This window comes from Anoxybacillus thermarum (assembly GCF_000836725.1).
In the GTDB taxonomy this organism is placed as follows: domain Bacteria; phylum Bacillota; class Bacilli; order Bacillales; family Anoxybacillaceae; genus Anoxybacillus; species Anoxybacillus thermarum.
The window spans coordinates 1-56,122 of sequence record NZ_JXTH01000007.1 but is presented as its reverse complement, the minus strand read 5'-3'; the positions used below and the strand labels follow the sequence as shown (position 1 = coordinate 56,122).

Annotated in this window: 67 protein-coding genes, 1 pseudogene and 1 other annotated feature (1 of these 69 cut by a window edge); of the genes and pseudogenes, 28 read left to right on the top strand and 40 right to left on the bottom strand. The window is 42.8% G+C overall.

The genetic code is table 11. The annotated features are described in order from the left end of the window. The 4 genes from LH47_RS03025 to LH47_RS03010 all read left to right on the top strand — a co-directional run. Positions 1–224: the 3' portion of an alpha/beta hydrolase gene (locus LH47_RS03025; protein ID WP_043964684.1), read on the top strand. The gene continues 469 nt to the left of window position 1, outside the view; 224 of the gene's 693 nt are visible here — the last part of the coding sequence; its start codon lies beyond the left edge, outside the window; the stop codon is at positions 222–224. A 60-nt stretch (positions 225–284) separates the two neighbouring features. Then, the gene (locus LH47_RS03020) at positions 285–797 is read left to right on the top strand and encodes a YjcG family protein (protein WP_043964682.1); all 513 of its coding nucleotides are present in this window, start codon (positions 285–287) and stop codon (positions 795–797) included. A gap of 4 nt (positions 798–801) precedes the next feature. Then, positions 802–1,233 carry a GNAT family N-acetyltransferase gene (locus tag LH47_RS03015; protein ID WP_043964679.1) on the top strand — a complete coding sequence of 144 codons (432 nt, stop codon included), beginning with the start codon at positions 802–804 and terminating at the stop codon, positions 1,231–1,233. Positions 1,234–1,300: 67 nt separating this feature from the next. Next, positions 1,301–1,978 carry a DUF421 domain-containing protein gene (locus LH47_RS03010; RefSeq protein ID WP_043964678.1) on the top strand — a complete coding sequence of 226 codons (678 nt, stop codon included), beginning with the start codon at positions 1,301–1,303 and terminating at the stop codon, positions 1,976–1,978. Here LH47_RS03010 and LH47_RS16410 read toward each other — a convergent pair. Continuing rightward, on the bottom strand, positions 1,975–2,112 hold the full coding sequence (locus LH47_RS16410) for a hypothetical protein (protein WP_167333765.1): 138 nt from the start codon (positions 2,110–2,112) through the stop codon (positions 1,975–1,977). The two genes, LH47_RS03010 and LH47_RS16410, sit on opposite strands and share 4 nt — an antisense overlap. Before the next feature lie 109 nt (positions 2,113–2,221). Here LH47_RS16410 and LH47_RS03005 point away from each other — a divergent pair, with 109 nt between their 5' ends. Continuing rightward, positions 2,222–4,336, top strand: a complete 2,115-nt coding sequence (locus tag LH47_RS03005; RefSeq protein ID WP_043964676.1) for an ATP-dependent helicase — start codon at positions 2,222–2,224, stop codon at positions 4,334–4,336. 17 nt (positions 4,337–4,353) lie between these two features. Here LH47_RS03005 and LH47_RS03000 read toward each other — a convergent pair whose 3' ends face one another. The 3 genes from LH47_RS03000 to LH47_RS02995 form a co-directional block, all read right to left on the bottom strand. Beyond that, positions 4,354–4,608: a stage VI sporulation protein F gene (locus tag LH47_RS03000; RefSeq protein WP_009362139.1), complete on the bottom strand. Its 255-nt coding sequence runs from the start codon at positions 4,606–4,608 to the stop codon at positions 4,354–4,356. 88 nt (positions 4,609–4,696) lie between these two features. Further along, the gene (locus tag LH47_RS15005; protein WP_009362140.1) at positions 4,697–4,825 is read right to left on the bottom strand and encodes a YjcZ family sporulation protein; all 129 of its coding nucleotides are present in this window, start codon (positions 4,823–4,825) and stop codon (positions 4,697–4,699) included. A gap of 67 nt (positions 4,826–4,892) precedes the next feature. After that, positions 4,893–5,126: a hypothetical protein gene (locus tag LH47_RS02995; protein ID WP_043964674.1), complete on the bottom strand. Its 234-nt coding sequence runs from the start codon at positions 5,124–5,126 to the stop codon at positions 4,893–4,895. A gap of 86 nt (positions 5,127–5,212) precedes the next feature. On the opposite strand from LH47_RS02995, the gene LH47_RS02990 reads away from it, so the two are divergent. Together LH47_RS02990 and LH47_RS02985 are read left to right on the top strand one after the other, a co-directional pair. Continuing rightward, on the top strand, positions 5,213–5,530 hold the full coding sequence (locus LH47_RS02990) for a thioredoxin family protein (RefSeq protein WP_043964672.1): 318 nt from the start codon (positions 5,213–5,215) through the stop codon (positions 5,528–5,530). A 299-nt stretch (positions 5,531–5,829) separates the two neighbouring features. Then, positions 5,830–6,597, top strand: coding sequence for a DUF3800 domain-containing protein (locus LH47_RS02985; RefSeq protein ID WP_152619591.1), 768 nt, complete (start codon positions 5,830–5,832; stop codon positions 6,595–6,597). 72 nt (positions 6,598–6,669) lie between these two features. On the opposite strand, the gene LH47_RS02980 is transcribed toward LH47_RS02985, so the two are convergent. The 9 genes from LH47_RS02980 to LH47_RS02940 form a co-directional block, all read right to left on the bottom strand. Next, a complete protein-coding gene (locus LH47_RS02980) occupies positions 6,670–7,527 on the bottom strand; it encodes a DUF421 domain-containing protein (protein ID WP_043964669.1) in 858 nt (285 codons plus the stop codon). A gap of 2 nt (positions 7,528–7,529) precedes the next feature. Further along, complete coding sequence (locus LH47_RS02975) at positions 7,530–7,736, bottom strand: DUF1657 domain-containing protein (RefSeq protein WP_009362145.1); 207 nt, start codon at positions 7,734–7,736, stop codon at positions 7,530–7,532. Between the two features lie 6 nt (positions 7,737–7,742). Continuing rightward, the gene (gene spoVAE, locus LH47_RS02970; protein WP_012575626.1) at positions 7,743–8,099 is read right to left on the bottom strand and encodes a stage V sporulation protein AE; all 357 of its coding nucleotides are present in this window, start codon (positions 8,097–8,099) and stop codon (positions 7,743–7,745) included. Next, a complete protein-coding gene (gene spoVAD / locus LH47_RS02965; RefSeq protein WP_041638727.1) occupies positions 8,096–9,112 on the bottom strand; it encodes a stage V sporulation protein AD in 1,017 nt (338 codons plus the stop codon). Before spoVAD ends, spoVAE begins: the two co-directional genes overlap by 4 nt. Beyond that, positions 9,109–9,591: a stage V sporulation protein AC gene (gene spoVAC, locus LH47_RS02960; RefSeq protein ID WP_009362148.1), complete on the bottom strand. Its 483-nt coding sequence runs from the start codon at positions 9,589–9,591 to the stop codon at positions 9,109–9,111. The genes spoVAD and spoVAC overlap by 4 nt, the downstream gene beginning before the upstream one ends. A 12-nt stretch (positions 9,592–9,603) precedes the next feature. Next, a complete protein-coding gene (locus LH47_RS02955) occupies positions 9,604–10,059 on the bottom strand; it encodes a YhcN/YlaJ family sporulation lipoprotein (RefSeq protein WP_043964666.1) in 456 nt (151 codons plus the stop codon). 58 nt (positions 10,060–10,117) lie between these two features. Beyond that, positions 10,118–10,321, bottom strand: coding sequence for a DUF1657 domain-containing protein (locus LH47_RS02950; protein ID WP_009362150.1), 204 nt, complete (start codon positions 10,319–10,321; stop codon positions 10,118–10,120). An 81-nt stretch (positions 10,322–10,402) separates the two neighbouring features. Further along, the gene (locus LH47_RS02945) at positions 10,403–10,594 is read right to left on the bottom strand and encodes a phage holin family protein (protein WP_009362151.1); all 192 of its coding nucleotides are present in this window, start codon (positions 10,592–10,594) and stop codon (positions 10,403–10,405) included. A 206-nt stretch (positions 10,595–10,800) separates the two neighbouring features. Further along, positions 10,801–11,064: a spore coat protein regulator YlbO gene (locus LH47_RS02940; RefSeq protein ID WP_009362153.1), complete on the bottom strand. Its 264-nt coding sequence runs from the start codon at positions 11,062–11,064 to the stop codon at positions 10,801–10,803. Between the two features lie 155 nt (positions 11,065–11,219). Here LH47_RS02940 and LH47_RS02935 point away from each other — a divergent pair, with 155 nt between their 5' ends. Next, positions 11,220–11,939, top strand: coding sequence for a BMQ_0737 family morphogenetic spore coat protein (locus LH47_RS02935; protein ID WP_043964664.1), 720 nt, complete (start codon positions 11,220–11,222; stop codon positions 11,937–11,939). Between the two features lie 89 nt (positions 11,940–12,028). After that, positions 12,029–12,706, top strand: coding sequence for a hypothetical protein (locus LH47_RS02930; RefSeq protein WP_012575632.1), 678 nt, complete (start codon positions 12,029–12,031; stop codon positions 12,704–12,706). Positions 12,707–12,726: 20 nt separating this feature from the next. On the opposite strand, the gene LH47_RS02925 is transcribed toward LH47_RS02930, so the two are convergent. Then, positions 12,727–13,059, bottom strand: a complete 333-nt coding sequence (locus LH47_RS02925) for a DUF1360 domain-containing protein (RefSeq protein ID WP_043964661.1) — start codon at positions 13,057–13,059, stop codon at positions 12,727–12,729. Positions 13,060–13,169: 110 nt separating this feature from the next. Here LH47_RS02925 and LH47_RS02920 point away from each other — a divergent pair, with 110 nt between their 5' ends. From LH47_RS02920 to LH47_RS02905, 4 genes are read left to right on the top strand one after another with little or no spacing between them, the layout of a single operon-like run. Then, on the top strand, positions 13,170–13,502 hold the full coding sequence (locus LH47_RS02920; protein WP_043964659.1) for a hypothetical protein: 333 nt from the start codon (positions 13,170–13,172) through the stop codon (positions 13,500–13,502). A gap of 13 nt (positions 13,503–13,515) precedes the next feature. Then, positions 13,516–14,781: a UDP-glucose dehydrogenase family protein gene (locus LH47_RS02915; RefSeq protein ID WP_043964657.1), complete on the top strand. Its 1,266-nt coding sequence runs from the start codon at positions 13,516–13,518 to the stop codon at positions 14,779–14,781. Further along, entirely contained in the window at positions 14,778–15,722 is a 945-nt protein-coding gene (locus LH47_RS02910; RefSeq protein ID WP_043964655.1) for an NAD-dependent epimerase/dehydratase family protein, read from the top strand. The genes LH47_RS02915 and LH47_RS02910 overlap by 4 nt, the downstream gene beginning before the upstream one ends. Beyond that, positions 15,722–16,858: a glycosyltransferase family 4 protein gene (locus LH47_RS02905; RefSeq protein ID WP_043964653.1), complete on the top strand. Its 1,137-nt coding sequence runs from the start codon at positions 15,722–15,724 to the stop codon at positions 16,856–16,858. The genes LH47_RS02910 and LH47_RS02905 overlap by 1 nt, the downstream gene beginning before the upstream one ends. Here the strand turns inward: LH47_RS02905 and LH47_RS02900 are convergent. The 5 genes from LH47_RS02900 to tnpC form a co-directional block, all read right to left on the bottom strand. After that, complete coding sequence (locus LH47_RS02900) at positions 16,842–17,198, bottom strand: CotO family spore coat protein (protein WP_009362161.1); 357 nt, start codon at positions 17,196–17,198, stop codon at positions 16,842–16,844. The genes LH47_RS02905 and LH47_RS02900 overlap by 17 nt on opposite strands. 82 nt (positions 17,199–17,280) lie before the next feature. Next, positions 17,281–18,093 (bottom strand): multinuclear nonheme iron-dependent oxidase, encoded by an 813-nt coding sequence (locus tag LH47_RS02895; protein WP_235341030.1) that lies wholly within the window; start codon positions 18,091–18,093, stop codon positions 17,281–17,283. An 83-nt stretch (positions 18,094–18,176) separates the two neighbouring features. Further along, a complete protein-coding gene (locus LH47_RS02890) occupies positions 18,177–18,929 on the bottom strand; it encodes a hypothetical protein (protein ID WP_019418204.1) in 753 nt (250 codons plus the stop codon). Positions 18,930–19,257: 328 nt separating this feature from the next. After that, entirely contained in the window at positions 19,258–19,677 is a 420-nt protein-coding gene (locus tag LH47_RS02885) for a hypothetical protein (protein ID WP_012575641.1), read from the bottom strand. 344 nt (positions 19,678–20,021) lie between these two features. After that, the gene (tnpC, locus tag LH47_RS02880; RefSeq protein ID WP_043964649.1) at positions 20,022–21,470 is read right to left on the bottom strand and encodes an IS66 family transposase; all 1,449 of its coding nucleotides are present in this window, start codon (positions 21,468–21,470) and stop codon (positions 20,022–20,024) included. Positions 21,471–21,761: 291 nt separating this feature from the next. On the opposite strand from tnpC, the gene LH47_RS02875 reads away from it, so the two are divergent. Further along, positions 21,762–23,090, top strand: a complete 1,329-nt coding sequence (locus tag LH47_RS02875) for an IS3 family transposase (RefSeq protein ID WP_043964648.1) — start codon at positions 21,762–21,764, stop codon at positions 23,088–23,090. A 157-nt stretch (positions 23,091–23,247) separates the two neighbouring features. Here LH47_RS02875 and LH47_RS02870 read toward each other — a convergent pair whose 3' ends face one another. Then, positions 23,248–24,420 (bottom strand): ISL3 family transposase, encoded by a 1,173-nt coding sequence (locus LH47_RS02870; RefSeq protein WP_043964645.1) that lies wholly within the window; start codon positions 24,418–24,420, stop codon positions 23,248–23,250. Positions 24,421–24,760: 340 nt separating this feature from the next. Between LH47_RS02870 and LH47_RS02865 the strand changes: the two genes are divergently transcribed. Further along, positions 24,761–25,948 (top strand): IS701 family transposase, encoded by a 1,188-nt coding sequence (locus LH47_RS02865; protein ID WP_026011713.1) that lies wholly within the window; start codon positions 24,761–24,763, stop codon positions 25,946–25,948. 82 nt (positions 25,949–26,030) lie between these two features. Beyond that, positions 26,031–27,281: an MFS transporter gene (locus tag LH47_RS02860; protein WP_012575646.1), complete on the top strand. Its 1,251-nt coding sequence runs from the start codon at positions 26,031–26,033 to the stop codon at positions 27,279–27,281. A 56-nt stretch (positions 27,282–27,337) separates the two neighbouring features. Here LH47_RS02860 and fabI read toward each other — a convergent pair whose 3' ends face one another. Then, positions 27,338–28,114, bottom strand: a complete 777-nt coding sequence (gene fabI / locus LH47_RS02855; protein ID WP_019417850.1) for an enoyl-ACP reductase FabI — start codon at positions 28,112–28,114, stop codon at positions 27,338–27,340. A gap of 90 nt (positions 28,115–28,204) precedes the next feature. Continuing rightward, positions 28,205–29,536 (bottom strand): magnesium transporter, encoded by a 1,332-nt coding sequence (gene mgtE / locus LH47_RS02850; RefSeq protein ID WP_043964618.1) that lies wholly within the window; start codon positions 29,534–29,536, stop codon positions 28,205–28,207. 112 nt (positions 29,537–29,648) lie between these two features. Here mgtE and LH47_RS02845 point away from each other — a divergent pair, with 112 nt between their 5' ends. Together LH47_RS02845 and prpE are read left to right on the top strand one after the other, a co-directional pair. Further along, positions 29,649–30,815 carry an FtsW/RodA/SpoVE family cell cycle protein gene (locus LH47_RS02845; protein WP_043964616.1) on the top strand — a complete coding sequence of 389 codons (1,167 nt, stop codon included), beginning with the start codon at positions 29,649–29,651 and terminating at the stop codon, positions 30,813–30,815. A gap of 38 nt (positions 30,816–30,853) precedes the next feature. After that, positions 30,854–31,588 (top strand): bis(5'-nucleosyl)-tetraphosphatase PrpE, encoded by a 735-nt coding sequence (gene prpE / locus LH47_RS02840; protein ID WP_043964613.1) that lies wholly within the window; start codon positions 30,854–30,856, stop codon positions 31,586–31,588. Here the strand turns inward: prpE and LH47_RS02835 are convergent. Genes LH47_RS02835 through LH47_RS02820 form a run of 4 tightly spaced genes read right to left on the bottom strand, consistent with a single transcriptional unit; the run spans position 31,585 to position 34,281 of the window. Continuing rightward, positions 31,585–32,463, bottom strand: coding sequence for an RluA family pseudouridine synthase (locus LH47_RS02835; protein WP_043964611.1), 879 nt, complete (start codon positions 32,461–32,463; stop codon positions 31,585–31,587). The two genes, prpE and LH47_RS02835, sit on opposite strands and share 4 nt — an antisense overlap. A gap of 12 nt (positions 32,464–32,475) precedes the next feature. Next, positions 32,476–33,267, bottom strand: a complete 792-nt coding sequence (locus LH47_RS02830; RefSeq protein ID WP_043964608.1) for an NAD kinase — start codon at positions 33,265–33,267, stop codon at positions 32,476–32,478. Between the two features lie 6 nt (positions 33,268–33,273). Continuing rightward, entirely contained in the window at positions 33,274–33,912 is a 639-nt protein-coding gene (locus tag LH47_RS02825; protein ID WP_043964606.1) for a GTP pyrophosphokinase, read from the bottom strand. Between the two features lie 12 nt (positions 33,913–33,924). Beyond that, positions 33,925–34,281, bottom strand: coding sequence for a UPF0738 family protein (locus LH47_RS02820; protein ID WP_235341029.1), 357 nt, complete (start codon positions 34,279–34,281; stop codon positions 33,925–33,927). Between the two features lie 129 nt (positions 34,282–34,410). Between LH47_RS02820 and LH47_RS02815 the strand changes: the two genes are divergently transcribed. From LH47_RS02815 to LH47_RS16405, 5 genes are all read left to right on the top strand, one after another. Beyond that, on the top strand, positions 34,411–35,001 hold the full coding sequence (locus tag LH47_RS02815) for a CYTH domain-containing protein (protein ID WP_043964603.1): 591 nt from the start codon (positions 34,411–34,413) through the stop codon (positions 34,999–35,001). Beyond that, the gene (locus LH47_RS02810) at positions 34,998–35,609 is read left to right on the top strand and encodes a lytic transglycosylase domain-containing protein (RefSeq protein WP_043964602.1); all 612 of its coding nucleotides are present in this window, start codon (positions 34,998–35,000) and stop codon (positions 35,607–35,609) included. Before LH47_RS02815 ends, LH47_RS02810 begins: the two co-directional genes overlap by 4 nt. A gap of 56 nt (positions 35,610–35,665) precedes the next feature. Next, entirely contained in the window at positions 35,666–36,067 is a 402-nt protein-coding gene (locus LH47_RS02805; RefSeq protein WP_009362172.1) for a globin domain-containing protein, read from the top strand. Next, positions 36,054–36,896 carry a ClpXP adapter SpxH family protein gene (locus LH47_RS02800; protein ID WP_084221235.1) on the top strand — a complete coding sequence of 281 codons (843 nt, stop codon included), beginning with the start codon at positions 36,054–36,056 and terminating at the stop codon, positions 36,894–36,896. Before LH47_RS02805 ends, LH47_RS02800 begins: the two co-directional genes overlap by 14 nt. Positions 36,897–37,116: 220 nt before the next feature. Continuing rightward, positions 37,117–37,281, top strand: coding sequence for a hypothetical protein (locus LH47_RS16405; protein ID WP_042534475.1), 165 nt, complete (start codon positions 37,117–37,119; stop codon positions 37,279–37,281). 31 nt (positions 37,282–37,312) lie between these two features. Here the strand turns inward: LH47_RS16405 and pepF are convergent, their stop codons facing one another. Continuing rightward, positions 37,313–39,109 carry an oligoendopeptidase F gene (pepF, locus tag LH47_RS02790; RefSeq protein WP_043964595.1) on the bottom strand — a complete coding sequence of 599 codons (1,797 nt, stop codon included), beginning with the start codon at positions 39,107–39,109 and terminating at the stop codon, positions 37,313–37,315. A gap of 38 nt (positions 39,110–39,147) precedes the next feature. Continuing rightward, a complete protein-coding gene (locus tag LH47_RS02785) occupies positions 39,148–40,332 on the bottom strand; it encodes a competence protein CoiA (RefSeq protein WP_043964593.1) in 1,185 nt (394 codons plus the stop codon). 222 nt (positions 40,333–40,554) lie between these two features. On the opposite strand from LH47_RS02785, the gene mecA reads away from it, so the two are divergent. Together mecA and cls are read left to right on the top strand one after the other, a co-directional pair. Next, positions 40,555–41,223: an adaptor protein MecA gene (mecA, locus tag LH47_RS02780; RefSeq protein WP_043964591.1), complete on the top strand. Its 669-nt coding sequence runs from the start codon at positions 40,555–40,557 to the stop codon at positions 41,221–41,223. A gap of 57 nt (positions 41,224–41,280) precedes the next feature. Further along, positions 41,281–42,786 (top strand): cardiolipin synthase, encoded by a 1,506-nt coding sequence (gene cls, locus LH47_RS02775; RefSeq protein ID WP_043964589.1) that lies wholly within the window; start codon positions 41,281–41,283, stop codon positions 42,784–42,786. Positions 42,787–42,803: 17 nt separating this feature from the next. Here cls and spxA read toward each other — a convergent pair whose 3' ends face one another. Further along, positions 42,804–43,214, bottom strand: coding sequence for a transcriptional regulator SpxA (spxA, locus tag LH47_RS02770; protein ID WP_043964587.1), 411 nt, complete (start codon positions 43,212–43,214; stop codon positions 42,804–42,806). Positions 43,215–43,463: 249 nt separating this feature from the next. On the opposite strand from spxA, the gene LH47_RS02765 reads away from it, so the two are divergent. Then, complete coding sequence (locus LH47_RS02765; RefSeq protein WP_043964585.1) at positions 43,464–43,655, top strand: hypothetical protein; 192 nt, start codon at positions 43,464–43,466, stop codon at positions 43,653–43,655. Between the two features lie 100 nt (positions 43,656–43,755). On the opposite strand, the gene LH47_RS02760 is transcribed toward LH47_RS02765, so the two are convergent. From LH47_RS02760 to LH47_RS02740, 5 genes are all read right to left on the bottom strand, one after another. Continuing rightward, positions 43,756–44,685, bottom strand: coding sequence for an ABC transporter ATP-binding protein (locus tag LH47_RS02760; protein WP_043964583.1), 930 nt, complete (start codon positions 44,683–44,685; stop codon positions 43,756–43,758). Next, positions 44,682–45,740 (bottom strand): ABC transporter ATP-binding protein, encoded by a 1,059-nt coding sequence (locus LH47_RS02755; protein ID WP_043964581.1) that lies wholly within the window; start codon positions 45,738–45,740, stop codon positions 44,682–44,684. The genes LH47_RS02760 and LH47_RS02755 overlap by 4 nt, the downstream gene beginning before the upstream one ends. Positions 45,741–45,760: 20 nt before the next feature. Then, positions 45,761–46,771 carry an oligopeptide ABC transporter permease gene (opp3C, locus tag LH47_RS02750; RefSeq protein ID WP_084221234.1) on the bottom strand — a complete coding sequence of 337 codons (1,011 nt, stop codon included), beginning with the start codon at positions 46,769–46,771 and terminating at the stop codon, positions 45,761–45,763. Continuing rightward, positions 46,771–47,700 carry an oligopeptide ABC transporter permease gene (gene opp3b / locus LH47_RS02745; RefSeq protein ID WP_003395390.1) on the bottom strand — a complete coding sequence of 310 codons (930 nt, stop codon included), beginning with the start codon at positions 47,698–47,700 and terminating at the stop codon, positions 46,771–46,773. Before opp3b ends, opp3C begins: the two co-directional genes overlap by 1 nt. A 103-nt stretch (positions 47,701–47,803) precedes the next feature. Continuing rightward, complete coding sequence (locus LH47_RS02740) at positions 47,804–49,450, bottom strand: peptide ABC transporter substrate-binding protein (protein WP_043964575.1); 1,647 nt, start codon at positions 49,448–49,450, stop codon at positions 47,804–47,806. A 286-nt stretch (positions 49,451–49,736) separates the two neighbouring features. On the opposite strand from LH47_RS02740, the gene LH47_RS02735 reads away from it, so the two are divergent. Continuing rightward, complete coding sequence (locus tag LH47_RS02735; protein WP_043964573.1) at positions 49,737–50,066, top strand: DUF3899 domain-containing protein; 330 nt, start codon at positions 49,737–49,739, stop codon at positions 50,064–50,066. Between the two features lie 35 nt (positions 50,067–50,101). Next, positions 50,102–50,329 (top strand) — a binding site (T-box leader). Between the two features lie 47 nt (positions 50,330–50,376). After that, entirely contained in the window at positions 50,377–51,366 is a 990-nt protein-coding gene (gene trpS, locus LH47_RS02730) for a tryptophan--tRNA ligase (protein WP_043964571.1), read from the top strand. Positions 51,367–51,395: 29 nt separating this feature from the next. On the opposite strand, the gene LH47_RS02725 is transcribed toward trpS, so the two are convergent. The 6 genes and pseudogenes from LH47_RS02725 to LH47_RS15000 form a co-directional block, all read right to left on the bottom strand. Further along, entirely contained in the window at positions 51,396–52,136 is a 741-nt protein-coding gene (locus LH47_RS02725) for a YjbA family protein (protein ID WP_043964569.1), read from the bottom strand. A 76-nt stretch (positions 52,137–52,212) separates the two neighbouring features. After that, positions 52,213–52,419, bottom strand: coding sequence for a hypothetical protein (locus LH47_RS02720; RefSeq protein ID WP_021094748.1), 207 nt, complete (start codon positions 52,417–52,419; stop codon positions 52,213–52,215). A 55-nt stretch (positions 52,420–52,474) separates the two neighbouring features. Further along, positions 52,475–53,197, bottom strand: a complete 723-nt coding sequence (locus LH47_RS02715) for a DUF2268 domain-containing protein (RefSeq protein ID WP_043964567.1) — start codon at positions 53,195–53,197, stop codon at positions 52,475–52,477. A gap of 71 nt (positions 53,198–53,268) precedes the next feature. After that, positions 53,269–54,510 carry a beta-ketoacyl-ACP synthase II gene (fabF, locus tag LH47_RS02710; RefSeq protein ID WP_043964711.1) on the bottom strand — a complete coding sequence of 414 codons (1,242 nt, stop codon included), beginning with the start codon at positions 54,508–54,510 and terminating at the stop codon, positions 53,269–53,271. Between the two features lie 33 nt (positions 54,511–54,543). Next, positions 54,544–55,476 carry a beta-ketoacyl-ACP synthase III gene (locus LH47_RS02705; RefSeq protein ID WP_043964565.1) on the bottom strand — a complete coding sequence of 311 codons (933 nt, stop codon included), beginning with the start codon at positions 55,474–55,476 and terminating at the stop codon, positions 54,544–54,546. 501 nt (positions 55,477–55,977) lie between these two features. Continuing rightward, a pseudogene (locus LH47_RS15000) lies at positions 55,978–56,122 on the bottom strand (UPF0236 family protein); the annotation flags it as partial.

The following is a 56,122-nucleotide window of genomic DNA, read 5'->3' as shown; positions in this document are numbered from 1 at the left end:
ACTGGCATTTGCTTGCGCTTTATCATTCCGTCGGCAAACAAGAAACGGACGTAAAAACGACAGAAGGAATGGTGCGCAACTTTATTGGGCCGAATCGTGCGCTATGTACCGCCCTTCAAGCAAAACAAGCTCGCTATCACTATCACGAGTTTGACGGCGATCATTCGTGGACATACTGGCAACGAGATTTGCCGGCTGCATTAAAAAAAGTTATCGAAATGTAACAGTATTTTCCGAAAATTTGTTATAATATATAAGTATAATGACGAAAGGAGGAAGGTCGCATGAAATGTGGTATCGCGATTTTTCCATCAAAAAAAATTCAAGATTTTGCGAATTCGTATCGGAAACGGTACGACTCTAATTACGCCCTCATTCCGCCACATATTACGCTAAAATATGCGTTTGACGTGGAGGAAGACAAGCTCAATGAGCTCGTTCAACAGCTTCGCCGCGTCGCGCGCGAAACGGAGCCATTTACGATGCGCATCACGAAATTCAGTTCGTTTTATCCGGTCAACAACGTCATTTATTTAAAAGTGGAGAAAACAGAGCCGCTCGTTCAGCTACACGAAAAATTGCATCGTCCGCCGTTCGTCGAACAAACGGACTATGCGTTCGTACCGCACATTACAATCGCGCGCGATTTGTCAAACGACGAATATTCGGACGTATTCGGCCGCTTTAACATGCAGTCCGTCTACTTTGAAGAACAAGTCGACCGCTTCCATTTGTTATATCAACTCGAAAACGGATCGTGGTCGGCGTACGAAACATTTCATCTTGGAAAGGAATAACAACATGTACGTCAAACGAGGACAAGACGAAGCGCTTTGGCGCGATGCCCTTTTTGTTCGCCGCGCCGTCTTTATTGACGAACAAGGGGTATCGGAAGAAGAAGAAATTGACGCATTTGAACAACAATGTGTTCATTTCGTTGTATATGATGACGAAAAACCGATCGCCGCGGGTCGCTTCCGCACAATCGATGACGTCGGGAAAATCGAACGCATTTGCGTCCTTCCCGCATATCGCGGGCGCGGCATCGGAAAACTGATCATGGAAGCTATCGAACAATATGCTTCACAACACGTCAAAAAGGTGAAACTAAACGCCCAAACACATGCCGAACCGTTTTACAAACAGCTCGGCTACGAAACGGTATCGGACGTCTTTCTGGACGCGGGCATTCCACATGTGACGATGGTAAAAACGATACACATGCGATCATAACGGTCGCATGTTTTCTTTTACACTCGGCATAATAAACAAAAAAAGCTACATACGAAAGGATATCGTTATGAGCGAATTTAGACAAATCGCAATTGAATTAGTTGTCGGCTATATCGCTTTATTTATAATGGCAAAAATACTTGGGCGAACACAAATTACGCAAATTACACCGTTTGACTTCATTTCCGCCCTTGTTCTCGGGGAGCTTGTCGGCAACGGTTTATACGATTCAGAAGTCGGACTCTCGAAAGTATTGTTTGCGATTGGACTATGGGGACTGCTTATTTACACGACGGAGATGATTACACAAAAGAAAAAAGAACTTCGCGAGTTGTTAGAAGGAAAACCGGTCATTGTCATTTCGAAAGGAAAAATTTTGTATGAAGCGTTAAAACAAACGAAGCTTGACTTAAACCAACTGCAACATTTGCTGCGTGCGCGCAACGTCTTTTCCGTTCGTGAAGTGGAATACGCCATTTTAGAAACGGACGGCACGGTAAGCGTCATGAAAAAAGCCCCGTTCGAACAGCCGACGCGGCAAGACCAAAACATTTCTGCATGTGAAGCGACATTGCCTGTGACGGTCATTATCGACGGGGAAGTCATTTGGGACAATTTACAAGAAAACGGCTGGGACGAACAATGGTTAAAAAAACATATTCGCCACGCTGGTTTTGAAAACTATAACGATATTTTATACGCCGAATGGCAAGACGGAAAAGGCATGCACGTCCAAGCATATTAGCGTTTTTTCATTGAACGATCTTGAGGTCGTTTTTTCTTTTGTGACGTTTGTTCTTTTTTCTCATTTGTCGTTCGTTGTATATTTGTCACGCGGGGAACGATTAACGAATTCGGACGAATCGGTGGGATATGCATATAAGTCGCCTCCTTTTTTTATTTATTCGCCATCCATGAAAAAACTCCTTTTCTCTTATTGTATGATTTGTTAACATAGACGTTGACGTTAGACGAAGGAGTTTGACCGATGAATAAAGCACGATATAACGGCAAGCTATTTGATATTCATACGTTAGCGCGAGAAAAATATGAGCTCGTTTATGAACAAAGTTTACGAAACAAATGGACGTGTCCGATGTGCGGTGGAATCGTTCGCTTTCATTTAGCGATTGAGCATGCCCCGCACTTTTATCATGTTTCCGACCCTTGCATACGAGAAGAACGAAAACGAGCGAATATCATCGCCATTCAGCCAAAACAACCATTTCAAGCGAAAGAACAAAAACAAATGACCGTATGCGGCGTGTCGCTCGATGCCGACCAATATGAAGCCGTTCGGCGCATCGAAGGTCCACTTCTTGTGCTTGCGGGAGCTGGCAGCGGAAAGACGCGCACGTTAACGACGCGCGCAGCTGCAATGATCACAAATCATCACATCAAAGCGACAAACATGATGATCGTCACCTTTACGACAAAAGCCGCCAAAGAACTCGCTGAAAGACTTCATGCATACAACCTTGATGCGCTGCCGACAATCGGAACGTTCCATAGCTTATTTTATCGCATGTTACAACATGCCGATCCGTTTCGTTGGCGTCATGAGCGGCTCATTCGCGACTGGCAAAAAGAACGGATGATGAAAGAAATCGGTCGCGACATCGGCATTGATGAACGCGATTTTCCGTATGATGAAGCGATGCAGCGCATCTCGTATTGGAAAAATACGCTTACACCGCTCGATGATATCGCCATTGAAAACGAATGGGACGAGCGCGTCGTACAGTTGTACGTGCAATATGAAGAAAAAAAGCAGCAACACGATTTATTTGATTTTGATGATATGTTATATGCGTGCTATGACATGTTGCGAACGGATGAAAAGCGACTGAAACAATATCACGAACGGTTTCATTATTTTCTTATCGATGAATTTCAAGACATTAACAACGTGCAATATGAAACGATGAAACTGCTCGCCTCACATACGCACCACATTTGCGCCGTGGGCGATGACGACCAAGCCATTTATGCGTTTCGCGGCTCGGATTCATCGTTTATTCATCAATTTCAACGAGACTTTCCAAATACAACCATTGTGAAGCTAACAGAAAACTATCGTTCGCCACATCCGATCGTCTCGCTTGCCAACGATATCATCTCGAAAAGTCGCACGCGTATCCCGAAACAAATGAACGCCCAAACAGATAGCGTCCATATGCCGATCTGTTTTTTTCCGTACGATGAAGAAGAAGAAGCGACGATGATCGCATGCGACATTGTCGAGCGAATACAAAAAGGCGCAAAACCGAGCGATATAGCGATTTTATGTCGCACGAACGCTTCAGGGCGCGCCGTCTTTGAACGGCTTTCACAACTTCGTTTGCCTGTCACAACAGATGGCGACTCGTTTTACAATCGTCGCATCGTGCGCTACTTGTTAAGCTTTTTTCGCTTAAGCATCGATCCGAACGACGAACAGGCGCTTGCTGATGTTATCATCGTATTATTTTTAAAACAGACCGTCCTAAACGACTTAAAAGCGATCTCGATTTTACAAGACTGTTCGCTCGTTGAAGCGCTCGCCAAACTCGATCGTATCGCACCGTTTCAGCAACAAAAATTGCGCACGATCGTTCCGCTCTTTGCGAAATTAAAAGAAATGAAACCGTTTGAGGCGATCGACCTCATCGAAAAAGACATGGGCTTTGGCGACTTTTTAAAAAAGCGCGGCAACGAAGGAAATACAATTGAAAAAGGATCAGATGATGTGCGGGATGTAAAAGTCGTCGCGCGGAAATTTAAAACGATTCAAGCGTTTCTTTCTCACGTCGAGCGTGCAAAATCATATACAACGTGCGACGACGGCATTCAACTTATGACGATTCATCGCTCGAAAGGGTTAGAGTTTCCGATCGTATATATCATCGGAGCCGTAGACGGACTTTTGCCGCACGATTATGCGCTTGAGGCGTACCGAAACGGCGATGCCTCTCCGCTTGAAGAAGAGCGCCGCCTTCTTTACGTTGCCATCACGCGCGCCAAAGAGCGCCTCTTTATTTCCGTTCCGTCCATGCGCCGCTTAAAAAAAGCAAACGCCTCGCGCTTGCTTTCTTCTCAAACAAAAGCGAAAAGCCTCGTATAAGGCTTTTCGCTTTTTCGTTATTTTTTATTCAACATGTTCGCGATCGTATTAAAATCGATTTGTTTTCCGTTGTTGACGATCGATTGCACAATTTTATCTTCCAATTCTTTTGGCACGTTGCGATTCGCAATTTGGGCGACGCGTTTGACGATGCCGCGCACCGTTTTTTCGTCTTTAAAGTTTGCGTTTTGCAATGAATTGGCGAGCGCAAAAATATCTTGCATATTCACGCCCGTTTTCTTTTCGATATTTTTAAAAAAATGTTGATCCATCTTCCTCCGCCTCCTTCATTTTTCTTTTTCAGCATATGAAAAACAAAAAAAAACGTTCCAAAGGTGTGATCCTTTGGAACGCCCCTTCTTAGTGAACGAACGCTGCACCAACAATAATCAATAAGATGAACAACACGACGATTAACACGAATGTTGAACCGTATCCGCCGCCGTAGCCGTAGCCACCGTAACCATATCCGCAATATCCGAAGCCCATGAGACTCCACCTCCTTCAACGTTGTCGCTTACATCATATGCACCGAAATCGATTTGGTATGGGCGCTTTAACGAAAATGTTGAAACATGCGCGCAAACTGCTTTTCTTTTTTCGCAAAAAACGCTTCCGCATCGCTCATGTTCACTTGAAACTGTTGAAATAGGGCATCATTTATTTTTTCTAATTTATTTAACGTCGCTTCCATGTCTTTTCCCCACGTTTCAAACGCCTTCATAAGCGCATCGTGTTTTTGATGTTTTGCCCGCGCATACGATTTCAGTTCTTTTTCCAATCGATCCATTGTTTTTCCCCCCTTGCTTTTTCATACGTAAAAAACAGAAACGTGTGCTAAAATAAAAGACGAAATGAAAAGAAAGGACGTGTCATATGAAACGACTACAAAACGCACAACAATTTGAACAAGCGATCGCATCGGCTACACCTGTTGTCGTTAAATTTTTTACAACATGGTGCCCAGATTGCGTGCGCATGGATCAATTTATTGATGAAGTCATTGCCGCTTACCCGCAATTCACATGGTATGACATCAATCGCGACGATGTGCCAGACATTGCGGAAACATACAACGTCATGGGCATTCCAAGCTTACTCGTGTTCCAAAACGGCGAAAAAATCGCTCACTTACATAGCGCCAACGCGAAAACGCGCGAACAAGTCGAGGAGTTTTTTCAAACAATCAGCTAATTTGGCTGATTGTTTGAACATATTGAAGGAAAATTCAAAAATATGATCATGACCAATAGCTATTTGTAAATCGATTTATCGTCAAAAAATGAAAAGAGAGGACTAACACATCCTCTCTTTAAACGGTAGCGGTAGTTGTCACGCACCGCTTAATCTAGGGCGCAGTGAGTGCAAACTACCTAGCAATAAATAACGTGTCGCTTGGTCTAGGGCGCGACAAGTTATTTATTACTATTACCTTATGTCATCTATTTTCTATATTATGCACTTATTTTAGTAAATTGTAAAGGGGGGCTTTCATGGAGCATTCATTTACCATTAACATTTATTTTGACGAAAGTGGAAAAAATCAAGTGAAACCACATCTGATGGGAGGTCTCTCCATTCCCTCTACATATTATGAAAAGCCAGAAATCCAAGAACTCAATGATGTGATTAAGAGGATAGCGATTCACTGGACTAAATATGATGGGGATAGTAAAGAAAGAAATGTGATTTGGCGCATCATCAATACTTTTATGAATGAGCATTATCTGTTAAAAATGAACATCATTTCTTATAATCAATCAAGAATCGAAGAATCAGCGAAAAGATTAAAAGACATTCTTGAAGATGCTGCGGATCAGACTATTTTTATGAAGTTCCCAGAACGAATTATTTATGGGTTGCTAAGAAAATACGGCACTTACGTTCAATTGGATACGAAAATTTTTATAGAAGACGATACAAAGTACCATAATACCAAATACGATTTAAGAACCCAGCTGTTCCAACAGCTAAATATACAATCAATATATCGTGGTGAACGCTTTATAGTTAAGTCGGCTCAGTATGTAAAGAAACAAGAACAGATAGGGATCGAACTTGTAGACTTGCTTTTAGGTATGGTGAGGAGCATTATTCGAAATGAAATGCCTACAAGTCGCAGGATACGCGAAAAAAATCGGCTAATTATGAAGCTATTACTAGCCAATCCAAATTTCTATACGTTTATTAAAAATATCAACTATTTTGAATGGTCAAACTCACCTTTTCTTGTTGAAGTAGATTTTGAAGCATATTTATGAGCTGTCAGTTGACTAATTTCCATAAAGATAGAAATTAGTCCCAACACGAAAAAGCCACGTGCATGCCGTGGCTTAAGTTAAAAACAGCTGCAGTTTTTGAATAAGCTGCTGCATTTGTTTCGCTTGTTGTTCGTACATTTGTTTCGCTTCTCTATCGTTTGTTTGCAAGGCGAATAGCTCGAAATCGGCTTCTGCTTTTTTCATCGATGCAAGCAATAGTTGCTTTTGTTGCGGCTCTGGTAGTTGAATGCGATCGTCGTATAAATCGACGGTCAATTGGCCATACGAATCGACTTGAGCTAAAAAGACGTTTTCAATGGCGACGCCCATTTGATCGAGCTGTTGCTTCAACCAGCCGCGGCTTAAACGAGCTGTCGCAAGCGGCTCATCTAAAATTTCGCCGTCCATAATGATGGTTTGTGGCTCTTTTTCACGCGGAACGTACGGCACAACGTCCCCAATCGTCAGCGGCTGCTTATCGCGCTTTAGTAAAATGCTTAAATCGCCGTTTGCTTCAAGCGTCGCAAATTCGACATCCGCAACGCGAAACACATCTTTTTTCCGCAGTTGCTCAAGCAGTTCGTCGGCTGTATATTTTTCTTTTTTCAAATTGTCCTCTAAAATTTTTCCGTCTTTAATAAATACGGTCGAGTTGCCTTCGACGAAGTCGCGAAATTTTTTACTTCGCAACGAAATGATCGAAATAGCAACAGGGAAAAGCGACCAAATTAAAATGCTTGTGATTCCTTCAGTTAGTCGAATATCTAAATCCATCGACATCGATCCGGCAATATCCCCGATCGTAATGCCGACGATATATTCAAAAAACGACAATTTGGATAATTGCTTTTTTCCTAATAATTTTGTAATGACAAATAGGCCGATTAAAATGCAAATCGAACGAATCGCCACTTCTAACCATGCTGGCATGTTTACATCCCCTTATATTGCGGCTCCTCGCGCTCAAGCGTCGAGATACGCCCTTTCAGCGCCGCAATCATTTGTTCCGTCTGTAACATCGCTTCATGAAACGTACGCTGCGCCTCCTCGTTCGTTGAAGTAAGCGCAAGCTCTTGCAACGTCGCATGAATCGCTTTCATATTCGCTAAACTTTGTTTCACTTGTGAACCAATCGTCATCTCCATCTATCCTTTCGGTTTAAATAATAATGCTCCGATAAAACCGAACACGATGGCGGCAGAAATGCCGGCGCTCGTCACTTCAAACATGCCCGTCAACACCCCGACGATGCCATGCTTTTCCGCCTCTTGCATCGCCCCGTGTACGAGCGCATTCCCGAAACTTGTAATCGGAATCGTTGCCCCTGCACCTGCAAAATCAATAAGCGGCTCGTACAACCCAAATCCGTCTAAAATCGCTCCAGCAACAACGAGCGCGCTTAACGTATGAGCAGGCGTCAACTTAAACACATCAAACATCACTTGCCCGATAACGCAAATAAGCCCTCCGACGACAAATGCCCAAAAAAACATCGCCATCATCGATCATCGCCTCCATACTCAATCGCTACTGCATGCGCAATGCACGGAATCGTTTCCCCTTGTTGAAACGTGAGCGGTGATAAAAGCGCCCCTGTCGCAACGACAAGCATTCGCTTTATTTCCCCTCGCTTCATGCGATGTAACAAATGACCGTACACGACTGTCGCCGAACACCCTGCCCCGCTTCCTCCCGACAACACCGGCTGCCCTTCTCGATAAATGAGTAATCCGCAATCTTGATACCGCTCTTCTTCAAGCTCCATCCCGTTTTTCCGCAACAGATCAAGGGAAACGGTGCGCCCGATTTTTCCTAAATCGCCTGTAACGATGAGATCGTAATACGACGGATCGATTCCCATATCGCGAACGTGCGCCTCAATCGTATCGACCGCCGCTGGTGCCATCGCCCCACCCATATTAAACGGGTCTGTCAATCCCATGTCGACGACTCTCCCAATCGTTGCCGACGTAATGCGCGGTCCATCTCCTTCTTTTCCGACGAGCGCCACCCCTGCCCCTGTCACCGTCCATTGCGCTGTCGGCGGCTTTTGTCCACCGTATTCGGTCGGATAGCGAAACTGTTTTTCAACCGCCGCGTTATGGCTAGCGGCGCCTGTTAATATGTACTTCGCCCCACCGTAATTGACGATAAATGCACTTAAAGCGAGCGCTTCCATCGACGTCGAGCAGGCGCCAAATACGCCTAAATACGGAGTGCTGAGCGTGCGGGCGGCAAAGCTTGAAGGGGTCATTTGATTAATTAAATCTCCTGCAATAATAAACTGCACTTGTTCTTTTTCGATGCGCGCTTTTTTCATCGCTTGAAAAAACGCTTCTTCAAATAGCACTTTATGCGCTTTTTCATACGAATCTTCTCCAAGCCAAAGATCTTCATGCAACAAGTCAAAATCATCGGCAATCTTTCCGTTCGCTTCAAACGGTCCACCGACCGTTGCGGTAGCGACGATGACCGGACGGTTTTCAAACACCCATGTGCGATGCCCTTTCATCATCCGAGCCCACCCCATTTCACCGCAATCGTTTTAATGAGCGCCACGACAAACGCAGAAAACGTACCGAACAAAATGACGGAACCGGCTAGCTTAAACATATTGCCGCCAACGCCAAGCACAAACCCTTCCGTCCGATGTTCAATGGCTGCTGAAATGACAGCATTGCCAAATCCGGTGACAGGCACAGCGCTTCCTGCCCCTGCAAATTGCGCCAATCGGTCGTACACACCAAACCCGGTTAACAACATGGCGATAAATACCATCGTCGCCACCGTCGGATTGCCGACCGTTTTTTCCGTAAAGTCGAAAAAATACATGTAAAAATACGAAATGGCTTGTCCGATGGTACAAATCAAACCTCCGACAAAAAAGGCGCGCACACAGTTTTTCAACACCGGACGCTTCGTTTCACGCGCTTGTTCAAATTGATGATACTCTTGTTGAACGGGCGTTAAATTTTTCCGTTTTTCATTCGCCATCCTCTCACCTCGCTACGTTTGTTCTTCACTTAATTTTTGAATGACTGTCATTTCCTTTTCGATTTCTTTTTCGCTTATGTTTTTCGTTTCGATTTTTTCTTTTAACGCTTTCGTTTTCCAAAAAATTTTCAAATCGTGCGATGCGATCACTTTTTCGCGAAATTGTTCATTCAGCGCTTTTCCTACCTCTTTTTCAATTTGTTTCATGCGAAAGCGATGCAAATGTTTCACTTGATATGCGACAAGCAGCCGCCCGTTCGCTTCGACGGCAACCGCATCTTTGACATCTTGCCTCTCCTTTAACATATCAACCGCCCGTTTTGCCTGTTGTTGATCGCTTCGTTTCGCGCTTCCGTCATGGCTGACGTTTGTCATGTTTTCTTGTTGAAGCGACTGTTGTTGTTCTTTTTGTTCATGCGCACAACTTATAAGAAAAAACATACTCATAAGTACAAACCATTTTTTCATGGCGTTCACCTTTCTATTCATGTAACGAAAGGGCGTCCCGATTGGACACCCAAATGACTTATTGTTTATATTGCGGCTCTTCTTGTTCAATTTCTTGCAAGCGTGGGGCAACTAAATCGACGATCGCTTGCGTTTGTTGCGCTGCTTGTTGATACAATTGTTTTGCCTTTTCATTTTCCGTTTGCAAGGCGAACGTTTCAAAACTTGCCTGCGCTGATTTCAACCCCGCTAACGTTTGCTTTACAGAACTTGCAACAGTCATATAAAAACCTCCTTCGTTTTTTCATCACATAGCATGCGCTGATCCGAAAAAGTTATACAAAAAAAATAGCCCCCGAAGGAGCTAACGTTTATCGCGAAATCCGTTCCCAAGCGACGGATTATTTAAAATACCTGCCATGACTAAAATGCTTAAAAACGCATTCCATAATTGCTCGTATTTCCCTAAATCTAAATCAATGCCAAACGTCTGTAATAAAAGCGGGATAAATGAACCGATCGCTAACCATAGCCCGTAATTTTTAAAACGCTCCATCTTTTTCCCCTCCCCGCTATTGTTTTAATTTCTTTCCGCATCCGCAACCGCCTGTTTTTTTCACAGGAGCAGGTGACGATGTGTATACTTTCGTTGTTTGTGTTCCACCGAGGACAATCGGTTTTTTCTTTTCCATAGCAAACCCTCCACACATGTAAGATACAATAGCATATGAAAAAGATGGAGCGAACGACTATGCGTTTTCCCTATTTCTTTTTTTCTGCAAATGAAAATGGCGTCGAAAGCGGCAGTTGTACACCTTGCTTTAACGCTTGTTGGCGTTTGACCGTATGCATAAACCATGAATCCGTCCCTTGCCCGAATAGCTGTTTCGTTAATTGTTCTAGCTGTTTTTTTAGTTCCTCGTTTTCTTTTCTTAATCGTTTAATTTCTTCATAACGTTGTTCGCTTAACGCCGCCAATTCTTTTAACAACACGTTTTCTGCCCGCAATACGTCTATTTCTTGCATATCCCTCCTCCTTTCTACTACATAACAATTCGAAAACGTCGCGATTTATGACAAAAAAATTCCGCACATATCCCTGCACACTTACCTACCTTTCTCATACTATACAGTAGTCCCGATACATGCGACGGGAAAAACTGAAATAGGAGGAACGAGGCATGACGCATCATAAAGAGCGTAAAGAAAAAGTGTGTATTAAAACACGCAAAGTGTATGACTGGGTTACTCGTCAAGTCGATGTGCCGTTGCGTAGTTTTTCAAACGGGGATTTGGAGACGATCTTTCCTGAAAGCAAATGTCCACGCCACGGGCAAACGGTTTGTGACTTTTTCGCATCGAATGGCTTAAGCGCTGGCGATTTCTCGATTCGCTGCTTTTTAACTGACGATGAAGGAAACCGCATTGATCAAACCATTGACAACAACGCGTTAATTTGCCAAGAAATTTTACAGCCAAACGGCCGTCAACCGGTGCACGTCACACTTCCATCCGGAGATACAGTCACATTGCAAAAAGTAAAAGCACTTGTGAAAGGTCACGTCGTCGTGCAAGTCGTTAATGCGAACGGCCACGTCGTTTGCGAGTCAAACCCAATTCCGTTTGCGACAGCACAAACATTTATTTTATGCGCACCAGAAGGAACGACGCTCGACTGCCACATTTCGTTTTTCGAATGTGACGCAAGCTTAATTTGCACTGACAACTTCTCACAGCTTGATGTATCGATTACATTATGCTTAGAAGTGCAAATGGAAGCAGACGTAAAAATCGAAGTCGAAGCACGCTTCTGCCAACCGCGCGAAGAAATTTTAGAAGCAACACTTTGCCCAACAGACAAATTCCCACCGCAATGCCCAGAAGTATTCCCAGCACATTAATGAATGAAAGGCTGTTGTCGTTCAGCAGCCTTTTTTTATTGATGTTTCCTTTCATTGCTACATATATATGAAATAGAGAAAGGAGGTACATGATGAACAGCCAACATATTCAACTCCAACAAAAAATTATTCATTACCGCTCGGAAGTGGCAAAATATAAACAGCTATTACAGCTTGTCGAAACAGAGTTAAAGCGCGAGCAATTGCGCAATCAATATGTCCAAAAAAAACTGGAGCAACTCGACGAATATGAACAAACGATTGAACAGTTAAAACAACAACTTCTTTTTTACGAAGTGGCGCTTGAGGAAGAAAAACGGCGGAAAAAAGAAATCAAACAAGACGTCGTGCGCGCCTATGCTTATTTCACGTACACTGTCATGATGCCAGAACAAAAAGAGGAAGATGCGACCATTATCGGTGATTTCGTCATCGAAAATAGCGGCAATACACCGCTTAACGATCCGATTATTTGCCTTCGTCTTCGCCCTCCCGATCACGCGCAACTAAGCGGAAAATTTTCATTTCGCCAAATGCAAGAAGAAGGCGGCTGGACATTTGCGGTCGAACATTGGCGTGAAAAAATGAAAGAAGGAGAATATTGGTTAAAGCCCATCGCCGAAACAACCCTTTTACCGAACGAACAACTGCGCTTTCCGTCATTTGAATTGCGCATCATCCAAACCGTTGTCGTGGAAGCATTCGTCTATTTCCGCCAACTGAAACAAGGGGTATCATCTTCTAATTATATTGTTGTAAATAAATAAGCAGGCGTTTGCCCGCTTTTTTATTTGCTCCATTTTTGGACAACTGTTTCCATGAGCGCCGCTCCCCCTGCAATCGCTAATACCGATACGAGCGGCATAAAGATGCTTGGCGCATAAACCGTTCCGACATACAACCCAGCTGCGCACCATATCCCTGTACACCAATGGCAACTGAACAACTCCCCGATCCATTTTCTTATTCCTGTCCCTTTGATCACAATATACGTTTCCCCATCTTGTTCAAACTCGTCATGAAACGGCGCCCGCAAAAACGACGTAATCCGATCATATACAATTAACCGCGTCAAACGAAACGATGCAACACATAAAAGAAAAAAGTGAAAGACGTCCATCTTCTCTCCTCCTCCCCTTCACTTTATGCCTCATGTCGCAAAAAATGTACCCCTTTTTGTTGTTTCACATATAATGCAATGAGTGATCTAACGAAAAAGGATGTGAAACGATGTATAACATTTTTTTCAGCAAACATTTTTTAGCTAAACATCGTCATATGCAACAGTTGTGTGACGCGCTAGCTAATGTAAGCGAAGGAACAGAACTACATGTGCACACAAACAAAGAGACGTACTACAATGCTCAATTCGTCCAACTAGACACCGCCACAAAAACATTGACCGTCGTCGTCGACCCATTTTACGAAAACGGCGGAAAATACATGACGATCCACTGCCGTGACGTCGTTGCCGTGGAGTTCCCAACACAATCGCTCGTTGCCGCAACACAAGAACAAACGACGACAATCGGAATAACGAAAACAGACGACGAAGACGAATAAAGGAAGTGAAAAAATGAACGTTTGTATCATTGGTGCCGGCTATGTCGGATTAACGACGGCAGCTGTTCTCGCAAAACTTGGGCATACCGTTCATTGCGTAGATGAAAATGAACAAAAAATTGCCGCCTTAAAACGCGGAGACGTTCCCATTTATGAGCCGGGCTTAGCCGAGTTATTTACCGACCATCAAAGTCGGCTTTTTTTTCATCATAAACAAATACATGTAGAAGCAGATGTTATTTTTATTTGCGTCGGCACTCCCGCTGATTCGAAAGGAAAGCCAGACGTTTCATACGTCAACCGTGCCATCGCGGACTTGACCCCACACATAAACGAAAAACAAACACTTGTTATAAAAAGCACCGTCCCAATCGGAACGAACGAACGCATATACAACCATTTCAAAAACGAAGGAAAACATATCCACGTCGTATCAAACCCCGAGTTTTTACGCGAAGGGTCCGCCATTTTTGATTCCCTTTATCCTGATCGCATCGTCATCGGTTTACGCGAGGACGATGACCGTTCCCTTTCGATTATGCAAGCGTTATATGCGGGCATTCACGCGCCGTATATCGTGACGAGTTTAAGCGGCGCCGAAATGATTAAATATGCTGCCAACGCCTTCTTAGCAACAAAAATTTCATTTATAAACGAAATGGCCCGCCTTTGTGAAGCGTACGGCGTCGACGTTGTCGATGTCGCAAAAGGAATCGGACTTGACGGAAGAATCGGCCCGCACTTTTTACAAGCTGGCATCGGGTACGGTGGCTCTTGTTTTCCGAAAGACGTCACCGCCCTACAACAAATGGCATACGAACAAAACGTGCGTCCGTACATGTTAGAAGCGACAAAAACGATTAATGACACACAGCTCAATTGGTACGTACAAAAAATAAAGCGTACGCTAGGACATATGTCTAAAAAGCGGATTGCGGTGCTCGGTATTGCCTTTAAGCCAAATACAGATGACATTCGCGAATCGCCTGCCGTTTCACTCATTAAAAAACTGCATGCGCATGGGGCGAATGTCATCGCTCATGACCCGAAAGCTGTGTTACACAATGTCGATGTAAAGCAAGCAAACACGCTAGAAGAAGCGATCGCACAAGCAGATGCGCTCATCGTGGCGACCGATTGGGATGAGTATAAACAATTAAACTGGGCATATGTGAAACAAATGATGAGCGGAAACGTCGTCATCGATGGACGAAATTGCTTGCCTCGTGAGGCGATCATGAACGCAGGACTAAACTATGTAGGGGTGGGTCGCGGATGAACATACTTGTCACAGGAGCAGCTGGATTTATCGGTTCGCACGTATGTGAAGCATTGTTGCCACATCATCACGTCATTGGCATAGATTCTTTGATCGGTCCGACGCCAAAAGCGATGAAACAAAAAACAGTAGAAACGTTAAACACGTATGACCGTTTCACATGGATCGAAGGGGATTTGTTGTCGTTGCCGCTTGACGATATCGTCCAACAAGTGGATGTCATTTATCATTTTGCCGGCATGCCGGGCGTGCGCACAAGCTGGGGAACATCGTTTGATTTATATACGACAAACAACATATTAGCGACGCAACGGTTGCTTGAAGCATGTAAACAACATCGGCCAAAACAGTTCATTTATACGTCAACGTCATCTGTATACGGTGAAACGAACGGGCGCGTGCATGAAAACACACCTCCAGCCCCTCTGTCACCATACGGCATGACGAAGCTTGCGGGGGAGCATTTATGCCGCATATACGAATCATCATTTCATGTACCGATCACCGTTTTGCGCTATTTTACCGTATACGGTCCACGGCAACGGCCCGATATGGCGTTTCATCGTTTTATTCGGCAAATGTTGTTTGACGAACCGATCACGATTTTTGGAGACGGCACACAAACGCGCGACTTTACGTACATTTCCGATTGCGTCAACGGCACGCTCGCTGTTCTCGGCAATGAAAAAGCGATTGGCGAAACGTTTAACATCGGCGGAAAAGAGCGCGCATCCGTCAACGACATCATCGCGATGCTTGAAACGTTGATCGGAAAACAAGCAAAAAAACAATATGTCAATCAAGCGATCGGCGAGCCGAAACATACGTGGGCGGACATTTCGAAAGCAGAAAACATGCTTGCCTACGCCCCGAACGTACCGTTACAAGAAGGATTGCGTCGTGAAGTCGAATATATTCGTTCGCTTTATGGGAGGTCGTAATGCGCATCGCATGGATTTGTACCGAAAAATTGCCGTCTCCAGCAATAAAAGGGGGGGCCATTCAACTCATGATTGATGGCATCGCCCCGTTTTTTGCCGAAACTCATTCGCTCACCATTTTTTCCATTACCGACCCATCGCTTCCGATGTACGAAATACGTGATGGCATTGAATACGTACGTGTACCAAAAGAACGATACGAACAACATATTGCAAATGAATTGAAAAAACGAACATTTCATGTCATTCACGTCTTTAACCGTCCCGCAAACGTGCTGTTTTACAAACAAGCCGCGCCAAACAGCCGCTTCGTCACTAGTTTGCATAACGATATGTTTTCACCGATGAAAATGACGCCAGACGTTGCAAAACAAGTCATCGCGGAAGTGGATGCCATCACAACGGTCAGTGAATATATGAAACGCACCGTCACAAAACGATACGATGTCCCGAACGATCGTATTCAAGTCGTCTACTCTGGCGTCGATGCTACGCGCTACATGCCGCCATGGACAGACGAAGGAAAACAACTGCGCACCAATATGCGCCAACGGTTTTTTGTTGAAAAAGACGACGTTATTTTATTTATCGGGCGGTTAAGCAAAACAAAAGGAGTACACGTGTTAATCGAAAGCATGAATCACGTATTAACTGAACATCGAAACGCAAAGCTCGTCATCGTCGGCGGGAAATGGTTTAGCGACAATCGGGCGAACGATTACGTACGCTTTCTTCATCAATTGGCGAAACCTTACAACGACCGCATTCAATTTACAAACTACATCCCGTCTGAACATATTCCACACATATTCACAATGGGCGATGTGTTCGTTTGCAGTTCGCAATGGCACGAGCCGCTCGCCCGCGTGCATTACGAAGCGATGGCGGCAGGCGTGCCAATCATTACGACAAACCGCGGCGGAAATCGCGAAGTGATCGAACATAACAAAAACGGGCTCGTCATTGACGACTATGCGTCACCAAAAGCGTTCGCCCATGCGATCAGCGAATTGCTAGGGAATAAAGAAAAAGCGCTCGCACTTGCTTACGAAGGACGAAAACGAGCGGAAACGATGTTTTCCTTCGCAAACACAGCCGAGCAGCTGGAACGTGTGTATATTAAGATTTGCCAATAAGCGATACCGATACGATATGTTCGAGCGGGATCGTGATCGTTTTTTCTTCATCACTTACGATAAAGACGACTTTTTTCTTATCGCACGTTTGAACAATGCCTTCATACGTGCGATTTTTCGTTTTCAATTCACACGTCACCGGTCGAAGTTCATTCGGAAGCGTCGCTAAAAATTCAATGCGCTCAGCCGTATTCATATCACGAAAATTCGCAAATGACGGCGGCGGATACGACGGCTTTTCTTTTCTCGTTCGAAACGTCTGTTGCATATAACACGTTTTCGGTCCTAAATTCGGCTGGACAATATACAACAACGGCGCATTTTCCACACGCTTTTTCATTCCCACACCCCTCCTTTTTACGAATATATGCGTAAAAAGAAAGGGGAATGCTAAGGAGATCCATATCAAATTTACAAGTTACTCATCTCTTATGAACGATACGTCTCAGTTTATAAATGTCCTCTAACACATCATCTATACATTGAACATTAAAATCCCTTTCTACAAGTATGTACTTTGGATTAGTGCGTTGCAATATCCACTCTGTTGATATTAAAATCTCTTCATTAAGGGAATTGGAATGTGTATCTCTCAACACCCCCTCATTGTCCCTCTCGAATCCAGATACATGAATGCACTCGATTTTTTCAAAAGGATATTCTGAAACATATTCTTCAAAAGCATAGTTATTATTTAAGGCTGTTACATAAGCATTTGTAACATCGAACAAAATTTTTATACGAGAGTTTGCATTCTTCAGCAATTCTCTAAAAAATCTCCCCTCGTTTAATTGACCTTTGTTAGATAATTTATTTTGTGTAATATTCTCTAGGAGTATTTGATTAGAAAAAAAGCTTGATACAATTTCCAAATTCCTTCTCATGATGAGTATATTTTCCATATCATACTCTACCGGAAAAACTTTTGATAAATAAACGTCATGCATGTGAGAGTAGGCGACATGGTCTGAGTAATATGCTGCTTCTACATACTCACTATAAAAAGCATATTGTTCAATTGCCGGTCTGTATATTCCTTCCTTCGATCCTAAGGAAGATTTTAGACAATGTATACCTATATCTATATTTTTATCCTTACAAATTTTCAATAATCTCTTCGTTTCCTTGTATCCAGTTATATCAGGCATTAATTCGAGAAAATCTACATATTCAATTAATTTATCAATAAACTCCTCATGAATAGAATCTCTATAGCATATTCCTATCTTTATCACTATTGACAACCCCTTCCTTCTTTTGTGAATTATGTAAACTAGGAAGTTTAGCTTGTTTTTAGCTAGAGCTGTTGTAGCATTCCTCATTCATTCACTTTCATACGTTCAAAAGATACAAAAACAATCAAACTTAAAATAGCACTTATTAATAACATAAGGTGGACGATAAAATAAATATACATACCTAAAAAACTAAATAATAATGTGGAAATCGATATGACTACTTTAATTATTTGCATTAACTCTCTTTTATCTCTTTTTTTATTTTTGTGAATAAAAATCGTATTGATATGAACATTTATCGCTACACCTAAAGTGATGATCGTGCTTAGTACTACAGCTTGAAAAATGAGAGGGGTATCGGTGAAGTATATCACCATAAAAAATACGGTTAGCACAAAATAAAAAAGAGGAATATGTCTATTATACCCCTTGGCTTTGAGATATCTTAAAAATAAAACATTCATTATTCCTGGTAACACAAATGGGATGAAAGATAACCTTATCATCCCTTCTTGATCAAATCTTTCTACTAGAGATGGAATCCAAAGAATTGGGATGGATGATATAATCCCCATAAATATTAACAAAGATATACTATCTACTTTTTTTCGAGATAAGATAACAGCTTTATTAGTTGAAAAATTATGTTGGACATTTATACTCGCAATTGCAATAAACAAAAATAATGATGAGAACATATATATCCTCAACGGAATACTAAAGATGAACACTCCTAATCCAAATCCTACAAGTTTAGCTAAATTCCCAACTACACTTATTTTAACCATGCCACCAAACAAACGTTTATCATTTTCAAGAATTTTTTCTTCCAAACTTCTTCCTACATATGAAGAGGAGAAAAATAAAACTGCATATGTGACCAATAAAATGACTACCTCATCTTTTAAAACGTATGATAAAAGGAATAATATCAATAAAAAAAAGCTTGTGATCAAACTAATAATCTTGAAGTGTAAAGTCGAAATTTTTCTTATAAATAAAAAATCAATAACAATAAAGACGCTAATCAGTGAATTTATAATTATAACTAAAAAAGGAGATAGACTAGAAATCGATACAATTCTAGTAATAGTATAGGAATAAGCCATACCTGAAGCTAAAATTAGGAAAAAATATAAAAAAACGAGGATATAGTTTTCTTTAACATATCTCATAATATATAATTCCCTTTTTTTGTTCTTTGAATTTTTCGAACTGTAGCTTGTCATGAAAAAGAAAAACAGAAGCATCTCTACCTATTTCAGAAACATATAGCTCGTAACCATTTTTAGACTTTACCAACACCCCATAATTAAACTCTCCGAAGTGGCTAACTACTGTTTCTAAAAGTGATTCCGCCATATCATTCATATCATTTTGATAAGCATACTTAACAACTTCTAAGAAGAAAAAGAAAGAAAACGAACAGCCTCTTTCAAAGTAAATACGAAGTATATCGACTTGGACATTGCGAGGAAGTTCAACATTTTTAGATAAATACTGTTTAAATGCAATCATAAATCGATCAAGAGACTGAACAACAATTTTTCTAAAAATCTCATCTTTAGAATGAATATACATCTAGTGCACATGCAAGTAAAAGGGAACCGTGACTAAGTGAAGTCACTAGTCACGGTGATTTAACTTACCAGTCATAACAAGTTTCCTTAGCAAGTTTTTTACCAGATTTCTTAATTACTTTTACCTGCATGTTTTTCCTCCTCTCTCCAAAAATTAAATACATTAGTAATTATATATATATATATATAATTTTGTCAATATAAAATTTTATGAAAAATAAAATATTTTGATCATTTATAATAATATCTTGTCGGTTATACATTATTTTCGAGTAACTATTCATCCGAATGCTAGTGTGTAAAGTAGCCCAGCACAAATAGGGCATTTCGGTCATAGAAAATGCCCTACGTAGCGGAAAGAACTCGATCTATCGTTTCGCCTGTCAACAGAAGACACAACGAGTCCCACACGTTTTTTTCGTGTTTCGTGAGTGTGGAAACGATGCTTCTTGCGATGCAAAACGACTGCGCGAACGTTTCTTGACGAAATGTACCCGAGATGTTCTCTTTGACTTTGACCATGCGAAGATCTCGTTCGGCTTGGTTGTTGTCAAAGGGAACGTGAGCTTCACGCAAAAAGCGCAGCGCTTCTTCCTTCCGTTTTTGAAGTCGCCGAACGAAGGAGAGCGCTTTTTTTGGCAACGGTGTCATCCCTTCCAACCGATGTTGCGCTTTCGCGAGTATGCGATCATACACGCGCTCCCAACGTTTCGCTTCTTCTTCAGGAAGAAAACCACCATGTTGTTCGACCACTTGTTTGGCGGATAATAGAAACGCGATCATCCGTTCTGCCCATGTATGCCCTTGTTCGATGAACCCTTTCAAGTCACGTAAATGATGGGCATGACAAAGGGCATGCGTGGCTTCGGTGTATCTCGGGTACGTACCGAATGCATCATGCATCATCGTTCCTTTATATCGTGGAAGAATCCCGATTTCATCGGTTGCTTTCTTTCCACGAGAAGCATGAGGAACTAAGTATGTATATGCGGATGTACAGGCGACATGAACCCAGGCCTGTTTGCTATCGATCCGCAAGCTCGTTTCATCGACATGCAAGATGTCCGATGAAAGCAATGCTTCCTCGATGATGTCCATGTTTGGCTCGAGTGCTTCGCGTCCTCGTTTGACCATATTGACAAGTGTTCCTGTGCTGATCGGATGTTGATATAGCTCTTCCATCATGTCACGTAAACGTTGATATGGAATCATTTGTATGTTGTACAAATACACGACAAGTGCCGTGAGCCGTGGACCATATTGCACATGATTCGTGACATGTGGTGGAAACTCCGCTTGTTGCACGCATCGACAATGCGGACATGATTTCACTTCACGCTCATGTTGTGTCACTTCAATCGACACGGGAGGCAGATCAAACACTTGACGGACATCGACTTTGAACGGTTTTACGTCACGCAAAGAAGCCCCACATCCTTGACACGTATGTACGCGATGGACGACACGATGATGTGGATGTTCCACTTGACGGAGCGTCGTTCCCTCATGTCCCTCTTGCCCGCCAGGCTTTTTGCCAGACGGTTCACGAGAGGAGCGCTTTTTCTCAAAACGGTCAGAAGATGGGGGCAGATGGCTATTAGAGCTTTTTTTTTTCGTGCGTGCTTCCAGCTCTTGAACGCGATACTTCAGTTGTTCATTTTCTTTGCGTAGCTGTTTGTTTTCTTGACGCAAATGTTCATTTTCTTGAATGAGTTGATGAATGAGCTGCTTTTGTTGTTGGACTTTGCCCATTAAGCTCTCAACCGTGAATACAGCTTGTTGTACCGTCAACATGCGATTCACCTCCTTGTCTATCAATATTCACATCATAGACAGGAAAAGCGACAGGAAAAGCAAAAAATATTCAGCTCACTTTATGATGTGGCTGAATAGTTACAATGAAATTAGCTTCCCAGTGACTACGACTTTAATTTCGATTTATTCAAAAAAATATAAAATAAGGTAAAATTAGATTATATAAATAAAATGGTACCTGTAGGTAGGACACTCGAAAAAAAGAGTGTTCAACCTACAGGTATTTTTATATACTTGAATTTCAGAATATGGGGGGGGGTAGGGGACAATATGAGTAAAATAACTTTTTCATCTAAAGAGATAAACATACTTCAAAAAAATCCAAATGTACAACGTGTCAGCGAAAGGTCTATTACCTATACTGACGATTTTAAAAATAGATTTATAGATGAATACCAAGCTGGCAAATTCCCTCGTCAGATCTTTGAGGAAAACGGCTTTGATGTGGACGTTATCGGCATAAAACGAATGGAACAGTCAGCCCATAGATGGAAAAAAGCCTATGAAAAGAATGGCCTGATAGGGATTACAGATTCAAGGAAAACGGCTTCTGGGAGACCCTTAAAGCGTGAGCTTACACAGTCCGAAGTGATTGAAAGGCAAAGGGCCAGAATTGAACTGTTGGAAGGACAGGTGGAGCTGTTAAAAAAGCTAGAATTGACCGAAAGGAGGCTGCTAAACGCAAGCGAAAATCTCAATCCGAATAAAGCGTACCAATTGATACAGGAGACCATTGAACAGAATGGATTCAAGGGGATGACCAGGTATTTTTGTGACCTTCTGGATGTCTCACGGTCGGGATATTACAGCTACCTGAAGGCTTCCTCTGTCCGGGAAGCACGGGAGAAATTGGACCTTGAAGCGAAGGAAATCATCTTAAAGGCCTTTGACCGGCGGGGATATAAGAAAGGTTCACGCTCCATCAAAATGATATTGGAGAATGAGTTTGATATGATCTTCAGCCGTAAAAAGATCCAGAGGATCATGAGGAAATACGGAATCGTCTGTCCTCACCGAAAGCCTAACCCTTATAAAAAGATCGCTAAAGCAACGAAGGAGCATCAGGTTGTCCCGAACAAATTAAACAGGGAATTCAAGCAGGGAATCCCCGGGAAAGTACTACTTACGGATATCACTTATCTTCCATATAACGGGAATTGTATGGCTTATTTGTCGACCGTAAAAGACGCCTCCACCAATGAAATCCTGGCTTACCATGTGTCTGATCGCATCACCTTGGACATCGCCACCCAGACGATCCATCAATTGATGAACAATAAGAAAATTACTCTCCATGAAGAGGCTTTTATCCACTCGGATCAGGGAAGCCACTATACGAGCCCACGTTACCAGAAGCTTTTAAAGGAGTATGGCCTGGGCCAGTCTATGTCACGAAGAGGCAACTGTTGGGATAATGCCCCTCAAGAATCATTCTTTGGCCACCTTAAGGATGAAGTGGATTATCAATCGGCAAGAACATTGAAGGAATTGAAGTCAAAAATTAATCATTACATGGTTTACTATAACAATTACCGCTATCAGTGGAATTTAAAAAAGATGACCCCTATTCAATATAGGAATCATCTTCTAGCTGCTTAATCTCTTTTTTTATAGTGTCCTTGACATGGGTGCCACTTTAAAACACCTCCTTCTCTAATATAAATTTTAACAAAACCATCATATTTGAATATTAGCAAAAAAAAACAAAAAATAAAGTTTTTTGGTTCATCACCAAAAGATGTACTTGCACCAGCCATTAAAGTATGGTAGCTGTTTCTAACCGAACCCGCAATGCAAAACGTTGGATATTTCTGTATCCGTATCCCCGACGTTTGATCAGCTTAATCTTGTTATTCGTTCCCTCCATTTTCCCATTCGAATAAGGCGATAACATGCACGATATGATTTCGTCTGTTCGTTTGACGAGTGATTTTGCGATGGCACGCACAACCGAACAAGGACAAAACGAATACCGATGCATCCAAGCCTCCAAACGTCGTTTCGCCTGTTGTTCGTCTTTGCTTTTGGACACATAGCGAAAATGTTGAAACGATCGGTAGACAGACTTTAAGTCATCACTTTCCTTACACCATTCTCGTACAATTTGACGTTCTTCCTCCATCAGCTTCTCTGGACATTGGCTCAATAAACGACAAACGTAACGAACATTTTCGCGTTTGTAGCCCCATTTGTCTACATATTTGCGACAACGCTCTAAAGCATCTGTAAACAGCTGAATGACATGGAAATAATCGACCACGTGTGTCGCCTCTGGACAAACCCCTTGAATGGATTTTTTCATCGCTGGAGTTAAATCGCTCACGACAAACTGAACAGAACGAGACACATGAGCCAACGCACGTCCAATGGCTTCCTCGTTCTTTCCTGTTTCAATGGCATACACTTCACCTGTTTCGGCATCCATGACCGCCACTCCGTAGTCATGCCCTTTTCGAAAAGCGAACTCATCGACACAAACCGCCTTTGGTTGGATGTCATTTGATAGGAAGGATGGGGCATGGATATAAAACCAACGTTCCACCGTCGTGTAAGGAAGCTTGAGCATCCGAGCCACTGCCTGAATGGATGTTCCGATACAAGATTGCGCGACCCATTGCTGAAAAGCATCCGTCGCTACACTTCGAGGAGAGATCGCTGGATAAGACGTGCTGAATGTCATGCCACACGTACCACAACGTCTGCGCTCGACAGGGAGTTCAATCCAAAAAATTCCGATTCGCTGAGCATAGCCATGCATCCATTGCTTCTTTTTGCATGTCATTTTGATCGTGCGCTTCAAGCAGACAGGACATAACGGGCATTGTTCGGGCAGAGAAAGTTCGAAAATCCAATGTTCTTCTTCTTTTCGCACCTTTTGAATCAAAACATCTGGTAAATCGATGAGTTCTTTGATAAACTGAGAGTACATGCGAATTTTCCTCCAATGGTTTGGTTTGGTCACCTTTACCATACAGGAAAATTCGCATTTTTTGTACCCTCTATTTTCTCTATGCACACCGATCTTAAATGATCAAGTACAACTTGTGGTGAAGAGCCAGTTTTTTTATTTCTGAAAATAAGAATTTAGAGGTGTCAAACAATGTGAATTCATAATAAGCAATAGAACATGATTACAAAAAATATATAGAACTGTAGATGAGCAAATTCACTAACATAAATTGACAACCAAACAAAAAAGGAAACATGAACCCGACTCCTTGGTTAAAATAGATGTGCTAACCAACCATTCACAAGGAGGTTCATGTCTCATGAATAGATTAGCACATCATCAAGGAATCCACAAGTTTTTCTTCGCATTGGGATTGGCATTGCATTTCTCGAAGCCGGTTCTGAAGCATCTCGTTCATATCGTCGATGCCTTGACCACCAAGGGATTCTCGGGAACGCTGACAGATCTCCATCACTGGCGTTTTCATCCTAATCATCGAACAACGCTCAGCCATTTTTTCACGAAAAGCCCTTGGGATGAAGAGACGTTGCTTCGCAAACTCCAGCAATGGATCCTTCATCGCATCAAGCGAATCGCCAAACGGGAGAATCAACCCCTTTTTGTTTCGATTGATGATACCATTTGCCAAAAAACGAAGCCTTCGTCACGGGCAACGCACGCCATTCAAGGGTGTGGTTGGCATTTCTCTCACAAAGATCATCAATCGGTCTGGGGGCATTCGCTCGTTTGGCTGATGGTGCACACCTTCACGCAGGCGTTTCCGTTCGCGTTCCGCCTGTATGACAAGAAGGCGGGAAGGAGCAAAATCGACCTGGCGATCGAGATGCTTTCCTCACTCAAGGTGGAACCGGATCGGCCGGTGTATGTGCTCATGGATTCGTGGTACCCGTCCAAAACGCTCATCGAAGCCTGCTTGAGCAAGGGATTTCATGTCATCGCGATGCTCAAGACGAATCGGATTCTTGATCCGAACGGCATTGCAATCCAAGCGAAGCAGTTCGCCCGCTATATCGAGCCCCAAGACACCCGCCTCGTCACGGTGGGGAAGGAGCGTTACCGCGTGTATCGCTATGAGGGGGCGATCCATGGCCTCGATGACGCGGTGGTGCTGCTGGCTTGGAAGGCGGATCAGCCGATGACATCGGAACATCTCCATTGCGTCTTGAGCACCGACCGGGAGCTCGGGGACGAAGACATCTTGCGTTACTATGCCCAGCGTTGGACAATCGAATGCTTTTTCCGGCAGGCGAAAGATCAACTGAAGCTGGATGGATACCGCGTTCGCCACATTCGGGCGGTGAAACGGTATTGGGCGGTGGTGCTCTTGGCCTGCGTGTACAGCATAGCGGAATCCCAGCAAGACCTCTCCACCGGATTGGAGCTTCTTCGATCGCGGAAAGGACACAGCGTCGTCGAGTTCATTTATAACGCCGCGAAGCAAGAGATTCCCATTGATGTGATCAAAAAACAGCTCCATGTCGCCTAAGGGGTTCCCTGTTTGTTTCTTTAACTATGGAAATTATTGTAATGAAAAATGCTCATCTACAGTATAGAAAAGAGGAAATTCAATGAGAAATAAGATGTTTCATTTCTTTTGGATAGGTCAATCTTTTGCTAATTTTGGCGATGTCTTTTATATCGTTTCATTAATCACGTATCTTTACCATCTAACATCAAAAAGCATGGCTACAGCATTCGTTACATTTTTAGTTACATTGTCGCTTTCTATTAGTGGGATAATTGCTCCTATTTTTTTCGAAAAATTTAAATTGAAGATTATATTAGCTTATGGGCAAATGTTTAAAACAATATTATTAATGATTTTATGTATTTATATAAACATGAATATAGTAAGTAATGTTTGGCTCATTTACACGGTTGTATTATGCATTAGTTTTTTTGATGGGATAAGTAACCCTATTAAAAGCTCGTTAATCCCTTTAGTAGTTAAGAGGGAAGAAATTTTAAAAGCAAACAGTATGTTAAACACGTTAGATCAATTTATCAAGCTAAGCGCATGGCCTATTGGTAGTTTAATCATAGCCTTTCTATCTCCAGCTTTTTTGATCAACATGACTTTGTTGCTTTACATGATTTCATGCTTTTTTATGTTCCTTCTCAACATAGAAGAAACAAGTAAGCGAGAAAATGTTAATCGAAAAGGTACAAAGAAAGTTCCATCATCTATGAGCATAGGATGGAAATATACATTCACAAATCAACATTCCAAATCTATAAGTTTTATGACTTTGTTTGAGGGAGTCGGGAATGGTGTTTGGATTTCAGCAATACTTTATGTATACGTCAAAGAGCAATTGCATTTAGGAGAGGAATGGTGGGGGTATATTAATTCTATTTTCTTCGGTGGAATGGTTATAGGTGGGTTTTTAATCATAAAATTTAATAAATTCATCGAAGCTAGCCAGCAAACGATTGTACTATCCACTCCATTTATTATAGCAACTGTAACTTTTCTATTTGGAAATGAACAATACGCATGGTTATCTTTATTTTGGTCTATGATATATGGGATAACAGAACAATTTAGATTCGTATCCCTACAAACAATTCTGCAAAAAAATACAGAGCCACATTTACTGCCTAATGTGTTTGCGGTTCAAGGAGTAATCAGCACGATTACATTTGGAGTGTCTACATTACTATTAAGTTTTATAGCGGATACGTACGGTATTACCTCTGCATTTTATACATCTGCATTATGTTATATCATAAGCGGTTTAATCAGTTATAAAAATAAAGAAATATGGAAAAACGAAGAACAAAATCTAAAAAATGTAACAACCACTTTAAAACAGTAACAACATGTTACCTTTACTAAAAAAAGCTGTTCGGCAAATGCCAAACAGCTTTTTGATTAGCGCGCTAAAATATGGTAGCCAGAGTCAACGTGGATAATTTCGCCTGTCACGCCGCGCGATAAGTCGCTAAATAAAAACAATGCTGTATCGCCAACTTCTTCTTGTGTCGTCGTGCGGCGCAGTGGTGCGCGTTCTTCAATTTCTTTTAAAATGGAGTTGAAGTCGCCGACACCTTTGGCAGATAACGTGCGAATTGGACCTGCCGAAATGGCGTTGACGCGAATGCCGTATTTTCCTAAGTCGTTCGCTAAATATTTCACGCTCGCTTCTAACGACGCTTTTGCGACACCCATGACGTTATAGTTTTGCACGACGCGCTCGCCGCCTAAATATGTTAACGTGACGATGCTGCCGCCTTCTGTCATTAGCTCTTTCGCCGCTTTCGCCACAGCTGTTAACGAATAGGCGCTAATGTTGTGCGCAAGTAAAAATCCTTCGCGATCGACGTTCATATACTCGCCTTCTAAATGCTCTTTATTCGCAAATGCGATACAATGCGCCACACCGTGAATGACACCCACTTGCTCTTTGATTTGCGCAAAGCATGAGGCAATTTCTTCATCTTTCGTCACATCGCAAGGCAATACAAGCGCTGTTTCATCTTCTAACGTTGCGACTAATTTTTTTACCTCATTTTCAAATCGCTCGCCAGCATATGTAAAAATTAATCGCGCCCCTGCTGCATGAAGCGCACGCGCAATGCCCCAAGCGATGCTTCGTTTATTTGCCACACCCATAATGACGTACGTTTTCCCTTGTAACGATAATTGCATATTCGTTCATCCCCTTAAATTATGATTTGTTATTAGAACCTAGTATTAATATGATTATAACAAAAAATTCCCTACTTTCAAATAGGGAATTTATAATAAATAATCCATAAACATTGTCGCTAAGCCAAAATAAATGAGAATGCTAATTAAATCGTTAATTGTCGTAATAAACGGACCAGAAGCAACGGCCGGGTCGATGCGCAGCTTATGCATGGCAAGCGGAATGAGCGCACCAGCGACTGTCGCCACTGTTAATGTCGCAAACAACGCTAATCCAACGAGCACACCTAAAAAAAATTGTTGCTTCCATACGTACACAACAATTGTAATGACGATGCCGCACGACAACCCAATCAAAAGCCCCGTTAATGCCTCGCGCGCAAGCATACGCCATTTTCCTTCTTTCCCTAAATCGCCCATCGCGATACGGCGCACCGCTACCGCCAACGATTGCGTCCCTGTATTTCCAGACATCCCTGCAATAAGCGGAATAAACACCGCTAAAATGGCGACTTTTTGCAATGTGTCTTCAAAGCGGCTAATTAAATTAGCAGTCATCATCCCTAAAAACAATAAAATAATCAGCCATGGCAACCGCTTTTTCGCCGCTTCGAATGGGGTGTATTGAATATCGACATCAGGAACCCCTGCAAGTTTCGAATAATCGTCTGTCGCCTCTTCAGAAATGACGTCGACAATGTCGTCAACAGTAATAATCCCAAGCAAATGATTGTCCGCATCGACGACAGGAAGCGCTAAAAAGTCGTAGTTTTGCATTTTGCGCGCCACATCTTCTTGGTCTTCATCAACGAGCACAGACACGACTTGATCATTCATGACATCATAAATCATCGCATCGTCATCCGATGTTAACAATTCCCGCAGCGACAATACCCCAACGAGCTGCCGTTGTTCGTTGACGACGTACAAATAATAAATCGTCTCCGCATTCGCTGCTTCTCTTTTTAAAATGTGCATCGCCGAACGCACCGTTTGATTCGTATGAATGGCGATATATTCCGTTGTCATAATGCTTCCGGCCGTATATTCTTTATAATGAAGCAACCCTTGAATATCTTTTGCTGCTTCATCATCCATAATCGTTAAATAATTCGCTACTTCGTTTTTATCTAGTTCATTCAATACGTCCGCCGCATTGTCGGCATACATGTGCCCAAGCATTTGCGCCACAAACAACGGATCCATTTCGGATAAGTACGTCTTATATTCCTCTTCTTCAATGTCGAGATGGTCAAAAATTTCCGCCATTTCCGCTGGCGACAAATATTCGTACATGCGCTTTCTAACTTCGGGACTTTGTTCGACATAAAACTTCGCCCGATCGTACGGATGAAGTTTTAAAAATTGCTTTCGAAACTCTTCCATTTTTTCATCATATAACGCCTGAACGATGTGCTCCATCATTTTCGCCCCCTCTCGACAAAAATCGCTTTTTTTATTATGCGCGAATCTTTGCCAACTTGCAAGCGACGATGTAAAATGATAGTGCACGAAAAAAGCAGGGGGAACTGTAATGGAAAATGAAAAAACCGTTCAATCAAAAATAGATTATCATTTACTATTTATTTTATTTTTAATTGCGATCGTGAGCGCCATCGCCATTGAAAGTGCGCGCGAGACGCTCCCTGCCAAGCTGCAACATATTAACTTTGCGCAAAAACAGCTCATATGGTACGGGGTCGGTGCCGTCGTCATTGCGGTGACGATGCTTGTCGATTATGACCGGCTATTTAAAATCGCTTGGTATTTATACGGTTTCGGGATGATTCTTTTGCTTGGATTAGAATTCAACGTCCCGGGTACATTAACGATTAAAGGGGCAACGAGCTGGTACAGCCTTCCGGGAGGAAACTTTCAGCCATCTGAGCTGATGAAAATTTTTATGATTATCGTCATTAGCCGCATCATCGTCAACCATCGGGAAAAATACCATGACCCGACGCTGCAAGACGACTTGAAATTGCTCGGAAAAATCGCGCTGTCGCTATTGCCGCCGCTTTTTTTACTTGCTCGCCAGCCTGATATGGGCATGTCGATGGTGTTTATGGCGATTGCCGGCTCGCTCATTCTCGTTTCTGGCATTCGCTTGCGCATCATCGCAGCCATTGTCGGTCTCGCCGTTGTTGGCGCGACAGCGTTTATCGTGGCGTTTTTATATTTCCCAGACGTGTTAAAAATTCAACAATACCAATTAAATCGTTTTTACGGCTGGCTCGATCCGTACGAATATTCAAGCGACCAAGGGTTCCAGCTTATTAAATCGTTGCTTGCGATCGGCTCAGGGGAATTGTACGGAAAAGGATATAAAAATTTAGACGTCTATTTACCAGAGTCGCATACCGATTTTATTTTCAGCATTATCGGGGAGCAATTTGGCTTTATCGGGGCAAGCATCGTCGTTTCGCTCTTTTTCCTATTAATTTACCGAATGATTCAAATTGCGTTAGAGTGCCACGATCCGTTTGGCAGCTATTTATGCGCGGGCGTCATCGGCATGATTACGTTCCAAGTATTCCAAAACGTCGGCATGACGATCGGCTTACTACCGATTACCGGCCTTCCGCTTCCGTTCGTCAGCTACGGAGGGAGCTCGCTTGCGACGTACATGCTTGCGATTGGGCTCGTCCTAAACGTCCGTTCGCGCACACAAAAATTTATGTTTTCTGCAGAACAATCATAGCCGCTTTTATGCGGCTATTTTTGTAGAAAGGAGGAACAATGTACGACATTATTGGCGATATTCACGGTTGTTTTCATGAATTGACGTTACTAACAAAAAAGCTTGGCTACGTTTGGGAAGGCGATATACCAATTCATCCGAGTGGACGAAAGCTTGCGTTCGTCGGCGATTTAGCCGATCGCGGTCCGCAGTCATTACGAGTGATTGACACCGTCATTTCGCTCGTTCAACAAAACAAAGCGGTGTACGTGCCGGGCAATCATTGCGACAAACTGTATCGTTTTTTTCTCGGTCGAAACGTACAAATTACACACGGACTTGAAACGACAGTTGCCGAATGGGAACAAGCCGATGAGCAAACGAAAACGCGCATTCGTACGCAATTTATGAAACTGTACGAAAACGCGCCCCTTTATGCCGTCTTAGACGATGGAAAACTTGTGATCGCCCATGCCGGCATTCGCGCCGATTACATTGGGCAATTCCATCAAAAAGTAAAAACGTTCGTCTTATACGGCGACATTACAGGCGAAAAACATCCAGACGGTTCCCCCGTTCGTCGAGATTGGGCAAAACATTATCGAGGAGATGCGCTTATCGTATATGGGCATACACCTGTGAAAGAACCGCGCTGGCTCAACAACACCGTCAACATCGACACCGGCTGCGTATTCGGTGGACAATTAACGGCGCTTCGCTATCCGGAAATGGAAACGGTCTCTGTCTCATCGACGATGCCATATGTCGCTGAAAAATTTCGTTCATTTGACTAAAGCAAGCTCGCCATATCGGCTGGAAGCGGCGCGTGAAACGTCATCGTTTTTTCAAGAAAAGGATGAACAAACGTCAACTCACAGCTATGCAACGCTTGCCTTTGCATGCGCTCGCGCAAGCCGCCGTACAAATCATCGCCAACGAGCGGATGGCCAATGTACGAAAAATGGACGCGAATTTGATGCGTCCGTCCCGTTTCTAATTGAATCGACACGTGCGTCATCTCGTTTTTTTGTTGCAATACTTCATAATGCGTCACCGCCCGCTGACCGTCTGGCCGCACTTGCCGCTCGATGATGCTATCGCCTTTTCGTCCAATCGGCGCATCAATCGTTCCAACGAGCGGGGTGACATAGCCGTGACAAACCGCTTCGTAGCGCCGTTTCACTTTTCCTTTTTTTTGTTGTTCACTAAGTAAATGATGCACATGGCGATGCTTCGCCACAAGCACAAGCCCTGATGTGTCGCGGTCAAGCCTTGTGACGATATGAACGGTCGTTTGTAACTGTTGCTTTTCGTAATGAAACAATAGCGCATTGGCGATCGTTCCATTCGGATGTTCACGCGACGGAATCGTCGACATATGCGGCGGCTTGTCAATGACAATGACGTAATCGTCTTCATACACAATCGAAAGCGGAATCGGCTCTGCGATCATCCCCTCGCTTTTTTGTTCAGGTGGAAACGATACGCACACTTCATCGCCTTCTTTTAATACGTAGCGGACGGTGACGTGCCGACCGTTCACTTCGATGTTCCCGCCTTTAAACTTAATGTCTGTCAACGCCGTTTTTGAAATATGCTTTTCTTTTAAAAATTCACGAACGAGCATCCCATCTTGTTGTGGGGTGACGATCCAACGAAGTTGAAACATACAAATCCCTTTCTACTGAATAAATGATTCGCGCACCCGCTTCCAAAACGGAAACGGACGGAAGCGGGCGAAACGAATTTTTTCATCGGCGACGCGGCATTGAATCGATTTGACATCTTTATGCAATAGCGATAAATGATCGATCGTAATTTGAAAATCGACGTTATTGACCGGCTTTAACATACACGTATGATGCGCGGGCAAAATAAGCGGCGAGCCGATCGTACGAAACACGCGGTTGTTAATGGACGCCATCTCCGCCACTTGAATCGCCTCTAACGACGGATGTAAAATCGCGCCCCCAAGCGCTTTATTGTATGCCGTACTTCCCGATGGCGTCGAAATACATAACCCATCCCCTCGAAACGTTTCAAATAAATCGCCACGAATTTCGACGTCCATGACAAGCGTGCCGCTCACGCTTTTGACGGTACATTCATTCAGCGCTAAATATTTTGCCTCGCGCCCGCCGCGCACATATCGAATCGTCACCTCTAAAAGCGGATATTCAACAACTTGATATGGCGTTTTCGCAATCGCAATGACGAGCTTTTCAATTTCACTCGGCACCCAATCGGCATAAAATCCTAAATGCCCTGTATGCACGCCGACAAACGCGGTTTGTTCGAGCCGGCTTCGATAGCGATGAAACGCAGACAATAACGTCCCATCCCCTCCGACAGAAATGACGATATCCGGCTCATCTTCATCATACGTGAAACGAAAATCCGTTAAATATGTACGAATTTTATACATACATTCGTTTGATATCGCATCCCCTTTTGATATGACCGAAAATTTCACGCGCCCTCACTCCTCGTTATCTTTTACCTCTTGCTTGCGCGAAAACGCTGCTTGCGCCTCTTGAATTTCAAAGCGAATTTTTGACATTTCTTCATCCAACAAATACGCGGCTTCCGCTGCCCGCTGCAGTCGTTGCTTAATATCTTCAGGAAATTTACCGCTATACTTATAGTTTAACGAATGTTCAATCGTCGCCCAAAAGTTCATCGCAAGCGTACGAATTTGAATTTCGACTAAAATGTTTTTCTCGCCATAAATCATTTGCACCGGATAACGAATGACGACATGATACGAACGATAGCCGCTCTCTTTTTTTTGCGTAATATAATCCCGCTCTTCAACAATTGTAAAATCGTTTCGTTGCCGCAGCAGATGAACGACCGTTTTAATGTCATCAACGAACTGACACATCATGCGCAAGCCTGCAATGTCTTGCATTTGTTGTTCTAGTTGATCGAGCGGAATATTTTTCTTTTGCGCTTTATCTAAAATGCTCGCAATCGGCTTCACTCTTCCTGTCACAAATTCAATCGGAGAGTGCACCCCTTGCATTTCAAATTGAGCGCGCATCCCTTTTAGCTTGACTTTTAACTCCTCTACCGCCTGTTTGTACGGAGCTAAAAAAAATTCCCAATGTTTCTCCACAAAACCACCTACTTACGCGAAAAATGCCGTTACCGCTTGTTCCATTTCTTCACCGTAGTTTGCATTTCCTTTAATATTATCAATTAAATATGCCACTTCTTCATGAATGCCTTCTAATTCGATCGTCGCATCACGCCCGACGAGAAAGATCGGCTCGTTTGTCGCAAGTGCTTCTTTTAACGCTCCCCACACCGCTTTTGGCATCACGACATAAACGAACGCATCGCTTGCCTCTAATATGTATACGAACGCACACGCGTCGGAATCGACAAGCATATGCCGTTTTGGTTTCAAGCCTTGAAGCGTTTCGTCACATGACATATTCCATCCGTTTTCTTTTCTTTCAGCTGAATGTACGTGTATTTTCATGTTCTTTCCTCCGTCCATCTATGATGTCCGCCTTTATTTTACCACATTTCACCTACCGATGTTCACTAGTTGCACTTTTTCTCATACATGTTGATAATAAAAGGTAGAATGGTGTGAAGGAGAAAAAAGATGAAACAGGAACTTGAAATTGAATTTAAAAATATGTTGACCGCTGAAGAGTTTGCTCGTTTAACGACGGCGTTTGCGGTGCGCGATAATGAATGGAGCGTGCAACAAAATTATTATTTTGACACCCCAGACTTTCAATTAAAACGACAAAAAAGCGCATTGCGCATTCGCATGAAAAACGACACATATACATTAACATTAAAACAACCATATGAAGACGGGCTGTTAGAAACGCATGAACGATTAACAAAACAAACAGCTGACGCGCTCATTTTAGGCATGCAACAACTTGAAGGCGAGATGGCAAACACATTGCAGTCGCTTCACATCGACCCGACAGCTGTCGTTTGCTTCGGTGCGCTGACGACACGCCGCGTCGAACGCCCATATAAAAACGGCACGCTCGTTTTCGACTTTAGCGAATATATGAACGTGTCCGACTATGAAGTCGAATACGAAGCAACAGATCGAACAGAAGGAGAAAAAACGTTTACGGAGCTATTGCAGTCGTTTCATATTCCAAAACGAAAAACGAAAAATAAAATTGAACGATTTTACGAAGCAAAATACGAAACGGAGCGATCGTCATGAACGTGCAACAATTAAAACTGCTTTTTGAACTGAAAGCGTTGCAAAATTTACAAGGAAAAAAAGAAGCGCCGACAACATCGTTTCACGACTTATTTCATGAGCTGCTAACAACGGAAACGAACGAAGAAACAGAAACGATACGCCCGTCTCTTCCGCTCATGACGACGGAAGAAACGCATGCGCCGACGTATGAGAAAGTAAGCGCACCGCTTTCCAAAAACACCATGCAGCAATGGATTGACGAAGCCGCTACAAAATATGATGTCGATCCGAAGCTCATTTATGCGGTCATTCGTCACGAATCAAACTTTAACCCGCAAGCAAAAAGCCGCGCTGGCGCGATGGGGCTGATGCAGTTAATGCCGAGCACGGCGCGCATGCTAGGGGTGCAAGACGCATTCGATCCGAAACAAAACATTGAAGGCGGGACAAAATATTTACGCCAACTTCTCGATCGTTATGACGGGAATGTGGCACTTGCGCTGGCGGCCTACAACGCTGGGCCGGGAAATGTCGACGAACATGGAGGCATTCCACCTTTTCGCGAAACGATGAACTATGTAAAAAAAGTAATGCAAACGTACTATGCTACAAGTCGCATCGTTTGAGATTCAACAAAGTCGTTGTTACAATATTGATATATTTCGGCAAAGGAGTTTTCTGTATGTTTCAATCCCCTTACGAAGCGCTCGGAGGCGAACAAGTTGTCGCAAAGCTCGTCGATGCTTTTTACGAGCGGGTCGCAAAACATCCTGACTTGGCGCCTATTTTTCCGAAAGACTTAACAGAAACAGCGCGAAAACAAAAACAATTTTTAACACAATATTTAGGCGGCCCTCCGCTATATACAGCCGAACATGGACATCCGATGTTGCGCGCTCGCCATTTGCCGTTTCCGATTACGCCTACGCGCGCGAAAGCATGGCTTGCTTGCATGCATGAAGCGATGGATGCGATCGGACTAAAAGGACCGGTGCGTGATGAATTGTATCAACGGCTTATTTTAACCGCCCAACATATGATTAACACCCCAGAGGATGAGCGAAAGGAGCATGAAGGTGAATGAAAAACGAATCGATCAGCAAGAAGGAACGACAAAACGGTTAGAAATTTACTTATTTGTCGATCCTCTTTGTCCGGACTGTTGGGCGCTCGAACCTGTTTTAAAAAAGCTTTGGATTGAATATGGACAATATTTTACGTTGCGCCACGTCTTAACAGGGCAACTCGATCGGCTTAACGGCGTGGCGTATAAACGAATTGATCGGCATGCGACGCGCGCAGGCATCGCATGTGATGATCGGGTGCTACTTGAAGCACCCTTACCTATTCCGTATGTCGCCTCGCTCGCCGTCAAAGCGGCAGAATTGCAAGGACGGCAAGCAAGCATCCGTTTTTTACGTCAACTTCAAGAAATTGTATTTATTCAAGAAAAAAAAATGACAGACACAAGTACGCTCATCCAATGCGCCATCGATGCCGGTTTAGACGTGCGAGAATTTATAAACGATTTATCTTCACCGATCGCCGTCAAAGCATTTCAATGCGATTTAAAAATTAGTGCGGAAATGGATGTTCGTGAAGTTCCTACGCTCGTCTTTTTCAATGAAAATATTGAAGAGGAAGGCATTAAAATTTCAGGCTGTTATCCGTACGACGTATATGTCGATGTAATCCATGAAATGCTCGGATTTCATCCTCAACCATCTCCGCTTCCACCAATTGAGCAGTTTTTACATCTCGCTCAGTTTGTGACAATCGATGACATTGCGATGGTGTATAACATTCCGCGCTGCAAAGCGGAATGTGAACTAAAAAAGCTGCGTTTAAAACAAAAAGTGGAACAAATCGGCTCGTTTTGGCGCTGGATTGACAAAGAAAAAAGACTCGGCTAACACCGAGTCTTTTTTCTTTGTCATAAAGACAACAAAGGGGATGGGAGAAATTTTTCACGGTCAAACAAAGGGGTATAAGTTTGTTTGATTGTGATTCACTTCACGTTTATATATTAACAAACTCCTTCATGTCTTGACAAGTGTTTTATTCATTTGTCACATATTTGTCATATTTCTTTTTCAACTTCCCTATTATAAATAGAGAAGAAGGAGGGATTCGATGCTTATTGTATATATCATCTGGATCGTCGTTGCGCTCATTATTCACTTTTTTGCATTAATGCGGTTATTTCCGTTATTCATATCGATTCCGTTTTTATTCCTTTCTTTCTTTTCTTTTTTTACTTATCTCAACAACCGCCACCGCTTTCGCGGATTTCGTTAATAAGAAAGAAAGACGACCATTCAGTCGCCTTTTATAATAGTTGCTCAAGTTGTTGCAGTTTTTGTTCAAACACTTGGCACGCTTGCTCGATTGGCTCTGGAGATGTCATATCGACACCTGCTTTTTTCAACACTTCAATCGGATAATCGGAGCTTCCAGCTTTTAAAAACGCAATGTAGCGCTCAACAGCCGGCGCGCCTTCTTCTAAAATTTGTTTGCTTAACGCTGTTGCAGCGCTGAAGCCTGTCGCATATTGATATACATAATAGTTGTAATAAAAATGTGGAATGCGCGCCCATTCTAAGCCGATTTCTTCATCGATGACGATGCCGTCCCCAAAATATGTTTTATTCAATTCGTAATATTTTTCCGTTAACGTTTGTGCGGTGAGCGCCTCGCCGTTTTGCGCCATTTGATGAATCATATGTTCAAACTCCGCAAACATCGTTTGACGGAACACCGTACCACGGAACGTTTCTAAATAATGATTTAATAAATACAACTTTTTCTTCTCATCATCGATTGTCTGTAATAAATAGTCGTTTAGTAGCGCCTCGTTGCACGTCGATGCCACTTCCGCTACGAAAATCGAATAATTTCCGTACGGATACGGTTGATATTTGCGCGTATAATAGCTATGCACCGAATGACCAAACTCATGCGCAAGCGTAAATAAGTTATTGACATTATCTTGCCAATTCATTAAAATGTACGGATTTGTGCCGTATGAACCAGACGAATATGCGCCACTTCGTTTGCCGCGCGTTTCATGCACATCAACCCAACGATTTTCAAATCCTTCTTTCACGATCGCAATATATTGTTCACCAAGCGGAGCGAGCCCTTTCAATAATAACTCTTTCGCTTCTTCGTACGTCACTTTCATATCGACTTGTTTCACAAGCGGCGTATATAAATCGTACATATGCAGCTCATCTAATCCGAGCACGCGCTTGCGCAGCTGAACGTAACGATGCAACAGCGGCAAATAGCGATGAATCGTTTCGATTAAATTATCGTACACCGTTTCCGGAATTTGATTTTTGCTTAATGCCGCCTCACGCGCCGAACGATAATTGCGAACGCGCGCAAAAAAGTTGTTGCGCTTCACCGCTCCGTTTAACGTGCTAGCAAACGTATTTTCATATTTACGATATGTATCGTATACCGCTTTAAACGCATCATGCCGCACGCGACGATCTTCGCTTTCAAGAAAACGAATGTAACGACCGTGCGTAACTTCCACTTCTTCCCCGTTCTCATCTTGAATCGTCGGAAAACGCAAATCGGCGTTATTTAGCGCCCCAAACGTATTGCTGGACGCGTTCATCACATCCGCTGCTTGCGCAAGTATCGCTTCTTCTTTTTCCGATAACACGTGCGGGCGTTGGCGATTCATTTCATCTAGTTCATGCTCATACAGTCGAAGCGGTTCGTATTGTTGTAAAAACGTGCGCACGACCGATTCATCGAGCGCTAAAATTTCGGGCACGATAAACGCCATCGCATTGCCCGCTTCAGCATACAACCCTTCCGCTCTCGACTCAAATCCTTGATACAGCGAGTTTGTCGTATCTTCATCATGGCGCATATGAGCATACGCATATAATTTTCCTAATCGCAACAACACATGGTCGCGATATTGCAACGCTTCATATAACGTTTCTGCGCTTTCCCCTAGCTTTCCTTTATACTCCGAAAATTTCGGAAGAAGCGCGGCAATCGCCTGAAACTCCTCTTCCCACTGTTCATCTGTTGCGAAAATATCTTCAAGACGCCAAGTATACTGTACGGGAACGTCTTTGCGTGTCGGCAATGTTTTTGCCATATAGATCACCTCTTGCCTTAAAAATGTTTACTTATATATTATTCTCGTTTTATAAAAAAATCCTCTTTTTTGCTTACAATTCGTCGCAACACGTCTTCATCCCCCTTCATCGCTTCTTCGATCGTGCTTGGCAGCGACCATGACCGAATGCGTTGAAACGAGCTTTTTCCAACTTTCTTTAAAAAACGAAGCGAAACGAGCGCATGGAAATAGTCCATGAGCGCATATGAATAATGCGTCTTTGTGACGAGCGGAAGCGAGCGAATACGAATCACATTTTGACGAATGAAACGCTGCAGTCGATCATATAATTGATGAAACGAAAACGTCACATGAAGCGGAATATTCATCATTTCGATTAACATATACGTTTGCCAAACAAACGGCGGCGTTTCAAACCAATACGAATGGCGAAGGGGGATGCCTGCTTCATGCGGAAATAACGATGGAGTCATATGTGCTTCATACACGATGCGGCAAAACGTGCGGTTCGTTCGGTAGTAGAGAGGAGACAGACGCCACTGTTTCTTTTTTATGTTCCACGCATGAAAAAGGGCGTCTTGTTGTCCGTGAGGTGTTTTATGCAAAGCAGAAAACGGCATCGTATGAAGCGGAACCGTCGTCCACTCCCCATATGCGATCGTTGCGGATAGCGGAATAAGATGATGAAGAAACGACATGGTGCGCTGCGTTGAGCAATAAAATGGAATCATCTCTTGGTCGTTGAAAAAAAGCCACGAAAACGAAGACAATTGAAAAAACAATCCGCGACGCTGCACGTATGACGAATGAAGAAGCCAAATCGGAACAATGTTTGCGTGCATATACGCTTTCGTTCGCTTCGTAAATAAAGAGGATGAAATCGTGGAGCATTGATACTCTAACGCATACATCTTTTGATGATGGACGACAAATATGTCTGGGCGTTGTTGAATGTGTGGTAAATATGTTTCCACTTTTACTTTCAGTCGTTCATTTGCCAACCATTCGTACAGCTGTTGTTTTCCTTGTAAATGTGCCATCGTTTCTCGCTCTGTTTCAATGATACATTTTGCTTCATGGGCAAAATGCGGCATGCGTTTTTTTCCGATTTTCAACTGTACTCGCTGTCGACAAACGGGACAAAAAAACGACTCGTTCGCTCGCCATGCGTGCAGCTGTTCAACCGTCCAATCGTCTAATAACGAACATACTTCCCCATTTTTAAACAAGGCAACAAACATATAACTTCCCCTTTCTCCATAAATTTTTCAACAAAGCGAACGATTCTCCTGCAAGAAATACAAAAAATAGGGGAACAACTAAATTTATTGAATTAGGCGTTTTTTATTTCCCTTCTTTCACATTTTATCATACAATAGAAGTACAAGATGTGGGAGGATGGGCGAATGCTCAAGGGTGAATTCCCTTCCTGAATGGATAATCGTAGAAGGGAGCTGAGGAACATGGAAATCGAACGCATCAATGAATATACGTTAAAGCTATATATGTCGTACGGAGACATTGAAGAACGCGGATTTAATCGCGAAGAAATTTGGTACAATCGCGAACGAAGCGAAGAATTATTTTGGGAAATGATTGATGAAATTCATCAAGAAGCGGAACTTTATTTAGAAGGCCCGCTTTGGATTCAAGTGCATGCGCTTGAAAAAGGCATTGAAGTGCTCGTCACAAAAGCGCAAATTTCAAAAGACGGAACGAAATTAGAACTTCCAATTAACGATGAACGATTTAGAGACTTACCTGTCGATGAAAAAATCGAACAAATATTAGATCAACATTTTAACATCATTAAAGCATCATCATCGGTAGCGCCTGAAAATCCGCTTCAGTTCGTCATCCGCTTTAAAAATATCGAAGACGTCATCGCCCTTGCTCATCGTCGCGATTTTTCAACATTAAACAATCGCCTATTCGCATTTGAAAACAACTATTATTTATACGTCGAATTTACAGAAGAAGATGCCGATCGCGACATTGACAATATGTTAAGCATATTGCTTGAATACGGGCAAGATTCCGAAATGACAATTCATCGTCTTGAAGAATACGGAAAAATCGTCATCGCACAACAAGCGCTAACGATGATCGCAAAACATTTTCCAAACTCATAACGCCGATTTCAATTGCTTGAAATCGGCTTTTTTTCCGTAAGGTTAGGTGAATGAGACATGAGAAATGCTTTAAAGGTTGCACTATTTATCCTTGTTTTTATCGGCTTTTTAACGGTAACGAAAGATTATTGGGAAGGCTGGCTGCTCGGAACGTTCAGCTTACTTGTCACCTTGTCCGTCATTTTTATTTCATTCGTCATTTTTTTAGAAAACCGCCATCCGACAAAAACGCTCACATGGCTCGTTTTGTTCGGCAGTTTTCCGCTCGTCGGCTTTATTTTTTATTTGTTCTTCGGGCAAAATTATCGCAAAAAACGACTTTTTCGAAAAAAGGCGCTACTCGATGAACAAACGTTTCGCAAACTTGAAACAAATCGTGCCGATCAAGAGCGAAAACTGTATATGAAACCTCATCAACAATCGTTGTTACAACTAGCGAAACGATTGACGAAAGAGTCCATCTCAACAGCAACAAAAACGCATGTCTTGACAAATGGAGAAGAAACGTTTACCGCCATTTTTGCGGAATTAGAAAAAGCAGAGCACCACATTCATCTTGAATATTACATCGTTCGCGATGACGACATCGGTCAACGTCTAAAGCACATATTAATGACGAAAGCAAAAAAAGGGGTGCACGTCCGCTTTTTATACGATGCTGTCGGAAGTTGGAAACTACCAAAAACGTACATACATGAAATGCGCGAAGCAGGCGTCGATATGATTCCGTTCTCTCCTGTTCGCTTGCCGTTTTTAAACAATACGATCAACTTCCGCAACCATCGCAAAATTATCGTCATTGATGGAAAAGTCGGTTTTGTCGGCGGGTTAAATATTGGCGATGAATATTTAGGGAAAAACGACTATTTTGGCTTTTGGCGCGATACGCATTTACTCGTTTCCGGTGAAGCGGTTCGCACGTTACAACTCATTTTTTTGCAAGATTGGTATTACATGACGGGACAGCAATTGTTGACGATGAACTATTTAAGTGCTCCAACCGTTGATGAGGCAATCGGAGGCGTCCAACTTGTCGCTGGTGGACCAGATACGAAATGGGAAGTCATTAAACATTTATTTTTTGCGATGATTACATCGGCTCAGCGTTCCATTTGGATTGCCTCTCCGTATTTTATTCCAGATGAAGATATTTTCACGGCGCTCAAAGTCGCTGCATTAAGCGGCATCGACGTCCGGCTGCTTGTGCCGAAGCGACCCGATAAAAAAATTGTGTTTTACGCTTCCCGCTCTTATTTTCCAGAATTATTAGAGGCAGGAGCGACCATTTATGAATACGAAAAAGGGTTTATGCACAGCAAAATTATCGTCGTAGACGGGGAACTTGCTTCGATCGGCACAGCGAATATGGATATGCGCAGCTTTCATTTAAACTTTGAAGTGAACGCGTTTTTATATCAAACGCCAAGCGTACAAAAGCTAGTCGATGACTTTATCGATGACTTCCATCACTCAACCAAAATAAATATGAAACAATTTCAGCAGCGCCCGCTTTGGATGCGCATTGCGGAGTCAACCGCCCGTCTTCTTTCTCCATTACTATAAAAGGCTTAGCGTGTATGTTACGCTAAGCCTTTGCTGTTGACGAGCTGTTGTGCTTGACGCAATTGATACGTGCGCACTTTTCTCGGTAAAAAGCGACGAATTTCATCTTCGTTGTATCCAACTTGCAGACGCTTTTCGTCCATAATGATCGGACGACGCAACAGTCCTGGATGTTGACGAATAATTTCATACAAATCTTGTAACGGCAACGAGTCGACTTGAATGTTTAGCTTTTGAAAAATTTTTGATCTTGTTGAAATAATTTCATCCGTCCCGTTTTCTGTCATACGCAAAATGCCTTTGATTTCTTCAATCGTTAACGGCTCCGCGAAAATGTTGCGCTCTGTATACGGAATGTGATGCTCTTCTAACCATGCTTTCGCTTTTCGGCAAGACGTGCAACTTGGCGATGAATACACGATAACCATATATATCACTCCCTTAAAAATGGGTTGCTGGAATACATTTCTGTATTAAAACACATCTTATTTTAAAATGACTTTAAAAAACTCTACAACGTACATTATACAACAAAAAAGTTTAGAAAGATACACCTTTTTTTCACTTCACACATATAATATACGGTTGTCCAATACGAACAGTTTCATTTTTCGTTGCTTTCATTTGAAATTTTCTCTACAATAAAAATAGACATGGCAAACAAAGGGGGAAATAACATGGCGCAATTTTTTATCGATTTTACGATTGTTGCCATTTTAGTCATCGGTATCACCGCGCTGATGGGCGTCATTTTAAACGGCATCGGTGAAAACATATTTGGCGGACAAAAAAAGCGGTTACATACAGCGATGAGCGAACATATTCAAACCGGCTGGAAAACAGTTGGCGGAAAAAAAGCTTCGAAATAATCTCGGAGCTTTTTTTAAAAACAAAATAGTCAAACGAATCAAAATATTGTATAATTCTTTAGTACAGCAAACGAAAAAAGCTAATCTCTCGAACGAGAGATTAGCTGTGCATCGCTTTATATTTTTCATACTCTGCTTCTGAGCAGTAGACGAAATGACCTGGCGTAATTTCGCGCATGCGCACGTCTTCGCCTTCTTTATAGTTATGTTGCGACGGATCGTAAATGATCCGTTTACGCGTCCGTTCCGTTTCTGGATCTGGATGCGGGATCGCAGATAAAAGCGACTTCGTATACGGATGAATCGGGTTGCGATACAATTCTTCCGCATCCGCAAGCTCAACCATTTTTCCGAAATACATGACGCCAATTCGATCGCTAATGTATTTCACCATCGACAAGTCGTGGGCGATAAATAAATACGTCAATCCTTTTTCACGTTGCAACTTTTTCATTAAGTTGACAACTTGCGCTTGAATCGATACGTCTAAAGCCGAAATAGGCTCATCAGCAATAATAAACTCCGGTTCAACCGCAAGCGCGCGCGCAATGCCGATCCGCTGACGCTGACCGCCTGAAAACTCATGCGGATAACGGTTCGCATGTTCACGGTTTAATCCGACCGTTTCAAGCATTTCATATACGCGGTTCATACGCTCTTCTTTCGACTTTGCCAATCCGTGAATGTCGATTCCTTCTGCAATAATATCCGCAACCGTCATTCGCGGGTTTAATGACGCATACGGATCTTGGAAAATCATTTGCATTTTCCGTTTTAATTCTTTCGCTTCCTTCGCTGACTTTTTCCGATGTACGCTTAACCCGTTAAACAACACTTCGCCGCCTGTTGCCTCATATAGTCCAATAATCGTGCGTCCTGTCGTTGACTTTCCGCACCCCGACTCCCCGACGAGACCGAGCGTTTCTCCTTTATAAATATCGAACGTGACATCGTCAACAGCTTTAACGACTTGACCTTTCCCGACTTTAAAATATTGTTTTAAGTTTTTCACTTCAACGAGTTTGTTCATCGCTTCTCCCCTCCTCGATCTTTCGTTAATGCTTCGAACTTTTTCATCCGTTCACGAACGACTTTCGGAGGTTCGACTTTCGGTGCGTTCGGGTGAAGCAACCATGTTGCGGCATAGTGCGTATCAGACACTTGAAACATCGGCGGCTCCATTTCGTAATCAATTTTTAACGCATATGCATTACGAGGCGCGAACGCATCTCCTTTTGGCGGATTTAACAAATCTGGAGGCGTGCCCGGGATCGAGTACAATTCTTCATCTCCGTGCTCTAAGCTTGGCATCGACGCAAGCAGCCCCCACGTATACGGATGTTTCGGGTTGTAGAAAATTTCATCGACTGTTCCTTTCTCTACAATTTTCCCTGCATACATGACCGCAACGCGATCCGCCACATTTGCTACAACACCTAAATCGTGCGTAATGAAAATAATCGACGTTCTTGTCTTTTTCTGAATGTCTTTAATGAGCTCTAAAATTTGTGCTTGAATCGTCACGTCTAGCGCGGTTGTCGGCTCGTCCGCAATTAACACTTTCGGATTGCACGCAAGCGCGATCGCAATGACAACCCGTTGGCGCATACCACCTGATAATTGGTGCGGATATTGTTTAAAACGGAGCGCTGGCTCTTTAATGCCGACAAGGTCAAGCAATTCAATGGCGCGCGCTTTCGCCTCCGCTTTTGTCATTTGTTGATGTTTTAACAATACTTCTGTAATTTGTTTTCCAATCGTCATCGTTGGGTTTAATGCTGTCATCGGGTCTTGGAAAATCATTGAAATTTCTGCTCCGCGCACACGTTGCATTTCTTTTTCCGACAGCTTGGTCAAATCGCGACCTTCTAATAAAATTTGACCTTGCTTAATTTTTGCTGGTGGCATCGGAAGTAGACGCATGAGCGCTTTAGACGTCACCGATTTTCCTGAACCAGACTCCCCAACGATCGCAAGCGTTTCTCCTTTGTACAAGTCAAACGATACACCGCGTACAGCTTGTACTTCCCCACCGTACACATCAAACGAAATATGCAAATCTTTTACCTCTAGTACCTTTTCCATTGTTCCACCCCTTTCATCCGTTATTTACGCATTTTCGGATCAAGCGCATCGCGCAAACCGTCCGCTAATAAGTTAAAGCTTAAAATGAGCAAGCTGATCACAAACGCTGGAATCATCATTAAATGTGGGAACGTTTGGATCGATTTATAGCCATCATTAACGAGTGAACCGAGCGACGCTTCAGGAGGACGAATGCCAAGTCCGATAAAGCTTAAAAACGCCTCTGTAAAAATCGCACTCGGAATCGTAAACATCGTTGTAATAATAATTGGACCGACGACGTTCGGAAGTAAATGTTTTCCGATAATACGTGCATCAGATGCCCCGAGCGTACGCGCTGCTAAAACGTATTCCATATTTTTCAGTTTTAAAATTTGTCCGCGCACAATACGCGCCATCGTCACCCATCCGGTAATGACCATCGCCATCGTAATCGAAATAATTCCCGGCTCAAACACAAGAATAAATAAGATGACAACAATTAAGTTTGGGATACCGACGAGCACTTCAATAATGCGCTGCATGATGTTATCGACGCGACCGCCGTAAAATCCTGAAACGCCGCCGTAAATAATTCCAATTAATAAATCAATCGCTGCTGCTAATACACCGATATATAACGAAATGCGGGCACCGTACCATGTCCGTGTCCATAAGTCGCGACCGAGGTCGTCTGTACCGAACCAATAATATTCTTTCACACCACGTTTCTCGTACACATCAATGCCGTTCATATCTTTTCCATTAAACGGAAGCCAATCAATATTTTCTAACACCGGAATGCGCGGTGGTAATTTCGCATGTTGTAAATTTTGCTGTTTATACGTACGATCGCTCATGATCGGTGCAAAAATAGCCATCAACGTAATGGCAATAATCATGATTAATCCGAACACAGCACCTTTATTTTTTCTTAATCGAAGCCAAGCGTCTTGTAAAAACGTTAAGCTTGGACGATTAATTTTTTCCATATCACCTTGACGCTCTGTCGCTAGCTCAAACAACTCAGGAGATAGTTGCTTTTCTGTCATTATTTTTTCCCTCCCGCCAAACGAATTCGCGGATCAATTAAGCCGTAAAGCACGTCCACAATAAAAATAACAAAAATAAATAACGCACTATAGAAAATAGTCGTTCCCATAATGACCGGATAGTCATTTAAGTTAATGGAGCGAACGAACTGCTCCCCTAATCCAGGAACGGCAAAAATTTGTTCGATAACTAATGTTCCTGTCATTAAGTTAACAGCCATCGGACCAAGAATTGTAATAATCGGAATCATTGCATTTCGCAATCCGTGTTTAAAAATGACGCCAAAGCCGCTAATTCCTTTGGCACGCGCTGTTAAAATATAGTCCGAACCGAGCACTTCTAACATTTCTGTACGCATAAAGCGCGCGATGCTCGCGATAACGAATACGGATAACGCTAGCGTTGGCATGATCGTGTACTCAAAACCATCCCAAAACGCAACAGGAAGTAATTTTAATTTTACACCGATGTAATATTGCAACAATCCACCGAATACAAATGATGGAATGGAAATACCTAAAACAGCTAACACCGTTGCTCCATAGTCAACCGCTGTATTATGACGAACAGCAGCGATCACACCGAGCAAAATACCAACAATTGTCCCGAATACGAGCGCTTGAAAACCGAGTTGTGCCGATGGCCCAATGCGATCACCAATCAATTGTGTCACTGGGCGATTGTCATATTGGAAAGAAACGCCTAAATCTCCTTTAACTAAGTTGCCTAAATAACGAACGTATTGCACAGGAACTGGATCATTTAGACCATACTTTTCTAAAATGATTTTTTGTTGTTCTGGTGATAGCTTCTCTTGATTTTGGAGAGGGGAGCCTGGGAGAAGCTTCATTAAAAAGAACGTGGCTGTTGCAATGATAAATAGCGTAATAATCATATAAATAAGACGTTGCAACGTATATCGTGCCATATCGCACACCTCCTTAAAAATTAAAAACTTTTTGAAATTTTACTGATTAGCAGGCAAAAGGAGAGTATATGCTTATCGCACATATACTCTCCTTTCTTTTCGATTACTCGATATAAGCCCACTTGTAGCTGTTGTCTGGACCGAATGGATGATCAACGATACCTTTCACGTATTCACGCTCTAAGTACGCTGCACCACGTTGGTACATTGGCGCGATAACCGCTTCATCTAACAAGATTTTCTCAGCTTTTACCATTGCATCCCAACGAGCTTGTAAGTCAGAAAGAAGCGTTGTTTTCGCATCTTTTACAAGTTTGTCGTACTCAGCATTTGACCAACCAGTTTGGTTGTGAGCACCGTTTGTAACAAACATGTCGATGAATGTCATTGGATCTTGGTAGTCTGGACCCCAACCAGCAAATGATAACTCATATTGCATTTTGCTTTCAAGGTCAAGTTTTTGCTTAAATGGTTGTTGTTTAATATTGACTGTTAAACCTGGCAAGTTTGTTTCAAGTTGCTCTTTTAAGAACTCACCAATTTTCTTCGCACTTTCAGAATCGTAGTTTAACAATTCAAGCGTCACTTTGTCTTTGCCAAGCTCTTTTTTCGCTTGCTCCCAATATTTTTTCGCTTCTTCAGCGTTAAATGTTACTAAATCGCCATTTTCTTCACGGAAGTCTTTTCCGTTTGGACCTGTAACAAATCCTTCTGGAACGAAGTAGTTCGCTGCTTTTGAACCGTTATTTAAGATTGTCGCAACCATCGCTTCTTTATCAAAGCCCATCGCAATCGCTTTACGAGCATTTACGTTTTTCAACACTTCATTCTTTTGGTTCATGCGAATGAAGAACAATACAGGCTCTGATTTTGTTTTAAAGTTTTTGTCGCTGCTATATTTGTCAACAAACTCTGCACTTAAACCAACGCGGTCTGCTTTGTTTGTTTCATACAAGTTTACGCCAGTCGCAACGTCTTTAACGATGTTGAAGTTAATTGTTTCAAGCTTTACAGTTTGTGCATCCCAATATTGTTCGTTTTTCTTTAATTGGAAGCTTTGTTCATGTTTCCACTCGCTTAATACGAACGGACCGTTGTAAATTGTTGTGTTTGCTTCAAGACCGTATTTGTCCCCTTGCTCTTTCACAAATTTCTCGTTTTGTGGATAGAATGTTGGGAACGATAATAAGCTTAAGAAATATGGAATTGGGTTTTTCAATTCAACTTGTAACGTTTTGTCGTCAATTGCTTTGACGCCTAATTGGTCAACAGGCACTTTTCCAGTGTTTACTTCTTCAGCGTTTTTAATGTCGTACATGATGTACGCATACTCAGCACCTGTGTTTGGATCAAGCGCTTTTCTCCAAGCATATACGAAATCGTTTGCCGTCACAGCATCTCCGTTTGACCATTTTGCATCGCGAAGTTTAAATGTGTACACTTTTCCATCTTCGCTTACTTCATAGCTTTCAGCCATTCCTGGCGTAGGCTGATTGTTTTCGTCTAAACGGTATAATCCTTCAAATACGTTGTTCATGACGCGGAATGATACGGCATCAGTCGCTAACGTAGAGTCTAGTGAAGGAATTTCAGAAGTTTCTAACAAGTTCAATACTTGCTCTTTCGCTGGTGTTTCTTGTTTTCCTTCATCTGAAGGTTTCGGTTCTTCCGCTTTGTTGCCGCCACATGCTGCTAGCACCATGGAAGCAACGAGAAGAAGCACGAAAAAGATAGATAACTTTTTCTTCATGCGAGTTTCCCCCTCATCTGTTTATTGTATTTATTCCCATCTTCTGATTTATCAGAAGATTTGAAACACAAGGACATTATATAACGAATTAATATATTTGAAAAGATTTTTTTTGAACTTTTTTTAAATTTTCTAACATTTTAGAGAAATGTTAGATTTGTTCACAAATTTGATAAAATCAGCTTGATGACTATTTTATTTGTTTTTTATTCATTTGTAAATAGAAAATTTACACTTTTTTTAGTATAATACTTTACAGCGATTAAGCACGAAAGGTGGATAAGTTGTGAAAAAACTAGTTGTGACAAGCTCTCTCGTCTTTTTCATTGCGCTAACGGTTGCACTTTTTTCTGCACATAAATGGCTTACTTTTATTAACGTTTCGTTTCTTCTCGCTCAACCGCTCGTCATCATCGGTGGCTTACGGTTCATTTATGAACGCGGATTTTTCGATGTAACGATCGCGAGTTTTAAGCGGTTGTTTCGCTCACCTGTCGAGCGTTATTATGCCCAAGACGAGCATGATGATGAAACAAAAACGCAGTGGGGCGCTCCCTTTTTTTTCGCCGGGCTATTCGTAACGTTCGTGACGTTTATTTTGTCATACGTTTATTGACATGAAAAAACGAACACCATATAATGTTGTAAAAAACCGATGCGATGACAAAGAATAGTACATATAACGAGGCGTTCAGAGAGCTTGTGGACGGTGCGAACAAGCCGCTAGTTGTATGGAATGGGCTTTTGAGCATTCAAGTTGAAAAAAAGTAGGCTTGAACGTTTGCCTTCCGTTACAAAGGCGCCATGCATACCGCATGGGCAAAGTGATTGTCGCAATGACAATAACTAGGGTGGCACCACGGTTCTATCGTCCCTAAAGATGATAGGACTTTTTTTATTGTCAAAAAATGAAAAGGAGTGATTCGATGAAGACGATTTTTTCAGGTATTCAACCAAGCGGTGTCATTACGCTCGGCAACTATATTGGAGCGATGAAACAATTTGTTGAACTACAAGACGATTACAATTGCTATTTTTGTATCGTCGACCAACATGCGATTACCGTTCCGCAAGATCGGCTAGCGCTTCGGAAAAACATTCGCAGCTTAGCTGCCTTTTATTTAGCGGTCGGCATTGATCCGAACAAATCAACGTTATTTATTCAGTCCGAAGTGCCTGCGCATGCGCAAGCGGGTTGGATTTTACAATGCATCGCCTATATTGGCGAATTAGAGCGCATGACGCAGTTTAAAGACAAATCGGCCGGAAAAGAAGCAGTAAGCGCTGGGTTGTTAACGTATCCGCCGCTTATGGCAGCCGACATTTTACTTTACTCGACAGACATCGTTCCTGTCGGTGAAGATCAAAAACAACATATTGAACTCACGCGCGATTTAGCGGAGCGATTTAATAAACGATATGGGGACATTTTCACGATCCCAGAAGCGCGCATTCCGAAAATCGGCGCCCGCATTATGTCGCTCACTGACCCGACGAAAAAAATGAGCAAATCCGATCCGAATCAAAAATCGTACATTACGTTGCTTGATGATGCGAAAACGATCGAGAAAAAGGTAAAAAGCGCCGTCACAGACTCAGAAGGTGTTATTCGCTATGATAAAGAAAATAAACCGGGCGTATCGAACTTATTAACGATTTACTCCATTTTAGCGAACGAGCCGATCGAGCAATTAGAAGAGCGCTATGCTGGAAAAGGATATGGGGAGTTTAAAGCAGATGTCGCAGAAGTGATTATTAACACCCTAACGCCAATTCAAGAAAAATATTACGAACTCATGGAAAGCACTACATTAGACGATATTTTAGACGAAGGTGCCGAAAAAGCAAACCGCGTCGCAAGTAAAATGTTAAAGAAAATGGAAAACGCCATCGGTTTAGGAAGAAAAAGACGATAAAAAACTCAGCTCCACGCGGGCTGAGTTTTTTAATTCACTTTCGGCTCTTGCTCCATTTCCCATAGTTTTTCAAAAAACGGCTGCCCTTTGACGAGCCGTTCGCATAAATGAGCGTGCCGTTCGGACCAACCGTATTTCGCTTCTTCGTACAAGCCGTTCCACGCTTCTTCAAACGACATTTGTTGAATGTATGCATACTTTTCTGGCGCCCATTCCGTGTACCAATAGCGCACTTCAGCGACATTTTTCGTTCCATACAGCTGGTCAAGCGCCATAAATAATAGCTGCTTCAATTGCCGCTCTTTGCGTGTCAACCCGCTCATGAGCGCAGGATGCGGCGATAAAATATGGTATTCTTTTTCACTTTGTTGAAATGGATATATGCGCACATCTTGTTCTTTCACCATCTCATAAACGAGCTGTTCTTGGCGTGGAATAAGCCGGCTTTTTCGAATCGGAATATGATAACCGATCGTATCAATTGCCACAATGCCACAACCATCTGTCGCAATAAAACAATATTCAAGCTGGATGCGCTCATGATTTTTTCTCACGTACGCTTTTTGATATACATCTTCAAGCAGCGGCTTCGGAATTTCCGACAAACTATTTTCTAAGTAATGAAACAGCTGTGGGCTCACTTTTAATACAGGCACTTGATCTAACAGCTCAATCGCATCATCTTTTCTCCACTCATAAAAGTGGCAAACGTTATACCCGTTTTCTTCCCCTTCAAACCAATTCACCCAAACATCGTGAAGATATAACATGCATAACCCCTCACTTCGAACGATTTGTTCACAGTATGGTCAGAGGTCGTTCATTTTATTCCATTTCACCCTAAATTTAACCATCGTCATGAGACGGAAAAAAAATGCTTAACCACGTCATAAACAAACCGATCGGCAAAAAGTAACATTCCACTTTTGTGCTAATAAACAACAAATATTCTTTCCAGTCTGAACGCGACGCCATAATATTTAAATACGCAATCATCGTCGTCCCACCAATGACCGACATCCCAAACCCAAGCAAATAAAAAAAGAAACGCATCCGTCAGTCCCCCTTGTCCACTACTATATGTATGAACAAGCGTCTAAACGATGCGTTACGTAAAAAAAATTTCTTCAGCTTTCATCGAAAGTAGCTCTATCATCGTCTTTTTTTCTAGCGCCCGCTTGACGACCATATATCCGACCGCATAACCAAGCATGCGCGGATAAAATGCTGAACCGTATAAAAGCGCGCGGTAACGAGCATCGTCTGGCCGAATAGAGAGATTTGGAATCATCCATTTTTTCATCCATTGCTTTAGTTGTTCTTCTGTATAATATGTCGTCCATGTTGCGACATATTCGCTTCCGAGTCGCTCCTTCACCGCATGTTCTGCTAATCCTTCCATCACGATGCGATCAAGAAGCGTATATTCCCGTTCCTCTTTCGGATCAGCGTGGAGACGGCAAACGTGGTTATATTCGTGAATAAGGAGGGCATAAACATGCTCGTTCGATACGTGAGGAAGCAAAAATAAAAATAGTTGATCGCGAAAAGCGACGCCTGATTTTCCGCCAAATTCATGTTGCAGAGAACGGTTTGTGGCATCAGCCGGGAAAATAAATACGGGCACGTCTGGGCCATCCCACTCTTTTCGGAGTTCTGTGAACTTTTTCGCAACAAACATCCATACGTTTTTTTCTGCGAGCTGTTTCATCGTATCATGTTGGTTATGTCGCGCCATGCCGTGCGCAAATAAATGACGTTGCACATCTTCTTTTATTTTTTTTCGCCACATATCGTCCATAAACCAATGTTTCGTGTTAATCACTCCCATAACATTCCCTCCTTTCGTTATCGCATTGTACGATAAACGAAAGGAAAATGTGAAAAAGGATGAGGCGAACCTCATCCTTCATATTTTTTGAAAATAATCGTTGCATTATGTCCACCAAAGCCGAGCGAGTTGCTTAATACCGCACGCACGTTTTTTTTGCGCGCCACGTTCGGCACGTAATCTAAGTCGCATTCTGGATCTGGTGTTTCGTAATTAATCGTTGGCGGAATGACGCCGTCGTGAATCGATAAAACGGAGAAAATGGCTTCGATTGCACCCGCTGCGCCAAGCAAATGTCCCGTCATCGATTTCGTCGAGCTAACAGCTAATTTATATGCGTGTTCACCAAATACTTCTTTAATCGCCATCGTTTCATATTTATCGTTATACTCTGTACTCGTGCCGTGCGCGTTAATATAGTCGATGTCCTCTGGCTGCATATTCGCATCATGAAGCGCTTGACGCATCGCACGCACCCCGCCTTCTCCACCAGGTGCCGGAGCAGTAATATGATACGCATCGCCTGTCGCACCGTAGCCAACAATTTCAGCATAAATGCGCGCACCGCGTTTTAACGCATGTTCTAATTCTTCTAAAATAATAATGCCAGCCCCTTCGCCCATAATAAATCCGTCGCGATGTTGATCAAACGGACGGCATGCGGTTTTTGGGTCCGGATTAAACGAGAGCGCTTTCGCTGCGCTAAATCCCGCAAATGCCATATGTGTAATTGGCGCTTCTGTTCCGCCGGTAATCATCACATCCGCATCGCCACGCTCAATGACTTTAAACGCATCGCCAATCGAGTTCGTTCCTGTCGCACAAGCGGTGACCGTACATGAGTTTATTCCTTTTGCCCCAAGCATAATCGACACTTGCCCGGCCGCCATATCCGGAATCATCATCGGAACGAAAAACGGGCTTACGCGACGATATCCTTTTTCTAAAAACGTTTTAAGCTGTTCTTCGTACGTTTCCATCCCGCCGATGCCCGAACCAATCCAGACGCCAACGCGCGGTGCATTTTCTTCCGTAATTTGTAAATCAGCATCTTTTACTGCCATCATGGAAGCGGCGACCGCATATTGCGTAAATCGGTCCATTTTGCGCGCTTCTTTTTTATCGATAAATTGTTCCACTTGAAAATCTTTTACTTCCGCTGCCACTTTCGCAGGAAAATCGTCCGCATTTAACCGTGTGAGCGGACCGATGCCGGATTGTCCAGCAACGATGTTTTTCCATGTCGTTTCAACATCATTTCCTAACGGCGTGACAGCCCCTAATCCCGTGACGACGACTCGTCTTTTTTTCACCATTCATCACTCCTTTGTTTCATCATACCATCGCTATTTGCCCCAGCGCAATGCAATAGCGCCCCACGTTAATCCACCGCCAAAGCCGACCATAATGATGAGGTCATCATCTTGAATGCGTCCGGCTTCCACTTCTTCTACAAGTGAAATCGGAATGGAAGCAGCGGATGTATTTCCGTATTTATTCACTGTAATCGACATGCGCTCAACAGGAAGTTCGAGCCGTTCGCGCGCCGCCTCCATAATGCGAATGTTCGCTTGATGCGGAATTAAAAAGTCGACGTCCGCTTTCGTCAATCCGGCTTTTTCTAATACGCGAATGCATGACTCGCCCATTTGGCGAACCGCAAACTTAAATACTTCCCGACCGTTCATGACCACATAATCGTCTTGATATAAATATTTTCCGCCTGTACCGTCTGCCCCAAGTTCAAACGATACGATGCCGCGGCCTTCAGACACTTTGCCCATGACAACCGCCCCTGCACCGTCTCCAAACAACACCGCTGTATTTCGATCGCTCCAATCAACGATTTTTGATAACTTTTCTACACCAACGACAAGCACGTATTTGTACGTATTTGTTTCAATAAATTGTTTCGCGGTTACCATCGCATACATAAATCCTGCACATGCCGCGCTTACGTCGAGCGCGGCTGCATGCACCGCCCCAAGCTTTTCTTGCAACATACATGCGACAGATGGAAAGGCGCGATCCGGCGTCACCGTCGCTACTAAAATGAGATCAATTTGTTCCGAAGAAATGCCCGCATTATCAAGAGCTCGCTTCGCTGCGATATAACCCATATCGGACGTATCCATATCATTTGAGGCAATGCGCCGCTCTTCAATCCCTGTGCGCGTCCGAATCCATTCATCTGACGTATCCATTCGTTGTTCTAATTCTTTATTCGTCACAATACGTTCCGGCAAATATCGTCCAATTCCAATAATTCCTGCACTCACGGAAATATCGTCTCCTTTTATTATCAAACTTTATTACTTGGTACTAATTTTACTTTCTTTTTTCGTTTCACGCAATAAAAAAATGCGGGCTTATTTTCAAGCCCGCATGCGTCATCATATACGCAGCGTTAAACTGCGGATTGCGTAATGTATATATAGTATATGCACATTCGTTAAATATTTGCATAAGCATTTTTTTTTAAATAATGTGGGAATAAAAAACGAGAGACAACCGAACTAGGCTGTCTCTCGGAATGCGTAATGATACACGTAACAAACCGTTACGAACATGTAATGTATTCTCATTATAATGGTTTTGTAACATGTATGTCAAGTTTTCATCTATGTACGAGTCAGTCAAGACTTTGTGGAGAACATTTTTTCGGTTCACTACGGGTGTTGTCAATCACTAGTTAGCGAACCATTTTCAGGAATTGATATCGTAAGCGCTTTTGGACTCTCATCCCTCATCTTGAAGTGATGATATTGTATTCCATTTTTTTACACCCAACCAAAATCCCGAAGCGCCGACAACGCTTGATGGATCGGCGTCCCGGATGACCGCTGCAGACACGGTAGATTCTGACGCACCACATCTGCCCACAACCGTCCTGCCTTCCGTTTGGCCTGTTCAACCCGCTTGGAC

Bases quoted from the DNA above. Each gene is read 5' to 3' on its own strand.
- LH47_RS03020 (WP_043964682.1), top strand. From the start codon at position 285: ATGAAATGTGGTATCGCGATTTTTCCATCAAAAAAAATTCAAGATTTT.
- LH47_RS03015 (WP_043964679.1), top strand. From the start codon at position 802: ATGTACGTCAAACGAGGACAAGACGAAGCGCTTTGGCGCGATGCCCTT.
- LH47_RS03010 (WP_043964678.1), top strand. From the start codon at position 1,301: ATGAGCGAATTTAGACAAATCGCAATTGAATTAGTTGTCGGCTATATC.
- LH47_RS16410 (WP_167333765.1), bottom strand. From the start codon at position 2,112: ATGCATATCCCACCGATTCGTCCGAATTCGTTAATCGTTCCCCGCGTG.
- LH47_RS03005 (WP_043964676.1), top strand. From the start codon at position 2,222: ATGAATAAAGCACGATATAACGGCAAGCTATTTGATATTCATACGTTA.
- LH47_RS03000 (WP_009362139.1), bottom strand. From the start codon at position 4,608: ATGGATCAACATTTTTTTAAAAATATCGAAAAGAAAACGGGCGTGAAT.
- LH47_RS15005 (WP_009362140.1), bottom strand. From the start codon at position 4,825: ATGGGCTTCGGATATTGCGGATATGGTTACGGTGGCTACGGCTACGGC.
- LH47_RS02995 (WP_043964674.1), bottom strand. From the start codon at position 5,126: ATGGATCGATTGGAAAAAGAACTGAAATCGTATGCGCGGGCAAAACAT.
- LH47_RS02990 (WP_043964672.1), top strand. From the start codon at position 5,213: ATGAAACGACTACAAAACGCACAACAATTTGAACAAGCGATCGCATCG.
- LH47_RS02985 (WP_152619591.1), top strand. From the start codon at position 5,830: ATGGAGCATTCATTTACCATTAACATTTATTTTGACGAAAGTGGAAAA.
- LH47_RS02980 (WP_043964669.1), bottom strand. From the start codon at position 7,527: ATGCCAGCATGGTTAGAAGTGGCGATTCGTTCGATTTGCATTTTAATC.
- LH47_RS02975 (WP_009362145.1), bottom strand. From the start codon at position 7,736: ATGACGATTGGTTCACAAGTGAAACAAAGTTTAGCGAATATGAAAGCG.
- spoVAE (WP_012575626.1), bottom strand. From the start codon at position 8,099: ATGATGGCGATGTTTTTTTGGGCATTTGTCGTCGGAGGGCTTATTTGC.
- spoVAD (WP_041638727.1), bottom strand. From the start codon at position 9,112: ATGATGAAAGGGCATCGCACATGGGTGTTTGAAAACCGTCCGGTCATC.
- spoVAC (WP_009362148.1), bottom strand. From the start codon at position 9,591: ATGGCGAATGAAAAACGGAAAAATTTAACGCCCGTTCAACAAGAGTAT.
- LH47_RS02955 (WP_043964666.1), bottom strand. From the start codon at position 10,059: ATGAAAAAATGGTTTGTACTTATGAGTATGTTTTTTCTTATAAGTTGT.
- LH47_RS02950 (WP_009362150.1), bottom strand. From the start codon at position 10,321: ATGACTGTTGCAAGTTCTGTAAAGCAAACGTTAGCGGGGTTGAAATCA.
- LH47_RS02945 (WP_009362151.1), bottom strand. From the start codon at position 10,594: ATGGAGCGTTTTAAAAATTACGGGCTATGGTTAGCGATCGGTTCATTT.
- LH47_RS02940 (WP_009362153.1), bottom strand. From the start codon at position 11,064: ATGCAAGAAATAGACGTATTGCGGGCAGAAAACGTGTTGTTAAAAGAA.
- LH47_RS02935 (WP_043964664.1), top strand. From the start codon at position 11,220: ATGACGCATCATAAAGAGCGTAAAGAAAAAGTGTGTATTAAAACACGC.
- LH47_RS02930 (WP_012575632.1), top strand. From the start codon at position 12,029: ATGATGAACAGCCAACATATTCAACTCCAACAAAAAATTATTCATTAC.
- LH47_RS02925 (WP_043964661.1), bottom strand. From the start codon at position 13,059: ATGGACGTCTTTCACTTTTTTCTTTTATGTGTTGCATCGTTTCGTTTG.
- LH47_RS02920 (WP_043964659.1), top strand. From the start codon at position 13,170: ATGTATAACATTTTTTTCAGCAAACATTTTTTAGCTAAACATCGTCAT.
- LH47_RS02915 (WP_043964657.1), top strand. From the start codon at position 13,516: ATGAACGTTTGTATCATTGGTGCCGGCTATGTCGGATTAACGACGGCA.
- LH47_RS02910 (WP_043964655.1), top strand. From the start codon at position 14,778: ATGAACATACTTGTCACAGGAGCAGCTGGATTTATCGGTTCGCACGTA.
- LH47_RS02905 (WP_043964653.1), top strand. From the start codon at position 15,722: ATGCGCATCGCATGGATTTGTACCGAAAAATTGCCGTCTCCAGCAATA.
- LH47_RS02900 (WP_009362161.1), bottom strand. From the start codon at position 17,198: ATGAAAAAGCGTGTGGAAAATGCGCCGTTGTTGTATATTGTCCAGCCG.
- LH47_RS02885 (WP_012575641.1), bottom strand. From the start codon at position 19,677: ATGTATATTCATTCTAAAGATGAGATTTTTAGAAAAATTGTTGTTCAG.
- tnpC (WP_043964649.1), bottom strand. From the start codon at position 21,470: ATGTTGACGGTACAACAAGCTGTATTCACGGTTGAGAGCTTAATGGGC.
- LH47_RS02875 (WP_043964648.1), top strand. From the start codon at position 21,762: ATGAGTAAAATAACTTTTTCATCTAAAGAGATAAACATACTTCAAAAA.
- LH47_RS02870 (WP_043964645.1), bottom strand. From the start codon at position 24,420: ATGTACTCTCAGTTTATCAAAGAACTCATCGATTTACCAGATGTTTTG.
- LH47_RS02865 (WP_026011713.1), top strand. From the start codon at position 24,761: ATGAATAGATTAGCACATCATCAAGGAATCCACAAGTTTTTCTTCGCA.
- LH47_RS02860 (WP_012575646.1), top strand. From the start codon at position 26,031: ATGAGAAATAAGATGTTTCATTTCTTTTGGATAGGTCAATCTTTTGCT.
- fabI (WP_019417850.1), bottom strand. From the start codon at position 28,114: ATGCAATTATCGTTACAAGGGAAAACGTACGTCATTATGGGTGTGGCA.
- mgtE (WP_043964618.1), bottom strand. From the start codon at position 29,536: ATGGAGCACATCGTTCAGGCGTTATATGATGAAAAAATGGAAGAGTTT.
- LH47_RS02845 (WP_043964616.1), top strand. From the start codon at position 29,649: ATGGAAAATGAAAAAACCGTTCAATCAAAAATAGATTATCATTTACTA.
- prpE (WP_043964613.1), top strand. From the start codon at position 30,854: ATGTACGACATTATTGGCGATATTCACGGTTGTTTTCATGAATTGACG.
- LH47_RS02835 (WP_043964611.1), bottom strand. From the start codon at position 32,463: ATGTTTCAACTTCGTTGGATCGTCACCCCACAACAAGATGGGATGCTC.
- LH47_RS02820 (WP_235341029.1), bottom strand. From the start codon at position 34,281: ATGAAAATACACGTACATTCAGCTGAAAGAAAAGAAAACGGATGGAAT.
- LH47_RS02815 (WP_043964603.1), top strand. From the start codon at position 34,411: ATGAAACAGGAACTTGAAATTGAATTTAAAAATATGTTGACCGCTGAA.
- LH47_RS02810 (WP_043964602.1), top strand. From the start codon at position 34,998: ATGAACGTGCAACAATTAAAACTGCTTTTTGAACTGAAAGCGTTGCAA.
- LH47_RS02805 (WP_009362172.1), top strand. From the start codon at position 35,666: ATGTTTCAATCCCCTTACGAAGCGCTCGGAGGCGAACAAGTTGTCGCA.
- LH47_RS02800 (WP_084221235.1), top strand. From the start codon at position 36,054: ATGAAGGTGAATGAAAAACGAATCGATCAGCAAGAAGGAACGACAAAA.
- LH47_RS16405 (WP_042534475.1), top strand. From the start codon at position 37,117: ATGCTTATTGTATATATCATCTGGATCGTCGTTGCGCTCATTATTCAC.
- pepF (WP_043964595.1), bottom strand. From the start codon at position 39,109: ATGGCAAAAACATTGCCGACACGCAAAGACGTTCCCGTACAGTATACT.
- LH47_RS02785 (WP_043964593.1), bottom strand. From the start codon at position 40,332: ATGTTTGTTGCCTTGTTTAAAAATGGGGAAGTATGTTCGTTATTAGAC.
- mecA (WP_043964591.1), top strand. From the start codon at position 40,555: ATGGAAATCGAACGCATCAATGAATATACGTTAAAGCTATATATGTCG.
- cls (WP_043964589.1), top strand. From the start codon at position 41,281: ATGAGAAATGCTTTAAAGGTTGCACTATTTATCCTTGTTTTTATCGGC.
- spxA (WP_043964587.1), bottom strand. From the start codon at position 43,214: ATGGTTATCGTGTATTCATCGCCAAGTTGCACGTCTTGCCGAAAAGCG.
- LH47_RS02765 (WP_043964585.1), top strand. From the start codon at position 43,464: ATGGCGCAATTTTTTATCGATTTTACGATTGTTGCCATTTTAGTCATC.
- LH47_RS02760 (WP_043964583.1), bottom strand. From the start codon at position 44,685: ATGAACAAACTCGTTGAAGTGAAAAACTTAAAACAATATTTTAAAGTC.
- LH47_RS02755 (WP_043964581.1), bottom strand. From the start codon at position 45,740: ATGGAAAAGGTACTAGAGGTAAAAGATTTGCATATTTCGTTTGATGTG.
- opp3C (WP_084221234.1), bottom strand. From the start codon at position 46,771: ATGACAGAAAAGCAACTATCTCCTGAGTTGTTTGAGCTAGCGACAGAG.
- opp3b (WP_003395390.1), bottom strand. From the start codon at position 47,700: ATGGCACGATATACGTTGCAACGTCTTATTTATATGATTATTACGCTA.
- LH47_RS02740 (WP_043964575.1), bottom strand. From the start codon at position 49,450: ATGAAGAAAAAGTTATCTATCTTTTTCGTGCTTCTTCTCGTTGCTTCC.
- trpS (WP_043964571.1), top strand. From the start codon at position 50,377: ATGAAGACGATTTTTTCAGGTATTCAACCAAGCGGTGTCATTACGCTC.
- LH47_RS02725 (WP_043964569.1), bottom strand. From the start codon at position 52,136: ATGTTATATCTTCACGATGTTTGGGTGAATTGGTTTGAAGGGGAAGAA.
- LH47_RS02720 (WP_021094748.1), bottom strand. From the start codon at position 52,419: ATGCGTTTCTTTTTTTATTTGCTTGGGTTTGGGATGTCGGTCATTGGT.
- LH47_RS02715 (WP_043964567.1), bottom strand. From the start codon at position 53,197: ATGGGAGTGATTAACACGAAACATTGGTTTATGGACGATATGTGGCGA.